This is a genomic window from Streptomonospora wellingtoniae (genome assembly GCF_031845375.1).
GTDB classification, from domain to species: Bacteria; Actinomycetota; Actinomycetes; order Streptosporangiales; family Streptosporangiaceae; genus Streptomonospora; species Streptomonospora wellingtoniae.
Window position 1 is genome coordinate 57,672 of sequence record NZ_JAVREK010000001.1, and the last position, 57,671, is coordinate 115,342.

Annotated in this window: 52 protein-coding genes (2 of these 52 cut by a window edge); 9 read left to right on the plus strand and 43 right to left on the minus strand. The window is 72.6% G+C overall.

Annotated features, from left to right (window positions below; genetic code table 11):
• From ccsB to RM446_RS00305, 11 genes are all read right to left on the minus strand, one after another.
• Positions 1–345 carry the 5' portion of a c-type cytochrome biogenesis protein CcsB gene (ccsB, locus tag RM446_RS00255; protein ID WP_311542959.1) on the minus strand. The gene continues 708 nt to the left of window position 1, outside the view, so the window shows 345 of its 1,053 coding nt (coding positions 1–345); it begins with the start codon at positions 343–345; the stop codon falls past the left edge of the window.
• Between the two features lie 3 nt (positions 346–348).
• The gene (gene resB / locus RM446_RS00260) at positions 349–1,983 is read right to left on the minus strand and encodes a cytochrome c biogenesis protein ResB (protein WP_398694269.1); all 1,635 of its coding nucleotides are present in this window, start codon (positions 1,981–1,983) and stop codon (positions 349–351) included.
• Entirely contained in the window at positions 1,980–2,807 is an 828-nt protein-coding gene (locus tag RM446_RS00265) for a cytochrome c biogenesis CcdA family protein (protein ID WP_311542960.1), read from the minus strand. The genes resB and RM446_RS00265 overlap by 4 nt, the downstream gene beginning before the upstream one ends.
• Positions 2,804–3,454 (minus strand): TlpA family protein disulfide reductase, encoded by a 651-nt coding sequence (locus tag RM446_RS00270; RefSeq protein WP_311542961.1) that lies wholly within the window; start codon positions 3,452–3,454, stop codon positions 2,804–2,806. Before RM446_RS00270 ends, RM446_RS00265 begins: the two co-directional genes overlap by 4 nt.
• Before the next feature lie 238 nt (positions 3,455–3,692).
• On the minus strand, positions 3,693–3,896 hold the full coding sequence (locus RM446_RS00275; protein ID WP_040275038.1) for a helix-turn-helix domain-containing protein: 204 nt from the start codon (positions 3,894–3,896) through the stop codon (positions 3,693–3,695).
• 234 nt (positions 3,897–4,130) lie between these two features.
• Positions 4,131–4,928 (minus strand): phosphatase, encoded by a 798-nt coding sequence (locus RM446_RS00280; RefSeq protein WP_311542962.1) that lies wholly within the window; start codon positions 4,926–4,928, stop codon positions 4,131–4,133.
• A gap of 255 nt (positions 4,929–5,183) precedes the next feature.
• Complete coding sequence (locus tag RM446_RS00285; RefSeq protein WP_311542963.1) at positions 5,184–6,365, minus strand: acetoin utilization protein AcuC; 1,182 nt, start codon at positions 6,363–6,365, stop codon at positions 5,184–5,186.
• A 140-nt stretch (positions 6,366–6,505) separates the two neighbouring features.
• Complete coding sequence (proC, locus tag RM446_RS00290; protein ID WP_311542964.1) at positions 6,506–7,300, minus strand: pyrroline-5-carboxylate reductase; 795 nt, start codon at positions 7,298–7,300, stop codon at positions 6,506–6,508.
• A 105-nt stretch (positions 7,301–7,405) separates the two neighbouring features.
• Positions 7,406–8,341: a proline dehydrogenase family protein gene (locus RM446_RS00295; protein ID WP_311542965.1), complete on the minus strand. Its 936-nt coding sequence runs from the start codon at positions 8,339–8,341 to the stop codon at positions 7,406–7,408.
• A 100-nt stretch (positions 8,342–8,441) separates the two neighbouring features.
• The gene (locus RM446_RS00300; protein ID WP_311542966.1) at positions 8,442–9,173 is read right to left on the minus strand and encodes an ABC transporter permease; all 732 of its coding nucleotides are present in this window, start codon (positions 9,171–9,173) and stop codon (positions 8,442–8,444) included.
• Positions 9,170–10,000, minus strand: coding sequence for an ABC transporter ATP-binding protein (locus RM446_RS00305; RefSeq protein WP_311542967.1), 831 nt, complete (start codon positions 9,998–10,000; stop codon positions 9,170–9,172). Before RM446_RS00305 ends, RM446_RS00300 begins: the two co-directional genes overlap by 4 nt.
• A gap of 136 nt (positions 10,001–10,136) precedes the next feature.
• Here RM446_RS00305 and RM446_RS00310 point away from each other — a divergent pair, with 136 nt between their 5' ends.
• Complete coding sequence (locus RM446_RS00310) at positions 10,137–11,060, plus strand: phosphoribosylaminoimidazolesuccinocarboxamide synthase (protein WP_311542968.1); 924 nt, start codon at positions 10,137–10,139, stop codon at positions 11,058–11,060.
• Between the two features lie 22 nt (positions 11,061–11,082).
• Here RM446_RS00310 and RM446_RS00315 read toward each other — a convergent pair whose 3' ends face one another.
• Positions 11,083–12,012, minus strand: a complete 930-nt coding sequence (locus tag RM446_RS00315) for a sugar phosphate isomerase/epimerase family protein (protein WP_311542969.1) — start codon at positions 12,010–12,012, stop codon at positions 11,083–11,085.
• A gap of 129 nt (positions 12,013–12,141) precedes the next feature.
• On the opposite strand from RM446_RS00315, the gene RM446_RS00320 reads away from it, so the two are divergent.
• A complete protein-coding gene (locus RM446_RS00320) occupies positions 12,142–12,840 on the plus strand; it encodes a class I SAM-dependent methyltransferase (RefSeq protein WP_311542970.1) in 699 nt (232 codons plus the stop codon).
• A 34-nt stretch (positions 12,841–12,874) separates the two neighbouring features.
• Here RM446_RS00320 and RM446_RS00325 read toward each other — a convergent pair whose 3' ends face one another.
• Positions 12,875–13,813 (minus strand): SGNH/GDSL hydrolase family protein, encoded by a 939-nt coding sequence (locus RM446_RS00325; protein WP_311542971.1) that lies wholly within the window; start codon positions 13,811–13,813, stop codon positions 12,875–12,877.
• Positions 13,814–14,065: 252 nt separating this feature from the next.
• Here RM446_RS00325 and radA point away from each other — a divergent pair, with 252 nt between their 5' ends.
• Entirely contained in the window at positions 14,066–15,427 is a 1,362-nt protein-coding gene (gene radA, locus RM446_RS00330) for a DNA repair protein RadA (RefSeq protein WP_311542972.1), read from the plus strand.
• Positions 15,428–15,562: 135 nt separating this feature from the next.
• Here the strand turns inward: radA and RM446_RS00335 are convergent, their stop codons facing one another.
• Positions 15,563–16,357 carry a hypothetical protein gene (locus RM446_RS00335; RefSeq protein WP_311542973.1) on the minus strand — a complete coding sequence of 265 codons (795 nt, stop codon included), beginning with the start codon at positions 16,355–16,357 and terminating at the stop codon, positions 15,563–15,565.
• Between the two features lie 66 nt (positions 16,358–16,423).
• Here RM446_RS00335 and RM446_RS00340 point away from each other — a divergent pair, with 66 nt between their 5' ends.
• The gene (locus tag RM446_RS00340) at positions 16,424–17,299 is read left to right on the plus strand and encodes an A/G-specific adenine glycosylase (protein WP_311542974.1); all 876 of its coding nucleotides are present in this window, start codon (positions 16,424–16,426) and stop codon (positions 17,297–17,299) included.
• A gap of 50 nt (positions 17,300–17,349) precedes the next feature.
• Here RM446_RS00340 and RM446_RS00345 read toward each other — a convergent pair whose 3' ends face one another.
• The 4 genes from RM446_RS00345 to RM446_RS24800 form a co-directional block, all read right to left on the minus strand.
• Positions 17,350–18,201 (minus strand): DUF3105 domain-containing protein, encoded by an 852-nt coding sequence (locus tag RM446_RS00345; protein ID WP_311542975.1) that lies wholly within the window; start codon positions 18,199–18,201, stop codon positions 17,350–17,352.
• Positions 18,202–18,385: 184 nt separating this feature from the next.
• The gene (locus RM446_RS00350; protein WP_311542976.1) at positions 18,386–20,896 is read right to left on the minus strand and encodes an ATP-dependent Clp protease ATP-binding subunit; all 2,511 of its coding nucleotides are present in this window, start codon (positions 20,894–20,896) and stop codon (positions 18,386–18,388) included.
• Between the two features lie 449 nt (positions 20,897–21,345).
• On the minus strand, positions 21,346–21,684 hold the full coding sequence (locus tag RM446_RS00355) for a histone-like nucleoid-structuring protein Lsr2 (protein WP_311542977.1): 339 nt from the start codon (positions 21,682–21,684) through the stop codon (positions 21,346–21,348).
• A gap of 227 nt (positions 21,685–21,911) precedes the next feature.
• Complete coding sequence (locus RM446_RS24800; RefSeq protein ID WP_398694229.1) at positions 21,912–22,187, minus strand: hypothetical protein; 276 nt, start codon at positions 22,185–22,187, stop codon at positions 21,912–21,914.
• A 597-nt stretch (positions 22,188–22,784) separates the two neighbouring features.
• Here RM446_RS24800 and RM446_RS00360 point away from each other — a divergent pair.
• A complete protein-coding gene (locus RM446_RS00360) occupies positions 22,785–26,180 on the plus strand; it encodes a UvrD-helicase domain-containing protein (protein ID WP_311542978.1) in 3,396 nt (1,131 codons plus the stop codon).
• 35 nt (positions 26,181–26,215) lie between these two features.
• Here RM446_RS00360 and RM446_RS00365 read toward each other — a convergent pair whose 3' ends face one another.
• The 20 genes from RM446_RS00365 to dacB all read right to left on the minus strand — a co-directional run bounded on the left by RM446_RS00365 (position 26,216) and on the right by dacB (position 50,089).
• Positions 26,216–26,761 (minus strand): amino-acid N-acetyltransferase, encoded by a 546-nt coding sequence (locus RM446_RS00365; RefSeq protein ID WP_311542979.1) that lies wholly within the window; start codon positions 26,759–26,761, stop codon positions 26,216–26,218.
• 149 nt (positions 26,762–26,910) lie between these two features.
• Positions 26,911–27,135: a LuxR C-terminal-related transcriptional regulator gene (locus tag RM446_RS00370; protein ID WP_398694270.1), complete on the minus strand. Its 225-nt coding sequence runs from the start codon at positions 27,133–27,135 to the stop codon at positions 26,911–26,913.
• A gap of 710 nt (positions 27,136–27,845) precedes the next feature.
• Complete coding sequence (gene lysX, locus RM446_RS00375; protein ID WP_311542981.1) at positions 27,846–29,342, minus strand: bifunctional lysylphosphatidylglycerol synthetase/lysine--tRNA ligase LysX; 1,497 nt, start codon at positions 29,340–29,342, stop codon at positions 27,846–27,848.
• Positions 29,343–29,413: 71 nt separating this feature from the next.
• Complete coding sequence (locus tag RM446_RS00380; RefSeq protein ID WP_311542982.1) at positions 29,414–30,193, minus strand: type III pantothenate kinase; 780 nt, start codon at positions 30,191–30,193, stop codon at positions 29,414–29,416.
• 31 nt (positions 30,194–30,224) lie between these two features.
• Positions 30,225–32,837 carry an L-aspartate oxidase gene (locus RM446_RS00385; RefSeq protein ID WP_311542983.1) on the minus strand — a complete coding sequence of 871 codons (2,613 nt, stop codon included), beginning with the start codon at positions 32,835–32,837 and terminating at the stop codon, positions 30,225–30,227.
• A gap of 61 nt (positions 32,838–32,898) precedes the next feature.
• Positions 32,899–33,822, minus strand: coding sequence for a pantoate--beta-alanine ligase (gene panC, locus RM446_RS00390; RefSeq protein WP_311542986.1), 924 nt, complete (start codon positions 33,820–33,822; stop codon positions 32,899–32,901).
• Between the two features lie 32 nt (positions 33,823–33,854).
• On the minus strand, positions 33,855–34,745 hold the full coding sequence (locus tag RM446_RS00395; RefSeq protein ID WP_311542988.1) for a Rossmann-like and DUF2520 domain-containing protein: 891 nt from the start codon (positions 34,743–34,745) through the stop codon (positions 33,855–33,857).
• A 444-nt stretch (positions 34,746–35,189) separates the two neighbouring features.
• Positions 35,190–36,593 carry a PH domain-containing protein gene (locus RM446_RS00400; RefSeq protein ID WP_398694231.1) on the minus strand — a complete coding sequence of 468 codons (1,404 nt, stop codon included), beginning with the start codon at positions 36,591–36,593 and terminating at the stop codon, positions 35,190–35,192.
• A gap of 1,794 nt (positions 36,594–38,387) precedes the next feature.
• Positions 38,388–38,795, minus strand: coding sequence for a PH domain-containing protein (locus tag RM446_RS00405; protein WP_311543269.1), 408 nt, complete (start codon positions 38,793–38,795; stop codon positions 38,388–38,390).
• Positions 38,796–39,224: 429 nt separating this feature from the next.
• A complete protein-coding gene (locus RM446_RS00410) occupies positions 39,225–39,731 on the minus strand; it encodes a DUF3180 domain-containing protein (protein WP_311543270.1) in 507 nt (168 codons plus the stop codon).
• Between the two features lie 109 nt (positions 39,732–39,840).
• Positions 39,841–40,356, minus strand: coding sequence for a 2-amino-4-hydroxy-6-hydroxymethyldihydropteridine diphosphokinase (gene folK, locus RM446_RS00415; RefSeq protein WP_311542989.1), 516 nt, complete (start codon positions 40,354–40,356; stop codon positions 39,841–39,843).
• An 87-nt stretch (positions 40,357–40,443) separates the two neighbouring features.
• A complete protein-coding gene (gene folB / locus RM446_RS00420; RefSeq protein WP_311542990.1) occupies positions 40,444–40,848 on the minus strand; it encodes a dihydroneopterin aldolase in 405 nt (134 codons plus the stop codon).
• Entirely contained in the window at positions 40,845–41,303 is a 459-nt protein-coding gene (locus tag RM446_RS00425) for a nuclear transport factor 2 family protein (protein ID WP_311542992.1), read from the minus strand. Before RM446_RS00425 ends, folB begins: the two co-directional genes overlap by 4 nt.
• Positions 41,300–42,151: a dihydropteroate synthase gene (folP, locus tag RM446_RS00430; protein WP_311542994.1), complete on the minus strand. Its 852-nt coding sequence runs from the start codon at positions 42,149–42,151 to the stop codon at positions 41,300–41,302. Before folP ends, RM446_RS00425 begins: the two co-directional genes overlap by 4 nt.
• 338 nt (positions 42,152–42,489) lie before the next feature.
• A complete protein-coding gene (folE, locus tag RM446_RS00435) occupies positions 42,490–43,086 on the minus strand; it encodes a GTP cyclohydrolase I FolE (RefSeq protein ID WP_311543271.1) in 597 nt (198 codons plus the stop codon).
• A gap of 38 nt (positions 43,087–43,124) precedes the next feature.
• Complete coding sequence (gene ftsH, locus RM446_RS00440; RefSeq protein WP_311542995.1) at positions 43,125–45,230, minus strand: ATP-dependent zinc metalloprotease FtsH; 2,106 nt, start codon at positions 45,228–45,230, stop codon at positions 43,125–43,127.
• Positions 45,231–45,666: 436 nt separating this feature from the next.
• Positions 45,667–46,221: a hypoxanthine phosphoribosyltransferase gene (gene hpt / locus RM446_RS00445; RefSeq protein WP_311542996.1), complete on the minus strand. Its 555-nt coding sequence runs from the start codon at positions 46,219–46,221 to the stop codon at positions 45,667–45,669.
• 248 nt (positions 46,222–46,469) lie between these two features.
• Complete coding sequence (gene tilS / locus RM446_RS00450) at positions 46,470–47,474, minus strand: tRNA lysidine(34) synthetase TilS (protein WP_311542998.1); 1,005 nt, start codon at positions 47,472–47,474, stop codon at positions 46,470–46,472.
• 25 nt (positions 47,475–47,499) lie between these two features.
• Entirely contained in the window at positions 47,500–48,645 is a 1,146-nt protein-coding gene (locus RM446_RS00455; RefSeq protein WP_311543272.1) for a zinc-dependent metalloprotease, read from the minus strand.
• A 148-nt stretch (positions 48,646–48,793) separates the two neighbouring features.
• The gene (gene dacB / locus RM446_RS00460; protein WP_311542999.1) at positions 48,794–50,089 is read right to left on the minus strand and encodes a D-alanyl-D-alanine carboxypeptidase/D-alanyl-D-alanine endopeptidase; all 1,296 of its coding nucleotides are present in this window, start codon (positions 50,087–50,089) and stop codon (positions 48,794–48,796) included.
• Between the two features lie 140 nt (positions 50,090–50,229).
• Here dacB and RM446_RS00465 point away from each other — a divergent pair, with 140 nt between their 5' ends.
• The gene (locus RM446_RS00465) at positions 50,230–50,751 is read left to right on the plus strand and encodes an inorganic diphosphatase (protein ID WP_311543000.1); all 522 of its coding nucleotides are present in this window, start codon (positions 50,230–50,232) and stop codon (positions 50,749–50,751) included.
• A 112-nt stretch (positions 50,752–50,863) separates the two neighbouring features.
• Here the strand turns inward: RM446_RS00465 and RM446_RS00470 are convergent, their stop codons facing one another.
• Positions 50,864–51,469: a hypothetical protein gene (locus RM446_RS00470; RefSeq protein ID WP_311543001.1), complete on the minus strand. Its 606-nt coding sequence runs from the start codon at positions 51,467–51,469 to the stop codon at positions 50,864–50,866.
• Positions 51,470–52,252: 783 nt separating this feature from the next.
• Between RM446_RS00470 and RM446_RS00475 the strand changes: the two genes are divergently transcribed.
• A complete protein-coding gene (locus tag RM446_RS00475; protein WP_311543002.1) occupies positions 52,253–52,810 on the plus strand; it encodes a hypothetical protein in 558 nt (185 codons plus the stop codon).
• A gap of 50 nt (positions 52,811–52,860) precedes the next feature.
• On the opposite strand, the gene RM446_RS00480 is transcribed toward RM446_RS00475, so the two are convergent.
• Positions 52,861–53,229 carry a hypothetical protein gene (locus RM446_RS00480; RefSeq protein WP_311543003.1) on the minus strand — a complete coding sequence of 123 codons (369 nt, stop codon included), beginning with the start codon at positions 53,227–53,229 and terminating at the stop codon, positions 52,861–52,863.
• A 145-nt stretch (positions 53,230–53,374) separates the two neighbouring features.
• Positions 53,375–53,638, minus strand: a complete 264-nt coding sequence (locus RM446_RS00485) for a hypothetical protein (protein WP_311543004.1) — start codon at positions 53,636–53,638, stop codon at positions 53,375–53,377.
• Between the two features lie 308 nt (positions 53,639–53,946).
• Between RM446_RS00485 and RM446_RS00490 the strand changes: the two genes are divergently transcribed.
• A complete protein-coding gene (locus RM446_RS00490) occupies positions 53,947–54,795 on the plus strand; it encodes an exonuclease domain-containing protein (protein ID WP_311543005.1) in 849 nt (282 codons plus the stop codon).
• Between the two features lie 37 nt (positions 54,796–54,832).
• Here RM446_RS00490 and RM446_RS00495 read toward each other — a convergent pair whose 3' ends face one another.
• A complete protein-coding gene (locus RM446_RS00495; RefSeq protein WP_311543006.1) occupies positions 54,833–55,990 on the minus strand; it encodes a carbohydrate kinase family protein in 1,158 nt (385 codons plus the stop codon).
• A gap of 175 nt (positions 55,991–56,165) precedes the next feature.
• Here RM446_RS00495 and RM446_RS00500 point away from each other — a divergent pair, with 175 nt between their 5' ends.
• The gene (locus tag RM446_RS00500) at positions 56,166–57,545 is read left to right on the plus strand and encodes a family 4 glycosyl hydrolase (RefSeq protein WP_311543007.1); all 1,380 of its coding nucleotides are present in this window, start codon (positions 56,166–56,168) and stop codon (positions 57,543–57,545) included.
• Between the two features lie 91 nt (positions 57,546–57,636).
• On the opposite strand, the gene RM446_RS00505 is transcribed toward RM446_RS00500, so the two are convergent.
• A protein-coding gene (locus tag RM446_RS00505; protein WP_311543008.1) for a hypothetical protein crosses the window boundary here: on the minus strand, positions 57,637–57,671 show its 3' end. 313 nt of this gene lie beyond the right edge of the window; only the last 35 of its 348 coding nucleotides appear in the window; the start codon falls outside the window, past its right edge; the stop codon is at positions 57,637–57,639.

Here is a 57,671-nt window from a genome sequence, read left to right on the forward strand (position 1 = left end):
CAGCCCCGTGACGGCCACCGCCACGCCGCCGACGACGTGCTTGGCCGCACTGGCCTCGGGTTCCTCGCGGCGCACGCTGACCGACATGTCATCAGCACCGCTCCCGTCCGCGTCGAGGTCCAGCTCCGCCGAACCCCCGCCGGCGGACGCCGTCGCTCCGGAGGCCGCGGTGGCGGCCGGCATCAGGCGGTTGGCGCGCAGTTTGCGCCGGCGCCCGTAGGCGGCCTCGATGGCGAAGAGGAACAGCGCGATCGCGTAGACCACGATCATCGCGATGATCAGTCCGTCGCTGATCGAGGACATCCGGCTGTCCATCGGCGTGTCCGCGGCGAGCGTGTGCAGCACCGGCTACTCCTTCGTGCCTGTCTCGGTAGCGGGACCCTCCCGCAGCCGGTCTCTCAGCGAGGTGGCGAAGCTGTGGAAGTCCGCGGTCAGCGCCGCGTTCTCGCTTTTGCCCAGGCCGGCCACCTCGACGACGGTACGCCCGTCCTCGCGCGCCCGGGCCCGCACCCACACCCGGCGCGGCCGCACGAACAGCGTCGCCAGCAGGCCGAGGACGGCCGTCGATGCAGCGATCAGCACCGGAAGCCGGGCGGGGTTGCTGTTCACCTGCATGCTGATGTAGTCGCTGTAGCCGGTGAACGTGACCGTGCCCGCGCCGTCCGGCAGCTTCCACGACTCGCCGGGCCGCAGCTCGGGCGACTCCCCGAGCCGGTTCATGTCCTCGGTGTCCAGCTGGTACACCGACTGCGAGGCACCGCTGTCCAGGCCCAGGTCGCCCCGGTAGCCGGTGAGGGTGACCACCGGGTCGCGGGCGGCCGGGAAGTCGGAGACGAGGTCGCCGCCGGGGCCCTTCGCGGCGGAGGGCAGGAAGACCGAGGTGAAGCCCAACTGCTGCTCGCCGGCGTCGGGCACCTTGACCACGCCGTCGGAGGTGAAGGTGCGCTCCTGGCGTGCGATGAACGGCACCGGCTGGTCGAACACGACATCGCCCTCGCTGTTGCGCACCTCGAACTCTGGAGCGTAGCCGTGTCCGAGCAGGTAGACCTGCGCGCCGTCGACCGACAGCGGGTTGTTGACCTCCAGCTTGTGGTCGCGCTCGGGCGCCTCGGGCGAGGATCGGTAGGACAGGTCGGCGGTGTAGGAGGCGGCCTGCCCGCTCACCTCCCCCTCCTGCACGTAGGAGACGTCGAAGTTCTCCACCTCGAACGAGAACGGCTGGAGATCGTCCTGGTCCACGGCGGTGCCCGGGAAGTACGCGTCGTAGGAGGTGACGGTGTTGGCGAAGCCGTCGCCCTCGACGACCAGCATGTTGCCGCGGTAGCTGAGGAAGGACCCGGTCGCCAGCGCAGCGAGCAGGCCGAGCAGCGCCAGGTGGAACAGCACGTTTCCGGCCTCGCGCAGGTAGCCGGATTCGGCCGAGACCGACTTCGCTCCGTTCGGCCCGTCGGTCTCGGTTCGGATGCGGTGGCGCGTCAGCCGGCCGCGCGCCCCGGTGAGCACCTGCTCGGGGCCGGCCGCGGTCGTGAAGGTCGCCGAGTAGGGCATCCTGCCCAAGTTGCGGGGAGTGCGAGGCGGCTGGGCGCGCATCGCACGGTAATGCGCCAGCGCTCGCGGCAGCACGCATCCGGTCAGCGACACGAACAGCAGCAGGTAGATCGCCGCGTACCACGGCGAGGAGTAGACGTCGAAGAGGTAGAGGCGGTCGAGCCAGGGCGCGACGTCGGGGTGCTCGGTGACGTAGTTGTTCACCTGCTCGACGCTGACCCCCCGCTGAGGCAGCATCGACCCCGGAACGGCACCCACCGCCAGCAGGAACAGCAGGATCAGCGCCGTGCGCATCGAGGTGAGCGTGCGCCACGTCCAGCGCGCCCAGCCAAGCGCGGACAGCGCACCCGGCACGGGCGGCTGCGGGTCGGCGGGGCGGCCGGATTCTGCTGAGGCCGCCCCGGGTGCGGAGGTCGGTTCGGAAGTCACTGCTATATCACCGTCGAGTAGTCGGCCACCCACCGCTGCATGAACGCGGTGATGTCGGTCCACAGCCCGGTGGCCAGGAGGAGTCCCACCGCTACGAGCATCGCGCCGCCGGCGACGGTGACGGCTCGGTAGTGGCGCTTGACGCGGTCGAAGGCTCCCAGGGCGCGCCGGTAGAGCAGGGAGGCGGCCACGAACGGCAGTCCCAGACCCAGGCAGTAGACGAGGGAGAGCAGCGCGCCGCGGCCGACGCTGCCTTCGGTGAAGGCGAGGCTCTGCACGGCCGCCAGTGTCGGCCCGATGCAGGGGGTCCAGCCCAGGCCGAAGACCACGCCGAGCAGCGGGGCACCGGCAAGCCCCGCGCCGGGGACCCGGTGGATGCGGACCTCGCGGGTGAGGCCGGGAACCGCGCCCATGAACATCAGGCCGAGCAGGACCGTCACGGCGCCCAGGACGCGGGTGATCGGCTCGGCGTAGTCGAGCAGCAGGCCGCCGATGCCGCCGACGAAGACGCCCACGGCTACGAAGACGGCGCTGAACCCGGCGACGAAGAGCAGGCTGCCGACGAGCATGGTGCCGCGGCGGCGCTGGAGCACCGCGTCGGCCGGCTCGGTCTCCGGGTCGGGGGCGGAGGGGTCGCCGCCGCCTGGACGGGCCGCAGCGCGGGCGCGGCGCCGCGCGGCGATGTCGGCCCCGCTGAGCCCGGTGACGTAGGAGAGGTAGCCGGGCACCAGCGGCAGCACGCACGGGGACAGGAACGACACGAGCCCCGCGGCGAGGGCCAGCGGGGCGGCGAGTAGCAGGGAACCGTGCTGGACCGTCTCGGCGATCATGCCGGGTCCGCGGTGCCGGGACGGCCGGCGGGGGCGCCGGCCGCCGCTCCGCCCTTCTCGGCGGCGACGGGCTCGACCAGGTCGCTCAGCTCGTTGTAGCTGGTCTCGCCGATCACCCGGGCGGCGATGCGGCCCTGGCGGTCGACGACCAGGGTGCTGGGGATGGCCGCAGGCGGCACCGTGTCGCGGAAGGCCTGGGCGACCTTACCGGGCTGGTCGTAGAGGCTGGGGTACTCGACGTCCTGATTCTCCTCGAAGGCCTTGGCCGCCGCGCGGTTGTCCTTGATGTTCACGCCGAGGAAGGCGACCCCGGCGTCCTTGTTCTCGGAGTGGACCTCGTTGAGGACCGGGACCTCGGAACGGCATGGACCGCACCAGCTGGCCCAGAAATTGAGGACCAGGACGTCGCCGCGGTAGTCGGCGAGGCTGACCGGATCACCGCCGAGGGTCTCGCCGGAGACCTCGGGGACGGGCTCGCGGTCGCCGGGCCGGAACGCCGTGCTGGAGCCGTCGCCGGCGACATAGCGGTCCTCCCGGGCGTCACCGCCGCTTCCCGACTGAGCGGTCCCGCTCTGGGCGCAGCCTGCGGCGAGCGACACCGCGACGGCCGCCGCGGCGAGTACCCGGACACGGGGCTTCCTGGGCATCGGCGGACCTCAGTAGTCGGGGAGGAGGCAAGGTGACAGGTGCATCAACGACAAAGTGTAGTAGACGCTCCGCCATCGCCTCGGGCCCCCCGACCCATCCCACCCGGGCGGCCGTTCCCGGACACATGCGCCCACCCGCGGGGCGATGGAGGATACACCGCCCCCGGCGGGTGACGCCGCTGGCCGCCCGGGCGCGCGACGGGTCGCTGCACTACTGCGCGGCGCCCGTCAATGCGCCTCAGCCCGCTTCGACGAACGCCTCGCGGAGGTAGTCCTGCACGGCACGTTCGGGAACGCGGTAGGAGCGCCCCACGCGGATTGCGGGGAGCACTCCCGAATGGACCATTCGGTAGACCGTCATCTTGGACACTCGCATGACCGAGGCGACCTCCGCCACGGTCAGGAACCGGACCTCGTCGAGAGGAGCCTTACTCCCGTTCATCTTCCGACGCCCTCACTTCCGGACGTGAGCGTGGATGTCCCTGCCTCTTACATCCGGCGGTGCGGAGCCATCGCCACGCCGGCGTGTCGTTCGGTAACTGCTGGCACGTCCGATTTCAGGGTAGATCCGTGGGCACAGCATTGAAAGGTCGGTTTTGCTGTCTCTGGAGCTACATGGGAGTCGGGGGTCGCGTGAGGTTTAGGAGTGGGTAACCCTCGGCCGCTCCGGCGCCGCTCAGGCCAGCCCCGCCCTCTCCAGCACGTATCCCGCCAGAGGCCGGTACTCGGGTGGCACGTAGCCGTCGTCCAGGGGCACCGTGGTCAGCAGCTTTCCCTCGTATTCGGCCAGGAACAAAGCGGGATCGTTGCAATCCGCAAACCCGATGGTCGGCACACCGGCCTCGCCCGCTGCGCCCGCGAACCCGTGGTCGGCGATGACCAACTGCGGCCACTCCCGGCCTTCGTCGGCGAGGGCCTGCAGTGCGGCGCGCATACCGAAGGGGTGGTGGCTGTGCCGCGCGCTGCCGCCGTCCATCACGAAGCCCACGCCGTCCTTCCACACCAGTACGCGGCGGTTGGGCGGATGCTCGGTGGCGACCTCGTAGGAGTAGCCGGCCGCCGCGGTGACGACCTCGCAGCCGCGGGCCTCCAGGGCCGCCTTCCAGGTGCGGTAGGTATCGGCGAGGTTCTTGGGGTGGCCGGTGGCGAACATGACCCGCTCGCGGCGGGCCGCGGCCTGGGCCAGGCGGTCGGCCACGTCGTCGAGCGCGTCGACGGTGCGGTCGGGGTCGATGGTGTCGATCCCCCACTGGTGGGCCTCGTCGGCGACCACGCCGCAGCGCTTGGACATCAGCGCGAGGACCTCGTCGAACTGCCACTCGTGCTCGAAGGTCAGCCCGAACTGGTAGTAGGGGTCCTTGTGGCACAGCCGCCGGTAGTGCCGCAGATTGTTCTGCCTGGGTGTGTCGACGTGCCCGGCGATTCCGGTGCGCACGAGATGGGCGACGAGCTCTGCGCGCGAAGGCGGCGTCACCAGCGATCCCCTTCCCTCATGACCCGGGGCGTCTGCAACCCGGCGTCCGGCGGCCCGGTGCGTGCCACGGCCCCGCCCGCGGAGCCGGCGGGGTGTCCACGATCTAACGAGGCGTCATACCCCTTTCATGACATATTCAACTTTGCGTCCCGCCGGTGCTCCCGGGGTGGCCGCCGCCACCCCGGGAGCGTTTCGGACCGCCCGGTCGATATGCGCGGGGGGTCCGGATCCCGTGCCGTTCCGCCGGCTGGGCCGCTAAAGGCTGGGGTCCATCCCGTGGCTGGGAAAGACCTCGCGCCTGGTGGCCTGGATGGCCTGGTCCACGCGGTCCTCGGGGTCGAACCCGGCCTCGAACGGCGTGACCTCGACCGTGCGGCCGTCGGTCATGTACAGCGGTGGGACCTCGCCGGTCCGTTCACGCACGAAGTCGCGCCAGCTCTGCGGGGTCTCCAGGTCCGGCGAGATTTCAGCGCCGGAGGCCTCGGCCAGCAGGTGGGTCCAGGCACGCGGCACGACCTGCACCAGCTCGTAGCCTCCGCCCCCGAGCACGACCCAGCGCCCGCCGGCGGTCTCCTTGGCCAAGCGGTGCAGAGCGCTGTAGGTGCGGCGCTGTCCGTCGAGGCTGAGCATCAGGTTGGCGAGCGGATCGAGTGCGTGGGTGTCGGCGCCCTGCTGGGTGACCAGCACCTCCGGCTGGAACTCGCGCAGCAGCGGGGGGACGACGGCCTCGAACGCCCGCAGCCAGCGGGAGTCGTTGGTCCCGGCCGGCAGTGCCACGTTGACCGCGTAGCCCTCGGCACCGGGGCCGCCGGTCTCGGACGGCCGCCCGGTGCCGGGGAACAGGGTCAGCGGCGACTCGTGCAGGCTGATCGTCAGCACCCGCGGGTCGTCGTAGAACATGGCCTGCACGCCGTCGCCGTGGTGGACGTCGACGTCGACGTAGGCGACGCGCTTGGCGCCCTGTTCCAGCAGCCAGGCCACGGCCAGGGCGGCGTCGTTGTAGACGCAGAAGCCCCAGGCGCTGGCCGGCATGGCGTGGTGCAGCCCGCCCGCGATGTTGGCGGCGTGCTCGGACTCGCCGTTCCACACGGCCGAGGCGGCCTGCACCGAAGCGCCCGCGACCAGGGACGATGCGTCGTGCATGTCGGGGAAGACCGGGTTGTCCGACGTGCCCAGGCAGTAGCGGTCGTCGGGCTCCAGGGTCGCGCCCGCCCGCTTGACGGCCTCGATGTAGTCGGAGTCGTGGACGAGGCCGAGCAGGTCGTCGGAGGCGGGCTTCTCGATCGGGCGCAGCGCCACGTTCGGCCGGTCGAAAACCCCGTACTCGCGGCACAGGGCCATCGTCAGCTCCACCCGGACCGGCGCGAGCGGATGCTGCGGGCCGAAGTTGTAGGAGGTGAGCCCGTCATCCCAGGCGACGTGCAGCGAACAGGCCATGTGCCCCTCCCGCCGAGCGGATAGCGTCCGGCGGGTGTGTGGGGAGTCACCCGCCAGGTCCCAGCCTAGTCAACGACCGCCGGGACCGTCGCCAGCGGGGCGCGCGCCCGCCCCGGCCGCCGACCGGGGATCCGGTGCCCTCACCCCTCGGAGAGTTCGCGGCTGCGTTCGCGGGCGGCCTCGATCGCGTCGGTGAAGGCGGTGCGCACACCGTGGCGCTCGAGCTCGCGCACCGCCGCGGCTGTGGTGCCGCCGGGCGAGGTGACGGCCTCGCGCAGCACCACCGGGTGGGCGCCGGGGTCGTCGAGCATCGCGGCCGCGCCGCCGATGGTCTGGGTGACCAGCTTCTTGGCCGCCTCGCGGGTCATCCCCATGGCCACGCCGGCCTCGATCATGGTCTCGGCGATGAAGTAGAAGTAGGCCGGGCCGCTGCCGGAGATGGCGGTGACGGTGTCCATGTGCCGCTCTGCGACCCGCACGACCTCGCCCACCGAGCGCAGCAGGGACTCGGCGTGGTCGAGCTGGTCCGCGGTCGTGTGGGCGCCGCCGGCGACGGCGGTCATGCCGCGGCCCACCAGCGCCGGGGTGTTGGGCATCGCGCGCACCACGGCGACCTCGCCGGAGAGGTGCTTCTCGAGCAGGGATGTGGTGATGCCCGCCGCGATGGAGACGACCAGGGTGCCGGCGCCGATCGCACCGTCGAGCCGGTCGAGCAGGTCGACCATGTCCTGCGGCTTGACGGCGAGGATGAGCGCGTCGGCCCGGCCGGCGGACTCGGCCGGAGAGACGACGGAGACGCCGTAGCGCTGCCGCAGCGCCTCGCTCCGCGCCGGGTCGGGCTCGGCGACCAGGACCCCGCCCGGCTCGTGGCCGGTGGCAAGCAGGCCGGCGAGCAGCGCCTCGCCCATCTTGCCGCCGCCGATGATCGCGATCATGACCTCACCCCATAGCGTCCGCCTTTCCCTCAACGCTACCGATGTGCGGGTCCCCAGCGCACCCGCAGGCCCCACCCTGTGGACGGCCGCCCGCGGGCGGCGCCCTCACCGGCGGCGCAGCACGGAGCGCGCGGCGAAGGCCGCGTTGGCGGGGCGCTCGGCCATGCGGCGCACGAGGTAGCCGTACCAGTCGGCGCCGTAGGGGATGTAGACGCGCATCCGGGCACCCAGGTCGGCGAGGCGGCGCTGCTCGTCGGGGCGCGCGCCGTAGAGCATCTGGTACTCGAAGCCGTCGTAGGTGCGGCCGAAGCGGCGGGCCAGGGTGGTCGCGATGTCGATCAGCCGCGGGTCGTGCGTGGCCACCATCGGGTAGGCCTCGCTGTCCATCAGACGGCGCAGCGACCGCACGTAGGCGGCGTCGACGTCCCGGCGCTCGGTGTGGCCGGTGGCGGGGTCGGGCGCGTAGGCCCCTTTGCACAGCCGCACCCGCGCCCCGGGCTCGGAGGCGACGGCGGCGGTGTCGCCCTCGGTCCGGTGCAGGAAGGCCTGCAGCACGCAGCCCAGCCGGGGGTACTCCGGGCGGAGCGAGGCCACCAGCCGCAGCGTGGGGCCGACGTGGCGCTCGGCCTCCATGTCGACGGTCACCGCGGTCCCGGCCTCGGCGGCCGCGGCGCAGATCCGGGCGAGGTTCCCGGCGGCCAGCCGCGGCCCCTCGCCGCCCAGCGCCAGGCCGACGGCGGTCGGTTTCACCGAAACCTCTGCCGATGCGGTCAGTCCGGCCTCGCCGAGCAGGCGCAGCAGGTGCAGGTATCCCGCGGTGATCTCCTCGGCCTGCGAGGGGTGCTCGGTGTCCTCCCCGAGGTGGTCGATCGAGGACAGGATGCCCTTCTCGGCGAGCTCCCCCGCTGCGCGTACCGCATCCTCGGCATGCTCGCCCGCCACGAACCGGTCGACGACGCCGCGGGTGAGCCGGCTGCCCGAGGCCAGCGCCCGCAACCGGTCGCTGCGCGCGGCCGCCAGTAGTGTCTGCCGCAGAACCATCCCGAACTCCTCCTCGCCGGATTCGCCTCGCGCTGCGTGCCTCCGAGCCTAGTGGCGCCCGGCGGAGGCGACCGGGGCCTCCGCCGGGCGGTCCCGCCTGTCACGGCGTGCGGCGCCGGAGTGTGGCGGCGCCCAGGACCAGGGCAAGGACCGCACATCCCAGCACCACGCCGGTGTTGGCCGCCAGGTCGACGGTGACACCCGTGGAGGAGGCGGCGTCGCCGATGGCCTCCACCGCATAGGACAGCGGCATCGCGTACGACAGCGCCTCCAGCACCGCCTGCATGTCCTCGCGCGGCGCGAACAGGCCGCACAGCAGGACCTGCGGCATCACGAACGCGGGCATGAACTGCACGACCTGGAACTCGGTGCGGGCGAACGCGCTGGCGAACAGGCCCAGCGCGATGCCCAGCAGCGCGTCGGCCAGTGCGATGGCACCGAGGACCCACGGATCTCCCTCGACCTCCATGCCCAGGCCCAGCGCCGCGGCCACCACGACGGTCACTTGCACGGCGGCCACCAGCCCGAAGGCCGCCGCGTAGCCGAACAGCAGGTCGAGCTTGCCGACGGGCAGCGTCATCAGCCGCTCCAGGGTGCCGCTCTGCCGCTCGCGCAGGGTCGCCATGGAGGTCACGAGGAACAGGACGACGAACGGGAAGACGGCCACCAACTGCGGGGCGAGGCGGTCGAAGAACCGCTCGTCGTCGAAGACGTAGCGCAGCAGGACCAGCAGCACCGCCGGCACGGCGACCAGCAGCACGACGGTGCGCGGGTCGTGCCTGAGCTGGCGCAGGATGCGCGCGGCGGTGGCTGCGGCGACGGCCGGGCTCACGGCTCGCCTCCGCGGTCCGCGGAGCCGCCACCGGGCCGCTCGTGGCGGCCGGGGCCCCGCCCCTGATCGCGCGTGCGGGGGTCGGAGCCCGTCCCGGCGGCCCCGGTCGGCTCGCCGCCGCGGATCAGCTGCAGGAACGCCTGCTCCAGGTCGGGTGTTCCGGTGCGCTCGCGCAGCGCTTCCGGGGTCTCGGCGGCGACCACGCGGCCCTCGCGCATCAGCAGCAGCCGGTCGCAGCGCCCGGCCTCGTCCATCACATGGCTGGAGACCAGCAGCGACGTGCCTCTTCGACGCAGCGTGTGGAACATCTGCCACAGCTCCTCCCGCAGGACTGGGTCGAGGCCGACGGTGGGCTCGTCGAGCACGAGCAGCTCGGGCGAACCCAGCAGTGCGACGGCGAGGCTCGCACGGGCTCGCTGCCCTCCCGAAAGCCGCCCGACCTGCTGTTTTCGGGACTCGGCGAGCCCGGTCTCGCCCAGCACCCGCTCGGCGTCGGAGCGGGGCGCGCGCAGCACCGCGGCGAAGTACCGCAGGTTCTCCTCGACCGTGAGGTCGGCGTAGACCGACGGGGTCTGCGCGGCGTAGCCGACCCTGCGCCGCAGCCCGGGGTGGCCCGCCGGCCGCCCCAGCACGGTCACCGTGCCCCCGGCGACCACCTGCACTCCCATGATCGCGCGCATCAGCGAGGACTTGCCGCAGCCGCTCGGCCCCAGCAGGCCGGTGACCTCGCCCGCCGGGATGCCGAAGTCGACGCTGCGCACCGCTTCGCGCCCCCCGCGGACGACACGCAGTCCCTGCACGGCGATCACCGGCGCGAAACCCTTCATCCGTCGAACCTAGCCCGCGGCGCACCGGCGCACAACGGCTCCCGGCGACACGCGCACGGCGCGGCGCCGGCCGTGCGCGCGGCCGTCAGCGCCTCCTCGACCTCCTGAAAGGCGCGCACGTCGATGGAGTAGGGTCATGTCGTCGTGCCGCCGGGCGGTGACCGGGCCGCGGGCTGCGGCGGTATCCGGGCGCACACCGATCCACAGCAAGGACAGCAGGCAATCCATGGAACTCGTCCACTCCGGCAAGGTCCGCGACGTCTACGCCGACGGCGACGACCTGGTCCTCGTGGCCTCAGACCGCGTCAGCGTCTACGACGTGGTCCTGCCCACCCCCGTCCCGGACAAGGGGCGGATCCTCACCCAGCTGTCGCTGTGGTGGTTCGAGCGCCTCGCCGACATCATGCCCAACCACGTCGTCTCCGACAGCGACGTCCCCGCCGAGTGGGCGGGCCGCGCGATCCGCTGCCGGCGCCTGGAGATGATGCCGGTGGAGTTCGTCGCGCGCGGCTACCTCGCCGGGTCGGGGCTTGCGGAGTACCGCAAGCACGCGACGCTCTCCGGCAACCCGCTGCCCGGCGGCCTGGTCGAGGCGTCGCAGCTGCCGGAGCCGGTGTTCACCCCCACCACCAAGGCCGCGGAAGGCCACGACGAGCCGATCACCTACGACGACGTCGCCGGCCTGATCGGCGCCGAGACCGCCGATCGCCTGCGTGACGCCACTCTGCGGATCTACTCCCGCGGCGCGGAGCTGGCCGCCGAGCGCGGAATCGTCATCGCCGACACCAAGGTCGAGTTCGGCCGCGCGCCCGACGGCACGCTCGTTCTGGCCGACGAGGTGCTCACCCCCGACTCGTCGCGCTTCTGGCCGGCGGACCGGTGGCGCCCCGGCCGCGCGCAGGACTCGCTGGACAAGCAGTTCCTACGTGACTGGAGCAGCACGGTCGCCGGGTGGGACCGCACCCCGCCCGGACCGGAGATCCCCGAGGACATCGTCGAAGCGACCCGCGCCCGCTACGTGGAGTGCTACGAGCGCATCACCGGCCGCCGCTGGAGGTAGGCGGGCGGGTTCCGGTCGGGCCTCAGCCCGTGCGGTCCACCGTCCCTTCCGGTGACACCGCGAAGGTCCGCGGCGGCGCGGTCTCGGCGGGCTCGCGCAGCAGCGTCGTGCGCCGGCGCGTTCGGGGACCGTCGCTGGCGGGGTCGGTGCGGACACCGGCGAAGTGCAGCCGGGTGAAGGCCAGCGCCTCGGCGAGCTCCAGGTGCCGGGTCTCGGAGTCGGCCGCCTTGCGCGTGTTGACCTCCAGCACGATCTGGCCGCCGTAGCCGGTCGTGGCCAGGTGCTCCAGCACGGAGGAGCAGGGCTGGGTGCCCCGTCCGGGGATCAGGTGCTCGTCGAAGTTCTGGGTACCGGTGCCGTCGGCGAGGTGCACGTGGGACAGGCGGTCGCCGAGCTGCTTGGCCATTTCCAGCCCGTCGGAGTGCGACATGGCCGAGTGGGACAGGTCGAGCGTGACGTCGGGGTAGTCGCGCTCGATCGGGTTCCAGCTGGGGGCGTAGGGCACGACCTCGCGGTTCTGCATCCGCACCGGGTACATGTTCTCGACCGCGAAGGCGACGTCGGTCTCCTCCTGCATGCGCTGGATGCCGGTCTCGAACTCGCGGGCGTACTCGCGCTGCCAGCGGAACGCGGGGTGTACGACGATGGTGCGCGCGCCCAGCGCTTCGGCCATGTCCTTGGACTTGAGCAGCTTGCCCCAGGGGTCGCGGCCCCACACCCACTGGGTGAAGATCAGGCAGGGGGCGTGGACGGCCATGATGGGCACGCCGTGGTAGTCGGACAGCCGCCGAAGCATGTCGACGTCCTGACTGACCGGGTCGGTGGATACGAGGACCTCGACGCCGTCGTAGCCCAGCTTGGCGGCGATCTCGAAGGCGGCCGGCGTCTTCTCCGGGTAGACCGACGCCGTCGACAGCACGACCGGCGCGTCTGGAACCTGGACGGAACTCACTCAACCAAGACTATGTGCTGTGGCGGCTCGCTGGATCGGGGCCCGGCCGCGGGCGCGCCGCAGCCGGAGTCCGGGCGCGTCCCGGGAATCCGCGCCGGGCACCCACCGGGGCCTCCTATCCTTCGGCGGGTGAGAGCAGCGCTGGCGGGGGCGGTCCCGAGCCCCAACATCTGGCACCACCCGCGCGTCTACGAGGTGGAGAACCGGGCGGCCGACCCCGACGGGGTCATCGACGCGGCGATGCGCGAGGTGCGCAGTACGGCGGGCGCCCACGTGCTCGACATCGGCTGCGGCGACGGCTACCACCTGGCCCGTTTCGCCCGCGAGGCCGCGCGGGCGACCGGTGTCGAACCGCACCACGGGCTCGCCCGATCGGCCCGGGCCCGCACGGCCGGCATGCCCGGGGTGCAGGTGCGCACCGGGGTGGCCCAGCGGCTCCCCGTCCCCGACGCCTCCGTCGACGTGGCCCACGCCCGCTGGGCGTACTTCCTCGGGCCCGGCTGCGAGCCCGGGCTGGCCGAGCTGCGGCGGGTCATGCGGCGCGGCGGGGTGGCCTTCGTCATCGACAACGACGCCACCCGAAGCACCTTCGGCGGCTGGTTCCGCCGGTTCCTGCCCGGCTACGACCCCGAGCGGGTCGAGCGGTTCTGGTTCCGGCAGGGGTTCTCGAGGACGCCGCTGACGATGCGCTGGTTGTTCCGCAACCGCGCCGACTTCGAGGCGGTGGTGCGCATCGAGCTGTCCCCGCAGGTGGCCGACGAGGTCGTCGCCGAGCACCCCGGACTGGAGGTCGACTACGCAGTCAACCTCTGGTGGCGGGAGTACTGACACGCCGGACCGGGCGCGGCGCCGCGCCCGGGGGTCACAGCCGCGGGCTGCCCTTCTGCACCTCCTCGGCTCCCAGCGCCTCCAGCACTCGCTGGCCGACCGCGGCCATGCCCGCCGAATTGGGGTGCACGGGCGCCGCGGGGCGGTTGGGGAAGATGCCCTCGACCCACCGGTCGCCGGGGGCCGCGCACATGTCGTGTCCCGGGCCCGCGGTGTCGACGTACACCGCCCCCGCGTCGGCGGCCGCCTTGGCGATGACCGTGTTCAGCTCCGACCAGATCCCGTAGAGGTACTCGACGTCGCCGTCGGCGAAGGGGGCCTGCAGGCAGGTCTCGTGGCGGGGCAGCAGCTCCGGGTAGCCGACGACCGCGACCTCGGCGTCCGGACTGCGTTCGCGGACGCCCTCCAGCACCCCGCCGATGCGCTCGCCCACCTCGGGCAGCCGGTCGCGCAGCTCGTCGCCGCCCGGCCCGGTGTAGTGATCGCGGCAGGGGTCGCCGCCGAGGTCGGTGGGCGCCAGGGCGAGGCATTTGAGCGCGACCTCGGCGTATCCGAGGTCGTTTCCGCCGACGCCCAGGGTCACCAGGGTGGTGTCAGCCGTCAGCGCGTCCAGCTGCGGCGGGTTGGAGACGAGCGCGAGGTTCTGCGGTTCGGTCATGTCCTCGGTTTCGGCGCCGATGCAGCTGGCGTCGGTGAACTCGGCGGCGCCCAGCGCCTCGGCGACGCGGTTGGGGTAGTTGGAGCGGGAGCGCAGGCACAGCGCGGGCTCGCCGTACTGCGGCGGGATGAACGGGCCGGAGGTGAACGAGTCGCCCAGCGCGACGTACTCGGCGGCGGTCCCTTGTGCGCCGCCGTCGGCGGCGGCCGCGGGAGCGGGGGCGGCGGTGGCGGTGGCGGTGAGGACGAGCACGCAGGCGGGGGCGAGGACACGGGCGGCGGGTGCGCCGCGGCGGGCGGCTCGGACAGCGGACACGGGCGGCTCCTGGTTGACTGCGGGCGCCGAGCGGATCGGCGGGGCAGGCGCGAACGGCGCGGAGGATCCGCCCGAGTGCGTCGACCCCGAATGTCACCGCCCGAGTGCGTTGCGTCAACACCCGCGACCACACCCGGACACCGACCTTGTGCGACGTTTACCTCACCGAACGTAGTCACAGTTCACCCGGTTTTCCACATACCGCGCCCGCGGGGGCACCCGCTGTCTCCCCCGGCCGCTACCGTGCAGGGCATGGCCAAGGCTGCGAAGACCACCTTCCGCTGCAGCGAATGCGGCTGGACCACCCTCAAATGGGTCGGACGCTGCGGCGAGTGCCAGGCATGGGGCACCGTCGAGGAGTCCGGCGCACCCACCTCGACCGTGATCGCCCCCGCTCGGGTCTCGACCCCGGCGCGCCCCATCACCGAGATCAGCGTCGAGACCGCGCACGCCTCCCCCACCGGTCTGGACGAGCTCGACCGCGTCCTGGGCGGCGGCGTCGTCCCCGGCGGGGTCATGCTGCTCGCGGGCGAACCCGGCGTGGGCAAGTCCACGCTGTTGCTGGAGGTCGCCTCGCTCTGCGCCGACTCCGGCCCGGTGCTCTACGTCACCGGCGAGGAGTCCACCGGCCAGGTGCGGCTGCGCGCCGACCGGCTGGGGGCGCTCTCACCCAAGCTGTTCCTGGCCGCCGAGAACTCGGTGGCCTCGCTGGTCAGCCATGTCGACGCGGTCGCGCCGTCGCTGCTGATCGTCGACTCGGTGCAGACCATGAGCTCCCCCGACGTCGCGGGCGTGCCCGGCGGTGTCACCCAGGTCCGCGAGGTCGCGGGGGCCCTGATCCGGCTGGCCAAGGAGCGCGGGATCGCCACCGTTCTGGTCGGCCATGTCACCAAGGACGGCTCCATCGCCGGGCCCCGGCTGCTGGAGCACCTCGTCGACGTCGTGCTGCAGTTCGAGGGCGACCGCCACTCCCAGCTGCGCATGCTGCGCGCCGCGAAGAACCGCTACGGTCCCACCGACGAGATCGGCTGCTTCGAGCTGACCGACTCCGGCATCCTCGGCCTGCCCGACCCCAGCGGCCTGTTCCTCACCCGCCGCAACGAACCGGTGCCCGGCACCTGCGTCACCGTCACCCTCGAGGGCCGGCGCCCGCTGATCGCCGAGGTCCAGGCGCTGGTGGCGTCGTCCAACCTCCCCCAGCCCCGCCGCGCCAACTCCGGGCTCGACACCGCGCGGGTGAACATGGTCATGGCCGTACTGGAGCGCCGCGCCCGGGTACGCATCGCCAACTCCGACGTCTACGCCTCGACCGTGGGGGGCGTGCGGCTTGGCGAGCCCTCGGTCGACCTGGCGCTGGCGCTGGCGGTGGCGGGCTCGGTGCGCGACGAGCCGCTGCCGCGCGGCGTGGTCGCCATCGGCGAGGTCGGCCTGGCCGGCGACGTCCGGGCGGTCACCGGCGTGCAGCGACGGCTCGTCGAGGCCCAGCGGCTGGGGTTCACGCGGGCGATCGTGCCGCACCACAGCGAGGAGCCGGTCGAGGGGATCGAGGTCGTGGGCGTCGACGACGTCGGCGGCGCGCTCCGCTCGGCCTTTCCCGCACCCCAGCCGAGCTGACCGGCGCTTGATCAGCAGGGATCGCCCACCCGCCAGGCCGGGCGCATCACCGTCGATCTTGTAGCTGTCGTGATGGAAAGCGATTGCCATTTGCGATGGCTACAAGATCGACGGCGCGGGGCCTGCGGGCGGCGGTCAGTTCAGCCGGAACACCTGCGGTTCGGCATTCTGGTCGTACTTGCTGTGCAGCTGCACCACGTAGGTCCCGGGCCGCTTGGCCGTGACGTTGCGGTCGGGGCAGTCCTTCCAGGAGCGCTTGCGGTCCCAGGTGACGGTCGTGGTGTAGGGCACGCCGCGCTGCAGCTTCTGCTTGTCGGAGGAGGATCCGCCGGCGCAGTCGCCGGTCGAGAAGATCCGGTCGTCGCCGGAGGTGACGCGCAGCTCCAGGCTTTCGGGGCCGACGTCGACGGTGCAGGTCTGGTCCTCGGTGTTGACCAGGCTCAGCTTGAACTTCGGCTTGTCGTTCCAGTCGTAGTCGCTCTTGTCGGTCTTGACGGTCACCACCACGTCGGACGGCCGACAGGGGTCGCCGGGCTCCTCGGGGGCGGCGACGCCTTCGGAGCCGCCGGAACCGCCGCCGTCCCCGGAGCCGCCGCCCGACTCGTCGCCGGAGTCGCCTCCTGCGCTCCCGGTGCCGCCGCCCTCACCGCCGCCCTCACCGCCGCCCCCGCCGTCCTGGCCGGCGCCGGCGGAAGGGCTGGGCGAGGCGCTCGGGGACGCGGGAGGTGAGACACTGGGCGACGACTCTTCGGGCGTCGGGCTCGGCGCGCTGCCGGTGCCGGACGCCTCGTCGCCTTCGCCGGGTGACGACGGCCTGGTGCAGGCGTAGGTGATCAGCGCCACGACGACGAAGAGCCCCACCAGAACGAAGACTCGCCTTCTCCAATATGTCTCGGGACTCACCGGCCCCGGTCCAGCACTTGATGCCATGGGCGCAGTATTCCGGGTTTCCGGCCGCCGTACCTACTCAACCCGCCGATCCACACATCGATTGACATGTTCGACAACCCTTACAGCACAGCCGTTCTCGCGTGGTACGAGACCAATGCCCGCGATTTGCCCTGGCGCCGCGACGACGCCACCCCCTGGTCGATCCTGGTCAGCGAGATCATGCTGCAGCAGACGCCGGTCGCGCGGGTGCTTCCCGCCTGGGAGGCCTGGATGCGGCGCTGGCCCTCCCCCGCGCACCTCGCCGAGGAGCCCTCCGGCGAAGCGGTGCGGATGTGGAATCGGTTGGGCTACCCCCGCCGGGCGCTGAACCTGCACGCGGCCGCCTGCGCCGTCGTGGAGCGGCACGGCGGGGAGGTCCCCTCCTCCCATGCCGACCTGCTCGCGCTCCCCGGCGTGGGCGCCTACACCGCGGCCGCGGTCGCCAGCTTCGCCTTCGGCCAGCGGCACGCCGTCCTCGACACCAACGTTCGGCGGGTGCTGGCGCGCGCCCACACGGGGGCGGAGTACCCGCCGAAGACCCAGACCAAGGCGGAGGTGGCGCTGGCGGAGTCGCTGGTGCCGCCGGACGCGGCGGTGGCGGCCCGCTGGGCGGTGGCGGTGATGGAGCTGGGTGCACTGGTGTGCACGGCCCGCTCCCCCGCCTGCGCCGAGTGCCCCCTGTCCGCGCAGTGCGCCTGGCGGCTCGCCGGGAAGCCCGCATACGAGGGCCCGCCGCGCCGCGGCCAGACCTACGCGGGCACCGACCGGCAGGTGCGCGGCCGGCTGCTGGCGGTGCTGCGGGAGTCGCCCGCGCCGGTGCCGAAGTCGGCGCTGGACGTGGTCTGGCAGGAGCCGGTGCAGCGCGAGCGCGCGCTGGACGCGCTCGTGGCCGACGGCCTGGTGGACCCGCTGGACGACGGCACCTACGCGCTGCCGCACTGACCCGGAGGGCCGGCGCCCGGTGGCCGCACCGCGGGTCGGCCGCGCTCGGCTCAGGCCGTGTCGAGCGTCTGGTCGGTGCCGCCGCTGCAGGGCGCACCGGGCTCGGGCGTCTGCGGCCCCTGCACGTAGGTGTTCAGGAACTCCGCGATGCGCTCGTCGTCGGGTTCGTCCACGACAAGGCGCTTGCCCCAGGCGACGAGGACGATGTTCTCGCGCTGAAGGGTGTGTGCGGGGCTGACGAGCAGGTAGTCGCCCTCGCGGTACAGGCCTTCCAGCGTCATCCGGACGTCTCCGGGCTGGTTGTCCTTGTAGCTGATCCACACGGCCCCGTGCTCCAGGGAGTGCACGGCGTGCTCGGGCTTCAGCTCCTTCTGGTAGACGCCGCAGTTCTGCCACACCGGGTCGTGCCTGCCGCCGGGCGGCGGATACAGCTCGTAGGAGACGAGCTCCTCGGTGTGCTCGCGCGGAACGTCGGTGAAGGACCGCACACCGGCCATGTCGCCGGGCTGGTGGCTGCCGGGCAGGTCCTCCTCGGGCGCCGCGGAGCCGCCGCTGCCGCCGCGCAGGAAGAAGTAACCGGCCACTCCGCCACCGACCACCACGAGCACGAGGACCAGGGCGCAGCCGCCCAGCACCCACCACAGCGCGCCCGAGGAGCCCTTCTGCCGGCCTCCGCCGGGCGGAGGCCCGTACCCGTATGGCGGCTGACCGGGAGGCCCGCCCGGCGGCGGCCCCTGCGGGTAGCCGTGCGGGGGCCCGTAGCCGCCCGGGCCGGGCGGGCCGCCCGGATGCGCGTACTGCGGTCCGGAGGGCTGTGCCTGACCTCTGGGACCGCCCGGCGGCGGCTGCCCGCCGGCGGGTTGCGGGGGCTGGTACGGAGGGTTGCTCTCAGGGGGAACCACAGCCGAACCCTATCGAGCGGACGCGGTGCTCGGGTACGCCCGACCGGTCGTTCCCCCGCAGGAAGCCGTGGGAGCGCCCGAGGACACCGCGACAAAACGGAAGGGGCGGCCCCGAAGGACCGCCCCCGCTGGTCGCCGCCGGAGCACCGGCGCCGGACCGATCCGGCTCGGCCGGATCCAGCAGCTACTCGCCCTTGCCGGCCGCGGTCTCCTCCACAGCGGGAGTGTCCGGGACGGACTCGGGCTTGGGCACGCCGTGGAAGGTGAACTTGCCGTCGGTCCCCTCGCCCTCGGCGTCGATCACCACGATCTGCCCGGGCTTGAGGTCGCCGAAGAGGATCTTCTCCGACAGCGCGTCCTCGATCTCGCGCTGGATCGTCCGGCGCAGCGGCCGGGCCCCCAGCACCGGGTCGTAACCGCGCTCCGCCAGCATCTTCTTGGCCCCCGGACGCAGCTCCAGCCCCATGTCGCGGTCCTTGAGCCGCTCGTCCAGGGCGTTGACCATCAGGTCGACGATGTCGATGATCTCCTGCTCGGTGAGCTGGTGGAACACGATGACGTCGTCGACGCGGTTGAGGAACTCGGGCCGGAAGTTCTGCTTGAGCTCTTCCTGGACCTTGGCCTTCATCCGGTCGTAGTTGGTCTGGGCGTCGTCCTCCTTGGCGAAGCCCATCGCCGCGCCCTTGGAGATGTCGCGGGTGCCGAGGTTGGTCGTCATGATGATGACCGTGTTCTTGAAGTCGACGTTGCGACCCTGGGCGTCGGTGAGGCGCCCTTCCTCCAGGACCTGCAGCAGCGAGTTGAAGATGTCGTTGTGGGCCTTCTCGATCTCGTCGAAGAGGACCACGGAGAACGGCTTGCGCCGCACCTTCTCGGTAAGCTGGCCGCCCTCCTCGTATCCGACGTAGCCGGGAGGCGAGCCGAACAGCCGCGAGACGGTGTGCTTCTCCATGAACTCGCTCATGTCGAGCTGGATCAGCGACTCCTCGTCGCCGAAGAGGAACTCCGCCAGCGTCTTGGACAGCTCGGTCTTGCCGACCCCGGAGGGGCCGGCGAAGATGAACGAGCCGCCGGGGCGCTTGGGGTCCTTCAGACCGGCGCGGGTGCGCCGGATGGCCTGCGAGAGCGCCTTGATGGCGTCCTCTTGGCCGATGACCCGCTTGTGCAGCTCTTCCTCCATGCGCAGCAGCCGGGAGGACTCCTCCTCGGTGAGCTTGAAGACGGGGATGCCGGTGGCGGTGGCCAGGACCTCCGCGATGAGCTCCTCGCCCACCTCGGCGACGACGTCCATGTCGCCGGCCTTCCACTCCTTCTCCCGCTGCGCCTTCTGCGTTAGCAGGTTCTTCTCGTCGTCGCGCAGCGACGCCGCCTTCTCGAAGTCCTGGGCGTCGATCGCCGACTCCTTGTCGCGGCGCACGTCGGCGATCTTCTCGTCGAACTCGCGCAGGTCCGGCGGCGCGGTCATGCGGCGGATGCGCATCCGCGAGCCGGCCTCGTCGATGAGGTCGATCGCCTTGTCCGGCAGGAAGCGGTCGCTGATGTAGCGGTCGGCCAGCTGGGCCGAGGCCACCAGGGCGCTGTCGGTGATCGACACCCGGTGGTGCGCCTCGTAGCGGTCCCGCAGGCCCTTCAGGATCTCGATCGTGTGCGAGATCGTGGGCTCGTCGACCTGGATCGGCTGGAAGCGGCGCTCCAGCGCCGCGTCCTTCTCCAGGTGCTTGCGGTACTCGTCCAGCGTGGTCGCGCCGATCGTCTGCAGCTCGCCCCGGGCGAGCATGGGCTTCAGGATCGACGCGGCGTCTATCGCGCCCTCCGCCGCGCCGGCGCCCACCAGCGTGTGCAGCTCGTCGATGAACAGGATGATGTCGCCGCGGGTGCGGATCTCCTTGAGGACCTTCTTCAGCCGCTCCTCGAAGTCGCCGCGGTAGCGGCTGCCGGCCACCAGCGCGCCGAGGTCGAGGGTGTAGAGCTGCTTGTCCTTGAGGGTCTCGGGGATCTCGCCCTTGACGATCTTCTGGGCCAGTCCTTCGACGACGGCGGTCTTGCCGACACCGGGCTCACCGATGAGCACCGGGTTGTTCTTGGTTCGGCGCGACAGCACCTGCATCACGCGCTCGATCTCCTGGTCCCGCCCTATGACCGGATCCAGGTTGCTCTCGCGCGCGGCCTGGGTGAGGTTGCGCCCGAACTGGTCCAGCACCAGGGAGGTGGAGGGGGTGGACTCGGAGGAGGCACCCGTGGCCTGGGGCTCCTTGCCCTGGTAGCCGTGCAGGAGCTGGATGACCTGCTGGCGCACCCGGTTGAGGTCGGCGCCGAGCTTGACCAGCACCTGGGCGGCCACGCCCTCGCCCTCGCGGATGAGGCCGAGCAGGATGTGCTCCGTGCCGATGTAGTTGTGCCCGAGCTGCAGGGCTTCCCGGAGGGAGAGCTCCAGAACCTTCTTGGCGCGGGGGGTAAAGGGGATGTGGCCGGAGGGGGCCTGCTGACCCTGGCCGATGATCTCCTCCACCTGCTGCCGAACCGCTTCGAGGCTGATTCCCAGGCTCTCCAGAGCCTTCGCAGCGACGCCCTCACCCTCGTGGATGAGGCCGAGCAGGATGTGCTCTGTACCAATGTAGTTGTGGTTGAGCATCCTGGCCTCTTCCTGGGCCAGGACCACCACGCGCCGTGCGCGGTCGGTAAACCTCTCGAACATGTCTCGTCGCTCCTCACAGAGCGGTCAGGCAGGGACGGAAGTTCCGACCCTCGCTTTCCGCATTTCGGCCCCTCAGGGGAAAGCCCCGTGGAGGCGCTGCCGCACCCGTCCACCAAGCGGCCGGCGTCGCGGCCCGCCCGACGAACACATCCTGCATGGAAGGTCGCTGCCGACCTTCCATGCCTGAGACTTTCCCCGACGATAGGGCGTTCATCCTCATCCAACTACCTGACGGGGGCCCAGTGTTCCGACTACGCCGCAAGCGAACGGCCCGCGCACCCCGGTATATCGAGGGCACACGGGCCGTGGACACGCATTCGCACGCAGATTTGCTCTCAGCGAACAGCCGCGGTCGCCGACCGGCCCGGCGGTAATGGTCCTGCGCGGCTCTCGCGGGTTCCGGAGAGGTCCGCGCAACCGCCACTCGCGAGCCGGCGCCGGTCGAGGGCTCAGCGCTGCGCAGCCTCGTACTCGGCGACGATGGCCGCAGGGATCCGGCCGCGCTCGTTGACCTGCTTGCCCGCGGCCTTCGCCCACGCGCGGATTTCGGCGCTGCGCTCGCGGCTGGGGGCGTTGCGCTGCTGGCGCTTGCCGCCGCGCCCGCTGGTCTTGGACGGTGCCTTGCGAGCCGCCTCGACGTAGGGCGCCAGGGCCTCGCGCAGCTTGGTGGCGTTGCCGGCGCTGAGGTCGATTTCGTAGGAGGAACCGTCGACCCCGAACGAAACGGTCTCCTCGGCCTCGCCGCCGTCCAGATCGTCGACGAGAAGCACCTGAACCTTTTGTGCCATAGATAGAACCTTTCCAGCAGAGCGGTGCAGTGGCACCTGAATATAAAGCTATCCCGAGAGAACGCGGAAGACAATTCTCCACGCCACCGAAAACCGGACCAGCCTATGCCGGGGCCGCGAGCGCGAAGCAAATCGCGGCTCGGCCCCGATACGGGCCGCGCCTCCCGGACCAGCCGTCGGAGTCGTTAACGCGAGACGCGCACCGCTCCTTTCCCGCGCGTAACCGGTTAGCGGTCGTCCCGCCCGGGACCGTCGTCTGGAAGTTCCGCCCCAGAAGCCTCTGCGTCCTTTGCCCCGCCTTCAGCGGCGAAGTCATCCGCCTCCGGCTGCGACGCCGTTGCGGCGCTCGCGGTTCCGCGGCCGGATGACGTGTCCGCCTCGCTCACGAGTCGCCCGTCCGACGTTCTGGGAGCCATCTCCTTACGGAGCAGCTTCACGACGAACGTGCAGAAGACGGCCGCGACCACAGCCGGGGGGAGCAGCGCCGACAAAACGTCGCCCATCGAGCGCACCCCTTCCTTGGTGTCACTTTATGCAGCAATTACCCCACGGAGGGGTGCCGCCGAGTCGGATCGGCGGCAGGCTGAGCCGCCCGCTCATACATCGATTGCGGACACCGTCATCATAGACATCCTTCGCACCCGCGCGGACACCGCCTGCGGGAAGCTTTAGCCGTTCCACCGAAAGCCCGCTGTATAAGGGGTTTCCGGGTGCGACGGGACGTCTCCGGCCGCCTGCGGGCAGCCGACCGCAACCGAATCGCCATAGAAATGACGGCGTCCCGTGGCCGAAGCGGCCGAACACGCGTGGGATTGGATGCCCCGGTGGATCAGGCATATGGTTCAGCCGCCCTCCGGGCGGAGGAGGGGGAGCGAAGACGCCCTGGCAGGCGCATCGCACATCTCCACCGCATTGGACACATTACCCGGTCGTATACACCTCTCCCGCCCCGGTCCGCATAAGCCGCGAAGGGTCCCGGCCGGTTGTGGGATCGTGGCACCCTGACTCGGGCGAGTCCGGCGTCCGCGGTCCGGAGCCGGCGCGACTTCCGCGTGTTCACCGCGCGACCCGGTCACCGTGGGCATTGAGAGGACCTCACCGTGGAGTTCCACGCAGATCTGCATATTCACTCCAAGTACTCGCGGGCTTGCAGCAAGGATTGCGACCTGGAGCATCTGGCGTGGTGGGCGGCGCGCAAGGGCATCGGAGTCGTCGGCACCGGTGATTTCACTCACCCCGCCTGGCGCGAGGAGTTGCGCGCCAAACTGGTCCCGGCCGAGCCGGGCCTGTTCCGCCTGGCCCCGGATATCGAAGCCGAGGTGCTGCGCACTCTGCCGCCCGCATGTCGGAATCCGTCGCGCTTCATGCTGTCAGTGGAGATCTCCACCATCTATAAACGGGGCGAACGGACTCGAAAGGTACACCATTTGCTCTACGCGCCCACGATGGCGGCGGCCGAGGCCATCACCGCGGATTTGGCCCGGATCGGCAATCTCGCCTCCGACGGGCGCCCCATCCTGGGCCTCGATTCGCGCAACCTCCTGGAGATCACCCTCGCCAGCGACCCCGGAAGCTATCTCGTGCCGGCGCACGTGTGGACCCCGTGGTTCGCCGTTCTCGGCTCGAAATCCGGATTCGACGCCGTCGCGGACTGCTACGCCGACCTCGCCGAGCACATCTTCGCCGTGGAGACCGGACTCTCCAGCGACCCGGAGATGAACTGGACCGTCTCCTCTCTGGACGGTTATACGCAGGTCAGCAATTCCGACGCCCACTCGCCGCCGATGCTCGCCCGCGAGGCCACGCGCTTCGGCACCGATCTCGATTACTACGCGATACGCCGCGCCCTGGAGACCGGCGACGGATTCCGCGGCACCGTCGAGTTCTTCCCGGAGGAAGGCAAATACCACCTCGACGGCCATCGCAGATGCGGGGTGCGCCTGGAACCCGACGCCACCCGCGAGCGCGGCGGCCTCTGCCCGGTGTGCGCCAAGCCGCTGACCGTGGGCGTCTCCCACCGCGTGTTCGAACTTGCCGACCGCCCGATCGGGCACCGCCCCGACGGCGCGACCGGGTTCACCAGCCTCGTGCCGCTGCCCGAGGTCGTCAGCGAGATCGTCGGCGTGGGCCCCAAGAGCAAGCGGGTGCAGGGCGAGGTCGCCCGGCTGGTGGGCGCGCTCGGCTCCGAGCTGGACATCCTCTCCGCTGTGCCCGCCGACGAGGTCGCCCGCGCCGGCGGCACCCTGCTCGGCGAGGCCGTCACCCGGCTGCGCGCGGGGGCGGTGATCCGCGACGCCGGCTACGACGGCGAGTACGGCACGATCCACATGTTCGAGCCCGGCGAGCTGGCCGCCGCCGACGCCGCGCCCGCGCTGTTCGACGCCGGAGAGCTCGCCGCGCCCTCCATCTCCCGGCCCGCCGCGCCGCGCAGGCCGAAGCGGCCCGCCGACCCGAGCGAGGGCGGGGCCGAGCCCGTCCGCAACAGGGGCGCCGCCGGTGCCTCGCAGCCCGGCCCGCCCGGCGGCGCGCCGGGTCGCTCCGGCAGCGGCGGGGGCGCCCGGGGCGGCACCGGCGAGCCGCATGCGACCGCTCCAGGTGCCGGCTCCATCGCCACGGTTTCCGTACCCGCGCCCTCCCCCGCCGCAACCGCTTCCGGAGCCGCAGCGGCCGCCTCAGCCCCGTCTGCGGTACAGGCAGCCGCCACGCTAGAGGCGAACGGCCCGGATTCCGGCGAGCTGTTCCCCGAAAGCGCGTACGGCGACCCCGCCCCCGCCCTCCGGAGCCTGCTCGACGGGCTCGACCCCGAGCAGCGCGCCGCGGCCGAGGCCCCCGGCGGCCCGCTGCTGATCGTCGCCGGTCCGGGCACCGGCAAGACCCGCACGCTCACCCGGCGCATCGCCCATCTCGTCGCCGAGCGCGACGTCCCCGCCGACGGCTTCCTGGCCATCACGTTCACCCGCCGCGCCGCCGACGAGCTGGCCGAGCGGCTCCGCGACCTGCTGGGCGAGCGTGCTCGCGACCTCACCGTCGCCACGTTCCACCGGCTGGGCCTGCTCATCCTGCGCGAGCAGCACGAGCGCGCCGGGCTGTCGGCCTCCTTCGGCATCGCCGACACCGCACGGCAACTGGCGGTGGCCGCCGAGGCCGCGGGCTCCGAGCAGGAGGGGCGGCGCCTGCTGTCCCGGCGGGACGCGGGCGAGCCCGCGGCGGGCGGCGCGGACGCCGCGTATGAGCGCCGGATGCGCGAGCTCGACCTGGTCGACTTCATCGACCTGGTCGCCCTGCCGGTGCGCCTGCTCGACGCCGACGACGCCCTGGCCGACCGGTACCGGCGGCGCTGGCCCTGGATCAGTGTCGACGAGTACCAGGACGTCGACGAGCGCCAGTACGCGCTGCTGCGCCTGCTGGCTTCACCCGGCGGGAACCTGACCGCCATCGGCGACCCCGACCAGGCGATCTACGGATTCCGCGGCGCCGACGTCGGCTTCTTCCTGCGCTTCACGGAGGACTTCCCCGGGGCCGCCGCCGTCCGGCTCGGCCGCAACTACCGCTCCAACTCAGCGATCGTCGACGCCGCCGTCCAGGCCATCGCCCCCGCCTCGCTGGTACCGGGCCGCGAACTGCGGGCGGTCGGCGACTTCACCGACCCGCCCCGCATCGGCCTGCACACGGCCGCCGACGAGCAGGGGGAGGCCTCGTTCGTGGCGCGCTCCATCGACCGCTTGCTGGGCGGTACCTCCTGGCACTCGCTGGACAGCGGCCGCGTCACCGGTGACGGCGACGGCGGCCTGTCCTTCAGCGACTTCTGCGTCCTCTACCGCACCGACGCCCAGAGCGAGGCGGTCATGCGCGCATTCAACACCGCCGGCGTGCCCTACCAGAAGCGCTCGCACGACCGGCTGCTGGCACGGCCGGGCGTGCGGATGCTCGCCGACGAGCTTGCCCGCCGTCCCGACGGGCCGCTGGCGGAGCGGGTGCGCTCGGCGGTGGCGCTGCTGTGCGACCGCCACGCCGACGACGAGGAGCGCTGCGCCGACCTCCGGACGGCGGGTGAGCTGGTGCTCCCGCTGGCCGCCGAGTGCGGCCGCGACCTGGGCGAGTTCCTGTCGGCGCTGGCCATGGGCGCCGAGGTCGACGCGCTGGACCCGCGGGCCGACCGGGTCGCGCTGCTGACTCTGCACGCGGCCAAGGGCCTGGAGTTCCCCGTGGTGTTCCTCGTGGGCTGCGACGACGGGCTGCTGCCCTTCCGGCTGCCGGGCGAGGCGCGCGGCGCCGCCGGCGAGAACGAGGAGCGGAGGCTGTTCTTCGTCGGGCTCACCCGCGCCCGCCGGCGGCTCTACCTCTCGCGGTCGCGGCGCCGCACCCGGCGGGGCACCCCCTATGACACCGCGCCTTCGGCGTTCCTGGAGGCGATCGACCCGAGCCTGACCATGCCGGTCGACGAGGAGTCGGCCACCCGCCGGCGGCCGCGCGAGAAGCAGATGCGCCTGCTGTGAGCGTGCGCGCCGGCCGCCGAGAGCGGGCGCGCGCGTCAGTGCGTCCGCGGAGTGCCGGGCTCGTTGAGGTGCACCAGCATCCGGGTGTTGCCCAAGGTGTTGGGCTTGACCCGCTCCAGGTCGAGGAATTCGGCCACGCCCTCGTCGTAGGAGCGCAGCAGCTCCTCGAACACGCGCGGTGAGACGGGTGCGCCCTGGATCTGCTCGAACCCGTGCCTGGCGAAGAAAGCGGTCTCGAAGGTCAGGCAGAACACCCTGCGTATGCCCAGCTCGCGGGCGCGGTCGAGCAGCGCGGCGACGATGCTGTGGCCGACGCCGCGGCCCTGGGCGACGGGGTCGACGACCACGGTGCGGACCTCGGCCAGGTCCTCCCACAGGACGTGCAGTGCGCCGCAGCCGACCACGGCGCGGTCCGCCCCGTCGCCGATCTCGGCGACGCAGAACTCCTGAACGTCCTCGTAGAGGTTGACCGTGCTCTTGGTGAGCACCCGGCGCTCGCCGCTGAAGGAGTCGACGAGCCTCCGGATGCCGGCGACGTCGCGGGTGCGCGCGCGGCGCACGGTGACCTGGGTTGCGTGCATGACTGCATCAGGTTACTCGGCTGCGGCTGCGCGCAGCCACGGCGCAGGCCCGCCGCCCCGCCGGGACAGGGCGGAGGCGGCGCGCCGCGGCGTCGGTTCCTCGAGGGGTGCGTTCAGCCGTTCGGTGCGGTGGGATTCGGTTCCTCTGGCTAGATCAGCTGCTTGCGCGCCGCCCAGACGACAGCCTCGATGGGGGTGTTGACCCCGAGCTCGTCGCAGATCGCCCGGAGGCGGCGGCGCAGGGTGCGCGCGCTCAGCTCCAGGCGCCGGGCGGCCACGTCCGTGGTCACACCGGTGGCGATCTCAGCGAGAAGCTGGAGCTCGTCGTCGGTCAGGTTGACCGGAAGGTTCTTGCCCCCTTCGGGGACCGGCACCGGGGTCGACACGATCCCCTCGCGCACAAGCGCGGTGGCGGGGTCGTTCGCGGCACGACGTACGAGTGTGGCCTGTTCCACTCCGTCCTCCCTCATCCGTGGTGAGTGCGGAACAACAACTCGTCACCGAAGCGATCTGCGATGGGCCGAGGCGCGCCTCTGGACACGCGGGCGCCGACGTTCCCCGGCAGGGCTCCCCGGCTCCGGTGCGGCGACGCCCTTCTGGCACAAGGGCGAAGCGCCCGGCGAGCAAGGGCGTTCGCCACCGGTCGGTGCGGTCTGGGACGGACAGATCGCACGCGGGCGCTCACGGCCGAGAATGGTGGAACCGGCCAAGCCGTGCCCAGCCATCCTCACTCACCGTCATATCGATCCACTACGGCAAACCAGCGGAGCGGAGCTCCGCTCGGTTTGAAACGCTAGGCCGATGCGAACTGCCCGTCAAGGTCGATTTGACTACTTTGCGTAGTATCGCAATTATCCCAGGTCACAGAGGTGTCGCTTAAGAAAACCTCATAGATGAGACTGACCTGCGAAAAGAACCTTCGCACAGCCGCCCGGAAACCCCCTCGCGGGCGACAGGCGGCGTTTACCCGAAGTATTCTGGGAGGCGGCCACTGACCTGCGGTTTCTCCGAATCCTGGAACATCACGATCCCGCAACGAGATCGCGGGGCGGGGCGACCGGCATCGCCGGACGCCCCGTTACCCTCACTCGGGCTTGACGATCGGGAAGAGGATGGTCTCGCGGATATTGCGCCCCGTGAGCGCCATCAGCAACCGGTCGACGCCCACACCGACGCCGCCCGAGGGCGGCATGCCGTACTCCAGCGCGCGCAGGAAGTCCTCGTCGAGCTGCATCGCCTCAGGATCCCCGCCGGCGGCCATCAGCGACTGCTCGGTCAGCCGGCGCCGCTGCTCGACCGGGTCGACGAGCTCGGAGTAGCCGGTGCCCAGCTCCATGCCGAAGCCGATCAGGTCCCACTTCTCGGTAACCAGCGGGTCGTCGCGGTGCCGGCGGGTGAGCGGGCTGGTCTCCAGCGGAAAGTCGCGTACGAAGGTGGGCTGCTGCAGCGTGTGCTCGACCAGCTCCTCGAACAGGTGCTCGGCCAGCTTCCCCTGGCCCCAGTCCGGGCTCCACTCGACCCCGCGGGCGTCGGCGACCTTGCGCACCGCCTCCACCGGCGTGCGCGGGGTGACCTCTTCGCCGACCGCCTCGGAGACCGCGTCGTAGAGGCGCACCGACGGCCAGGCGCCGCCGAGATCGTACTCGGTTCCGCCGCGCTCCACCACGGTGCCGCCGAACGCGGCGCGGACCGCGCCCTGCAGCAGTTCGCGGGTGAGGTCGGCCATCACGTCGTAGTCGGCGTAGGCCTGGTAGAACTCCAGCATCGTGAACTCGGGGTTGTGCGTGGAGTCCGCGCCCTCGTTGCGGAAGTTCCGGTTGATCTCGAAGACCTTCTCGATGCCTCCCACGACGAGCCGCTTCAGGTACAGCTCGGGTGCGATGCGCAGGTACAGGTCCAGGTCGTAGGCGTTGATGTGCGTGGTGAAGGGCCGCGCGGTCGCGCCGCCGTGCACCCGCTGCAGCATCGGGGTCTCGACCTCGGTGTAGCCGCGCTCGTGCAGCCCGTCGCGCAGCGCGCGGATGGCCGCGGCGCGGCTGTGCACCATGGCGCGCGCGTCGGGGTTGACGATCAGGTCGACGTAGCGCTGGCGGACCCGCGCCTCGGGGTCGGTCAGGCCGCGGTGCTTCTCCGGGAGAGGCCGCAGGCACTTGGCGGTCAGCTTCCAGGAGTCGACCATCACCGACAGCTCACCGCGGCGGGAGGTGATGACCTCGCCCTCGACTCCGACGTGGTCGCCGAGGTCGACGTCGCTCTTCCAGGCCGCCAGCGAGTCGGGGCCCAGCTTGTCCAGCGACAGCATCACCTGCAGGTCGCCGGTGGCGTCGCGGAGGGTGGCGAAGCACAGCTTGCCGCCGGTGCGGTAGAGCATGACGCGCCCGGCGATGCCGACGCGCTCACCGGTGGCCGAATCCGGTGTGAGGTATCCGTGTTTCTCCCGGATCCCACCGATCGTCGTGGTGCGGGGGAACCCGAACGGAAAGGGGTCGGTGCCCTCCGCGCGCAGGCGGTCCAGCTTCTCCCGCCGGACCCGCATCTGCTCGGGCAGGTCGTCGTAGGATTCGTCCAGTCCTTCGCTCACGCAGTGAATCCTATCGGCCCGGTGCGGGTGGCCCCGACGTGCGATCCCTCCCCGGCCGGCCCGCCGGCCGCTCAGGCGTTGCGCTGGAAGACCAGGCGCAGCCCGACCAGCGTGAGCCAGGGCTCGTGCACGTCCACGGTCTCGCACTCGTCGACGACCATCGGCGCCAGCCCGCCGGTCGCCACGACGGTGACGTCGTCGGCATCGTCGGTCAGCTCCTGGGCCATGCGGTCGACGATCCCGTCCACCTGCCCGGCGAACCCGTAGACGATGCCCGAGCGCAGCGCCTCGGTGGTGTTCTTGGCGACCACGGAGCGGGGCTTGACCAGCTCCACCATGTGCAGCTGCGCTCCGCGGCGCGAAAGGGCCTCGACCGAGATGTCGATCCCCGGCGCGATCGCCCCGCCCACGTACTCGCCCTTGGGGCTCACGGCGTCGAATGTCGTCGCCGTGCCGAAGTCCACCACCACGGCCGGGCCGCCGTACTGCTGCACGGCCGCCAGCGCGTTGACGATGCGGTCGCTGCCGACCTCCTTGGGATTGTCCATGCGCACCGGCACGCCGGTCTTCACGCCGGGCTCGACGATGACGGCGGTGACGTCGCCGAAGTGGCGGCGGAACATCTCGCGCATCTCGTGCTGGACCGAGGGCACCGAGCAGCACAGCGCGATGCCGTCGACCTGCCCGCTGGCGACGATGGAGCTCCCTCCGATCAGGCCGTGCAGCACCACGGCCCACTCGTCGGCGGTGCGGCGCGCCTCGGTGGAGACCCGCCAGTGCTCGACGAGCAGCTCATCGTCGAAGAGGCCGAGGACCGTGTGCGAGTTGCCGACGTCGATCGCAAGGAGCATCTGGGGCCTCTCGTGATGAATTGTGCGGATCTCAGCGAATGTCCCGGAGATCGAGCGCGATGTCCAGCGCCGGGCTGGAATGGGTCAGCGCACCGACCGCCAGGAAGTCCACCCCGGTCGCCGCGACCGACGCCGCGCCGGACAGCCGCAAGCCGCCGCTGGCCTCCAGCCGCGCCCGCCCCGCCGCCAGCCCCACCGCCTCGCGCAGCTGCCCGACGGTGAAGTTGTCCAGCAGGATCTCCTGGGCTCCGGCAGACAGCGCCGGCTCGATCTGGTCGATCCGGTCCACCTCCACCTCCAGGGGCAGTCCCGGGAAGGCGTCGCGCACGGAGCGGACGGCCTCGGCGACGCCGCCCGCGGCAAGCACGTGGTTGTCCTTGATCAGCGCCGCGTCGGCCAGGCCGAACCGGTGGTTGGCGCCGCCGCCGCAACGCACCGCGTACTTCTCCAGCGCGCGCAGGCCCGCGTGCGTCTTCCGGCTGTCGCGCACGCGCGCGTCCGTGCCCGCGACGGCATCGACCCAGTCGGCCGTCGCGGTGGCGATTCCGGACAAGTGGGTGAGGAAGTTCAACGCGGTCCGCTCGGCGGTGAGCAGGTCGCGAGTGCGGGCGGTCACGCTCATCAGCACATCGCCGCCGCCGACCCGGTCGCCGTCGGCGGCACGGCGCTCGACCTCGAACACGCCCCCGGTCACCGCGGCGAAGACGAGCTCGGCGACCGGGAGGCCGGCCACCACGCCGTCGGCGCGCGCCACCACGTCTGCGGTGCGGATCTGGCCGGCGGGGATCGTCGCGGCGGTGGTGGTGTCGACGCCCGAGCCGCCCTCCCCTGGCAGGCTCAGGTCCTCGCTCAGAGCGGTGCGCACCCGGTCGAGGACGCCCGACGCTCCCCCGCCGCGGTGGCCGCCCGAGCGGGCGGCGCACTCCAGCTCCTCCCCCAGCGGCCCGGACAACGGGTCCGTCTCGGCGGGGACCAGCTCGTGGTGACCGCCAAGCGCCACCCGCACGTTCAGGCGGGCCGGAAGCGCTGCGGCCGGGCCGGACGCTCCGCCGGCTCCGGTGTCGGCGCGCACCCGCAGCAGAGCGGCGTGGACCAGCGTCGCCGCGACGGTGAGCAGGTTGGTGGCCTCCCAGGCGGTCTTCCCGGGCTCGGCGCCGCCGTTGGCGGGGTCCTCGGCGATCTCGGCCAGCTCCGCGAGCGCGGCGCGCAGCCCCGACTCGTCGCGCACCACGCCGGCGCACCGCGACATCACGGTGCGGATCCGGGCGACGTTGGCGGGGGCGACCAGCCCCGGGCGCCCTTCCGGCGCGGCCGCGGCGGGTGAGGTCGGCAGCGGCTCAGCCGAGTCGGCGGCCGTGCGTGCGGCCAGGTCCTCCGCGGCGCTGTGGGCGAAGACCACGCTCTCCAGCAGCGAGTTGGACCCCAGCCGGTTGGCGCCGTGCACGCCGGTGCGGGCGACCTCGCCGACGGCGTAGAGGCCGCTGATCCCCGAGCGTCCCCGCAGGTCCGTGCGGAGACCGCCGGAGGCGTGATGGGCGGCCGGGGCCACCGGGATCAGGTCGGTCACCGGGTCGATGCCGTGCTTGCGGCAGGCGGCGAGGATCGTGGGGAAGCGCTCCTCCCACATCCGCGCGCCGAAGTGGCGGCCGTCCAGCAGCACGTGGTCCGCGCCGGTGCGCGCCATCGCCTCGGCCTCACCCGCAGCCACCACGTCGCGTGGGGCCAGATCGCCCAGCTCGTGGCGCTCGCTCATGAACCGGCGCCCCTCGGTGTCGACCAGGAACGCCCCCTCGCCGCGGACCGCCTCCGAGATCAGCGGCAGCTGTCCGCGCGCCTGCGCGCCCAGCCACAGCACAGTGGGGTGGAACTGCACGAACTCCAGATCCTCGGCCACCGCCCCGGCGCGCAGGCCCAGGGCCAGGCCGTCGCCGGTGGAGACCTCGGGGTTGGTCGTGGACGCGAAGGCCTGGCCGATTCCGCCGGTGGCGAGTACGACGGCGCGCGCCCGGACCCGGCCGACGCCGCCGTGCTCTCCTTCCCCGATGACGTGGACCGTGACCCCGGCGGCGGAGGGGCCGCCGCCCGCACCGGCGGGCCGGGCCGTCAGCAGGTCGGGGGCGAAGGCGTGCTCGATCACCTCGATGCGCGGGTCGTCGGTCACGGCGTGGATGAGCGCCCGCTCGATCTCCGCGCCGGTGGCGTCGCCTCCCGCGTGGGCGATGCGGCGGGCGCGGTGGCCGCCCTCGCGCGTCAGGTCCAGGTTGCCGTCGGCGGCGCGGTCGAAGGCCGTACCGCGCTCCACCAGCCAGCGCAGCGCGTCGGGACCGGCGGCGACCAGGGCGCGAACGGCCGACGGGTCGCACAGCTCGCGCCCGGCGACCACCGTGTCGACCATGTGCGACAGCGGGGCGTCGGCCGGGTCGGTGACCGCGGCGATGCCGCCCTGGGCCCACCGGGTCGAACCGGTCGCGAGCAGATCCTTGGTGACCAGCACGACCCGGCCGTTCGGCGCCAACTCGGTGTAGCGCAGGGCCGTGCTGAGCCCGGCGATGCCGGAACCGACGACCACGACGTCGGCCGAGGCCGTCCAGCCGGGGTCGGGGGCGGTCAGCTTGCGCGGAAGCTCGGGGGGTGTGTCCGACACCGCGGATCCTCCTTCGTCCCGGGTGCCGCCCGCCGCCCCGGGAGCGGTGCACCGGAGCGGTTCACAGAGTGAGCGGCACGTTGTCGATCAGCCTGGTCCCCCCGACACGGGCCGCGACGAGGAGCACGGCGTCCCCGCGGAAGTCGCTGGGGACCTCCGCGAAGGTGTTCGCGTCGACCAGGGTCAGGTAGTCCACGGTGACCGGCGGGTCGCCCGCGACCGCTTCGTCGAGGACTGCCCGGGCCGCACTGAGAATACCCACCGGCCCGGTGAGCGAGGCGTCCGCCCCCGACAGCAGCGCCTTGGACAGAGCCAGCGCGCTGCGGCGCTCCTCGGATCCGAGGTAGGCGTTGCGGCTCGACGAGGCGAGGTTGTCGGGGTCCCGCATGGTCGGCGCCGCCGCGATGGTGACCGGCAGGTTCAGGTCGCGCACCATCCGGCGCACCAGCGCGAGCTGCTGGGCGTCCTTCTGGCCGAAGACGGCGGCGTCCGGCCGGACCAGGTTGAACAGCTTGCAGACGACCGTGAGCACGCCGCTGAAGAAGCCGGGGCGGAACTCCCCCTCCAGCACCCGGCCCATCTCGCCCGGGTCGACGCGCACGATCTGCTCGCCGGGGTACATGTCCTCGGCCGACGGCGCGAACACCAGGTCCGCGCCCTCTTCGGTGCACACCCGAATGTCTGCGCCGAGGTCGCGCGGGTAGTGCTCGTAGTCCTCGCCGGGGCCGAACTGCAGCGGGTTGACGAAGACGCTGACGATGATCGCGTCCGCCTGCTCGCGGGCGGCGGCCATCAGCGCGCGGTGCCCGCCGTGCAGCGAGCCCATGGTGGGCACCAGCGCCACGCGGCCGCCCAGGCGCGCGCGCATGCGGGCCAGCTCCTCGGGGGTGCGCGCGAGAGCCGGTGCGGGCGTGCGGGCGCCGGAAGGGAGGCCGTCGGCGGGGTCGGGCGCGGCGCCGCCGGGTGTATCGGTGGGGTCCGTCATGGGGATGTCTCTCTGGTTGCGGGGGAAGTCGCTCACGCTTGGAGGACGTCCAGCAGGCGTTCGGCGTCGTGGGGCTTGAGCAGTCCGGCGGCCAGAGCGCGATCGGCCGTCAGGCGGGCGAGGGCCACGTAGGCGGGCACGCTTTCGGGCGAATGGCGCCGCAGCTCGTCGATGTGGGCCGACACGGTCTCGGTGTCGCCGCGCAGGACCGGGCCGCTGAGGCCGTCCATGCCCAACCGCAGACCGTTGTCCAAGGCGGCGCCCAGCAGCGGCCCCAGCAGGCGCGAAGGGTGCTCGACGCCCGCGGCGCTCAGCAGCGAGGCGCTTTCGGCGACCAGGGTGACCAGGTGGTTCGCGCCCCCGGTGAGGGCCGCGTGGTAAAGGGTGCGGTGCTCCTCCGCGATCCACACGGGCTCGGCCCCCATCTCCACGACCAGCGCCTCGGCGATGGGCCGCAGGGCGTCGGGAGCCGTGACGCCGAAGGAGCAGCTGGCCAGGCGGTCGAGGTCCTCGTCGCGGCCGGTGAACGTCATCACCGGGTGCAGGGCGAGGGGCAGCGCTCCGGCGGCAGTGGCCGGCGCGAGCGCGTGGTATCCGTGTGCTCCGCTGGCGTGGACCAGGAAGGTGCCGGTGAAGTCGGCGCCGGTCTCGACGAGCCCGCGCACGAGCGGTTCCAGCGCGTCGTCGGGCACGGTGAGCAGGACCAGGTCGGACTCGGCGACGACCTCGGCGGGCTCGGCGATGCGCGCGGAAGGCAGGCGCCTGGCCGCGCGCCCGCGCGAGTGCTCGGAGACCGCGGAGGCCGCGACCACACGGTGTCCCGCGCGCTCCAGCGCCGCTCCCAGAACCGATCCGACCCGACCCGCGCCGACGACACCGACACTCAGCCGGGCCGGCCGCTGCGTGTTCTCCGCCTGCTGCATCGCACCTCGTTCCAGTCCACCGGGGTACCGGACATCCGCGCGGCCAGCCTACGTTCAGCCGAGGGCAAGGGCGTCCACTGCCGCCCCGCCGGAGTGGGGCGGCAGATCTTGCGGAGATGGGGGCGAAGGCGGAGGCGGGCTCGGGTGGGAGAGAGCCGGGGCCGAACCGGCTCCAGCGTAGGCGGGGTGGGCGGAAGGCGGTGGGGCCGAGGAAACCAGTGGCGGAGCGGCGTCCGGAGTCCGGCCGAGTGCCCGATCGCCCCGCGCGGGGCCAGGGGCACGGGGCCCGCGCGCGGGGTGGGGGTCAGGCACTCAGCGTGGCGCGTATTGCCCGGACTTCCCCACGAACCGCCGGGTCAGACGGGCTGCGCAACAACCCCCGACATCCGTGTGATACACGCCACACGAGTCTCGCCCTCCGCGCGGCCGTGCCGGGCCGCCGGATCAGCGCGCCGGGGGCGAGGGCTCGCTGCGGGTCGCCCAGCGTTCGGGGCCCGCGTTCGAGCGGCGGGCCGCGTGCCCGAACGCGGCCATGCCGTCGACGATCCGGCGCGCCTCCTCAAGCCCGCGGCCGCTCGCGTGCGCCCGGATCGGTCCCGGCGGCGTGTCGGCCTCGACCGTTGCGACCCCCCTCCGGCGGTCGATCGGGCCGGCGGTCATCCGGATGCTCTGCGTCCGGGTGTGCGGAACGATCTCGGTGACACGGCACACCAGCCCGCGGCGTGCGACGAACAGCTGCTCGTCGAAGCCCAGCTCGCCGTCGCGGGCGCGCCCGCCCTCGGCCGGGTGCAGGACCGTGCGGGAGGCGTCCGCGCCGGAGAACAGCTCACCGACCAGCAGGTAGGCGATCCGCCTCGGGACGACGGGGAGCAGGGTCGAGGAGTCCATCTGCCGCTCACCGACGTAGCCGGCCACATTGGCCTCCACCCGCACGACGCCCATGGCGCGCCACAGCAGCGGCTCGACGATGCGCACCGCCTGCACACGCCCCGGCGGCACGGTCTGCATGCGCGCCTGGAAGATCCCGTAGCGGAGCCGCAGCCCGTCGGGTGACAGGGAGGAGTAGAAGTCGGTGTAGCGCATCAGCGGGCCGAGGAAGCCGCGCATCAGCCCCAGCAGTAGCGGCAGGGCACCGCCGAGAACCCCTGCTTCGAAAAGGCCCGTGCTGCTGACGACCGCACCCCCGGCGGCGATGAGGAGCACGAACAGGACCACGCTGCCCAGCACCGGCAGCCTGAAGGCGAGGGCTCCCAGCAGGAGCCCGAACGGCAGCCGGAAGAACGGCCATTCCGGCGCCTTGGGCGTGCTGCCCGCGAGCCCCGCGGCGTGTGCGAGCAGCGCGGCCCGAAGCCGTTCCGCCCGGCCCCACGTCAGATACCGCAGCCTGATCTCGCTGGAGTCGCCGCCGGCGAGCTCCACACGCAGTTCGGCCAGGCCCAAGACCTGCATCAGCAGCGGACGCACGACGTCCACGGCCTGCAGGCGGCTCAGCGGGATCTCACGCGACGAGCGCCGGATCAGGCCCGAGTGGACGACCAAGTGGTCGTCGCGGAGCCCGAAGGAGGAGTTCCACCAGGCCAGCAGTGCGAACGCGACAGCACCGCAGGCGACCGCCAGCGTCATCAGCAGAACCCAGACCACGCCGAACTGGACCAGCAGAGATCCCGGCAGGGCCAGGAAGACGAGGGTGACCAGAAGGACCTGGAGCGGCACCGAGGCCCAGTGCGTGCGGTGGGCACCGTGGGCGATGTCGGGCTCGCTCGGCCGGACCTGGGCCGAACCGGGCTGCGGCGGTGCCTGTCCGGGGGGTGCGGGAGGGCCTGCGAACGTCGGCGGCAGGAATCGCACCGGGCCATCGGCTGGACGACCCGCGTCCGGGGGGCCGCCGGCGCCAGGAGCCGGCCACGGACCGCCCGGCGCGATACCGGCACGGCCGGGCGCAGCGGCCGGCCCCCCATGACCGGTCGGAGCCCCACCCGGCACACCGCCAGGCGGTGCGTGCCCGGACGCCGCGGTCGGCGGGAAGCCGGACCGCGGGTGCCGCTGCTGCGCGCCGCCGGCGCCGTACTGCGTCGCCGGTCCGGGGGCGGGCGGGTGCGGCGCGGGCTGCCCGGTCCCGGGGCCGTAGTACGTCACCCCCGCCGACCTGTGAGCCGGCACGTCGGAGGGCGCCGACTCTCCAGGGTGTCCCGGGTTTCCCGCGGGCGGACGCGCCCACTCCTGCGGGGGCGCGCCCTCCGACGGCTGCGCCGGGGCTGCGGCGCCGCCCGGCGGCGACGGGGGCGCAGGCACGATTCTGGGCAGCCCTCGTTGGCTCTTCGCCTGTCCGGGCGGGTGTTCGCCGTTTGGCCCGGGTCCGGCGACAGGGACGCCGGACGAGTCCGTGCCGACGACGTGGGGGCCGGGCCAACCGCCCGCGGCAGGATGGGCGCCCTGACCCTCGGAGCGGTCGAGGGCGGGGCCGCCCTCGCTCTGGGGCAGGGCGCCGTCGCCATCGGTGCGATGGGTCTGTTCACTGCTGCCGGTGCCGACGCGTTCGCCTTCGCCCCCGTCGTCGCCGCCGGGCGCCTCCGCCTGCCGGGCGGCGCCTGCTTGTGTCCGGGGCTCGCCGCTCCCGCCGCCCAACGGGCCGTCGCCGGTGCAGCGCTCCGTGCCGCCGCCGTTCGATCCGCGGGTATCGGTCGGCACGTCCGGCTCGCCTGCCGACCAGTCCGCCGCACGGGTGTCGCCGGTCCCGTAGGGCGCGTAGTACGGACGGTCGGCGACCGGCGGAGGCGCCACCTGCTCGTGGCGGTGGGTGTCGGTCGGCGCCGTCACCGGGCGCAGGTCGGAGAGGCCGCGTTCGGCGGGGCGCTCGAACGCCCAGTCCTCGGCGTCCCCGTCCGGGTTCGGACCCGGCTCCGGCACGCCGATCCCCGAGGGCACCCCCGGTTCGAGCGCACTTCCAGGTGGCACCCCGCCGAAACCGTCGGGCTCGTCCCGGCCCGCCGGGTCGGCCGGCCCCGCTTCGGCGCGGTCACCGCCGCCGGCAGGCTCCGCCGGCCGCGGGCGGACGGAGCCGTGCCGGTCGGTGCTGTGATCGGATCCCAGTTCGGTGTTTCGGGGTTCGTCCGCCTTTGATTGCGCCTCGGCGCCGGAGGAAGCCGCACCTTCGCCGCCTGCTCCCGCGCCATCCGAAGGCTCGGGCTTCGGCGCGCCGCCACCGCTCCTCGGTTCGGCGCGGTCGCGTCCCGGGCCGGCCTGCGCAGGTTCGGCGACGAACCAGCCTTCGGCCGGGACCGCCGACCCGCCACCACGGCCGCCCGCACCCGATCGGTCACCGCCACTGGACTCGGCGGCGGATCCGCCCTCGCCATCGGCCTCGGCCTCCGCACCGGCCGCGCCGCCGTCCCGCGAACCTAGCTCGTCTTCTCCGGCTTCCGAAGGCGCCCCGGCTTCGCCAGCTCCCTCGGCGGTGTCCGGATCGTCTCCCGGTTCGGCGGGCTCGGGGCCGAACCACTCGGCGGCGGGGCGCACCGGATCAGCGGAATCGGGCGGTTGGGGGCGAGCCACCCGGCCATCGGGGTCGGGGCGGCCGCGCCCGCCGGCGGACCTGCCGCCGGCGGGCGGACCGGACGCGGAGTGGTCGGCGTCGCTCACGGATCACAGCCCCGTCGAGAAGGTCTCGCTGCGCGCGGCCAGGCGGTCGCGCAGCTGCACGGCGTCGTCCAGGCGCAGGCCCGGGATGCGGGAGTCGGCGGTCGTCGCCGCCGTGCGCACCTGAACCGTGGCCATGCCCAGCGTCTGTTCCAGCAGGTCGGAGGTGACGTCGACGACCTGCATGCGCCCGTACGGAATCACCACCAGCTGGCGTGTGAGCAGCCCGTAGGTCAGGTACAGGTCGGTCTCTCCCTCGGCGTAGCCCCAGGTGGCGCGGACAGCGCGGGCGGCCCACCACCCCACGGCGCCGCCGGCGGCCGCGAGGACGGCCCAGACGAGCACCCACACCCACCCGACGACCCACAGCGCCGCCCCGCCCAGCAGCAGGACCGGGACGAGCACCGCGAGCATCACCGACCTGCGGTACCAGGTCAGGGACGTCGATACACGGGTCCAGGAACCGCCCTCCGGCGCGGCGAAGGCGGCCTCGACGCGCGAGGCGCGCGCCTCGCGGCCGTTCGGCCGGGCGGTCGCGGACACGTCCTGTTCGGTCGGCGGCCCGCTGTCGTCCCGCGGGCTGGAGGCGGTTTGCTCGGAGACTGGCTCAGACGCGGCAAAGTCCACGATTCCAGTCAATCATCCCGATGCCACTCCGCGGCGGCGCCGCGCACAGGGCAGGACGAACCGCCCGACAACACCGCCACGCGTCGGTTTCCGGCGTGCCGCGCTCCGACCGCTCTCGCCGGCCCTACGGCGCCCGAAGCCCGTCGATCTGCAGCCATCGCAAATGGAAACCGCTTCCTTCCCGATGGCTACAAGACCGGCGATGCTGTGCCGGGTCTAGGAGGACTCCTGCCCCGCCGGGTCGTCCGGGACGCGGCAGGCGTACTCCAGGAACAGCGCCGCCGCGAGGAGGACCGCGGCCGACAGGAGGGTGCCGCCGGCCGTCAGGGCGTCGGTGCGGACGTCGACCGCGGCGAGGCGGTCGACCAGGGAGACCAGCATCCCGGCGAATGCGCCCACGGCGATCGACGCGAACACCGCGCTCGCCTTCGCCAGAGCCACCAGCCGGGCGGTGCTCAGCGGATCGATCGGCTCGGTTCCCGGCACCCGGCGGATCCGCCGCCGGGTATGCACCGCGGTGATGGTCTCCGCGGCGGCGAGCAGCAGCAGCGTGGGGATGGCGCTCCACGGCAGCAACGGGATCGCGCCGTAGACCTCTTCGATCACCAGGAAGGCCGCCACAGCCGAGGCGACCGCGACCGCCAGCGGCGCCCGCCAGCCCGTCGGCCGGATGCGGCCCTGGCCGTCGCCGCCCCCGTCGCCGGAACCACCGCCGCCGGGCAAGTCCTCGGACCCGTCCTCATTGTCGTCGTACACAGTCCTCACAACCTCAAAGACCCCGTTGGCCCTGATCGCCGATGACGCCGGCCTCCGCGCACCCGCTCGGCGGCGCTCACACCTGCAGTTCCAGGTCGTCGCGCCGGTCCAGCTCCTGGCTGTCGACGACTGTGAGCAGGTCGAGCACCGCTCCGCGGCCGGCGATCTCGGCTCCGGGGTCGACGTCGGCCCAGGGCCGCAGCACGAACGCCCGCTCGTGGGCGCGCGGGTGGGGAAGCGTGAGGCGCGGATCCTCGCTGCGCTCGCCGCCCACCGAGATGATGTCGACGTCCAGGGTCCGCGGGCCCCACCGCACGTCGCGCACGCGGCCCAGCGCCTCCTCGACCGACTGTGCGCGCTCCAGCAGCACGTCGGCGGGCATTCGGGTATCGGCGGTGACGACGGCGTTGAGGAACGGCCCCTGCTCCGGGCCGCCCACCGGGGCGGTCTCGTACACCGGCGACAGCGCAACCGGCTCCAGGCCCGGCGCGTCGAACAGTGCGTCCACAGCACTCTGAAGGGCGGCCATCCGGTCGCCCACGTTGCTGCCCAGGGACAGCACCACCCGGCGCGGCGGCACCAGGCCGCTCATCGTCCACCCCCTCGGCCCGCTGCGAACCGCGCACGGCGCCCCGTCACCGGCGCCACAGCTGCCGACGGATCCGCCCGGCTCATCCGCTCACCCTCGTCCTCGCGCGTCGGTGCCCGATCCCGTCTCACGCCTGCGCACGATCGTGACCGACACGTCGTCGAAGGCGTGCGGCACGGGCGCCTGCGGCTTGTGCACGGTCACCTCGGCGCGGCACACCCTCGGCTCGGCCAGGCACACCCGCGCCAGCCGCTCGGCCAGCGCCTCGATCAGGTCGAGCGGCTCGCCCCGCACGGCAGCCACCAAGGCCTCGGCCAGCTCACCGTAGTGCACGGTGTCGGCGAGGGCGTCGCTGCGTCCCGCCTCGGCCAGGTCCACGCCCAGATCGACGTCCACCACGAAGTCCTGGCCCTCGCGGCGCTCGTGCTCCAGCACTCCGTGGAAGCCGCGGGCGCGCAGACCGCTCAACCGGATGCGGTCCAGCTCCTCGCTCACACGACGTCCCCGTCCTGCTCGCCGTCCTCGTCGCTCTCGTCCAGGAGGACCGGGGAGGCATGGTGCGACCACAGCCGCCAGCCCTCCGGGGTCCGCACGAACATGTTGGTGGTCACGACCTGTCCGCCCGCGACGAAGCCCGGGGTGTCGTCCTCGGCGGTGAGCACGTTCTCTTCGCAGGTGACCATGGCCACCTCGCCGCTGACGCCGATGTGGGTCTCGGTGAGCACGTACTGGATGTAGGGCACGTTCGCCATGATGAGCGCCCAAGCGCGCATGATCTCGGCGCGGCCGCGCAGCAGCGGCCAGCCCGGGTTGACGCAGACGAGGTCGGGCGCCTCGTCCTCCTCGGCCCACACGCGGCGCATCAGGTCGATGTCGCCGTTCTCGATGGCGCCGTAGAACTGCGCGTTGGCCTCGGCGACGCGCTCCATCACCTCCTGGCGGGACTTCACACGCCGCTCCGGCCGATGAGGTCGCCGCGCCCTTCGTCCAGGAGCGCACCGCCGGTGCGCCACGCCGCGGCGACTCGCACCGCGTCGGCGTTGGGCCGCACGTCGTGTACGCGCACGCACCACGCTCCCTGTCCGGCGGAGAGCGTGGTCAGCGCGATCGTCGCGTCGTCGCATTCGGTGAAGTCGCGCGCGTTGCCGTCTGCGTCGCTGAGCAGTCGGCCCAGGAAGCGCTTGCGGGAGCCTGCGATCAAGAGTGGACGCCCCAAGTCGTTGAATCGGTCGAGATGGGCGAGCAGCGCCCAGTTGTGGGCGCGGTCGGGCAGCTTGGAGAACCCCAGTCCGGGGTCGAGGACGATCTGGCCGGGGTCGACCCCGTCGTCGGCCATGGCCGACATGCGGTCGCGAAGCTCGTCGTGGACCTCTTGGACCACGTCGCCGTAGCGGGCGCGGTCCTGCATCCGGTGGCTGTGTCCGCGCCAGTGCATCAGCACGTAGGCGACGCCGGTCTTGGCGACCAGCCGGGACATGGCGGGATCGGCGAGACCGCCGCTCACGTCGTTGACCAGCCGCGCCCCTGCCTCCACTGCGTGGGCGGCGACCTCGGCGCGCATGGTGTCGACGCTGACGGCGATGCCCTGCCGCGCCAGTTCGCGCACGACCGGACCGATACGCCGCAGCTCCTCGTCGCGGGAGACGCGCTGGGCGCCCGGCCGGGTGGACTCGCCGCCGACGTCGACGATGTCGGCACCCTCCTCGGCGAGGCGGACGCCGTGCTCGACGGCCTTCGCCGTGTCGAACCAGCGCCCTCCGTCGGAGAAGGAGTCGGGGGTCACGTTCACCACGCCCATGACCAGGCATCTCCGCCGGACCGGAAGCCCGGGGAGGTCCCGGCCCGAAGGTAGCGGGGCAGAACCGGCTCCGGTGCACTCCCACTGCTCGGACCCGTTCGCTTCGATAGCCGTGATCTTCTCTTCCCCTCCCGTATGTGGGCCGCCGCGGCTGACGGGGATCGTGCGATCAGCCTACGAGACCCCCGGCTTCCGCTGCGACCCGCGGGCCTTAGAGATCACCGTTGATCTTGTAGCTATCGTCACTGGAAATCGATTGCCATCACGATAGCTACAAGATCAACGGGGGTTGGGGGCCGCGGGACCGGTGATCAGGTGCCGAGCGGCGCCCGCGGAGCTCAGTGGTGCCCGAGGATCAGGCTCATGGCCTCGGCGCGGGTGCGGTCGCGGTTGCGGAAGTCGCCACGCACCGCCGACGTCACGGTCTTGGCCCCGGGTTTGCGCACCCCGCGCATCGTCATGCACAGATGCTCGGCCTCGATCACGACGATCACGCCCCGCGGCTCCAGTTGGGCCATCATTCCGTCGGCGACCTGGGTGGTCAGCCGCTCCTGCACCTGCGGGCGGCGCGCGTAGACGTCCACGAGCCGGGCGATCTTGGACAACCCGGTGATCTGGCCCTTGCTGTTGGGGATGTAGCCCACGTGCGCGCTGCCGTAGAAGGGCACCAGGTGGTGCTCGCACGTCGAGTACAGCTCGATGTCGCGGACCAGCACCATCTCTTCGTGGCCCGCCTCGAACACCGTGGTCAGCACGTCCTCGGGCCGCTGCCCCAATCCGGCGAACTGCTCTTCGTAGGCGCGCGCCACCCGGGCGGGTGTCTCGCGCAGCCCCTCGCGGTCGGGATCCTCGCCGATGGCGACGAGGATCTCCCGGACCGCTTTCTCGATGCGTGCGTGGTCAACGGCGTGCCGCTCCGGCACGACCAGCGGAATGTCGGTCTCAGGCGGCTCAGGCTCAGTGCCTTCGGCACTCACACCTGGTCCCCGCTGCCGTCCTGGGGCTCGCCCGACTGCCGCCCGCTGCCGTTGACGCCGCCCTCAGCGGACTCGCCGCCGCGGTCGGACTCGCTCCACGGCTCACCGCCGGAGTAGTCGCCCCGGCCATTGCCCGAGGACATCTCGTCCGGCTCGTGCGGGCCCAGCACCGCCAGCTCCTTGGGCGTCTTCACCGGCGGGTGCGCGGAGGGCTGGCGCTTTCCGTAGCCGGTGTAGGAGCCGCGCGAGGGCCGCTTGACCACCGGAGCGAAGATCTCCAGGACCTCCTCCTTGGACAGGGTCTCCTTGTCCAGCAGGTGCAGCACCAGGTCGTCGAGGACGGCACGGTAGTCGACCAGGATCTCCCACGCCTCGTCGTGGGCCGACTCGATGAGGCGGCGCACCTCCTCGTCGATCACCGAGGCGATCTCCTCGGAGTACTCGCGCGAGTGCGACATCTCGCGGCCCAGGAACGGCTCGGAGTTGCCGCTGCCGAACTTGCGCGCACCCAACCGCTCGCTCATGCCGTACTCGGTGACCATGTTGCGGGCCAGGCTGGTGGCCTTGTCGATGTCGTTGGCCGCACCCGTGGTGGGCTCGTGGAAGACCATCTCCTCGGCGGCGCGCCCGCCCAGCATCATGGCGAGCTGGTCCATCATCTCCGAGCGCGATGTGAGGAACTTGTCCTCCATCGGCACGGACATGGTGTAGCCCAGCGCGCGACCGCGCGGCAGGATGGTGATCTTGTGCACCGGGTCGGCGTGCGGCAGCGCGTGGCCGACCAGGGCGTGTCCGCCCTCGTGGTAGGCGATGACCTTCTTCTCGGCGTCGGCCATGACGCGGGTCTTGCGCTCGGGGCCGGCCATAACCCGGTCGATGGCCTCCTCCAGGGTGGCCAGGTCGATCAGGTTGTGCCCGGCGCGGGCCGACAGCAGGGCGCCCTCGTTGACGACGTTCTGCAGGTCGGCGCCGGTCATGCCGGAGGTGCGGCGGGCGATGACGTCGAGGTCGACGTCGTCGGCCATCGGCTTGCCCTTGGCGTGGACCTCCAGGATGCCCTTGCGGCCCTCCATGTCGGGGCGGTCCACGACGATCTGGCGGTCGAAGCGGCCGGGGCGCAGCAGGGCCGGGTCGAGGATGTCGGGCCGGTTCGTGGCGGCGATCAGGATGACCCCGCCCTTGATGTCGAACCCGTCCATCTCGACGAGCATCTGGTTCAGCGTCTGCTCGCGCTCGTCGTGGCCGCCGCCCATGCCTGCGCCGCGGTGGCGCCCGACGGCGTCGATCTCGTCGACGAAGATGATGGCCGGCGCGTTGGCCTTGGCCTGCTCGAACAGGTCGCGCACCCGGGAGGCGCCGACACCGACGAACATCTCGACGAAGTCGGACCCGGAGATGGAGTAGAACGGGACGCCGGCCTCGCCCGCGACGGCGCGCGCGAGCAGCGTCTTGCCGGTGCCGGGAGGACCGAAGAGCAGCACGCCCTTGGGGATCTTCGCACCCATCGACTGGAACTTCGAGGGATTCTGCAGGAAGTCCTTGATCTCGTGCAGTTCCTCGATGGCCTCGTCGGCTCCCGCAACGTCGGCGAACGTGCTCTTGGGCGTGTCCTTGGTGATCAGCTTGGCCTTTGACTTGCCGAAGTTCATCACGCGGCCGCCGCCGCCCTGCATCTGATTCATGATGAACAGGAAGATGGCGATGATGATGATCAGCGGAAGGAAGCTGAACAGCAGCGACACGAACATGCTGTCCTGGGGGACCTCGATGTCGTAGGACTGGAGGTTCCCGCTGCCGTCGGCGTTGTCGCCGTCCTGTTCCAGGTTCTCGAGCCGCTGGGCGATCTCGTCGCCCTGGCCGGCGACCCAGTAGGCCTCGTAGACCTTGCCGCCGGTGGTCGTCACCTCGATCCGCTGTTCCTTGTCGACCAGCCGGGCGTTGTCGACCTTGTTCTGGGCGATCAGGTCGAAGACCTTGGAGGAGTCGACCTTCTCCGGCTCGGTGCCCGAGCCCAGACCGGTGAACTGGAAAACGGCGATAATCAGCAGGCCGATGGCCACGATCCAGAGCCACGGCCCGCGGTACAAGCGCTTGAGATTCATCTATCCGGAACCCCGCTGGGTCCGTCCCTCCTGACCAGCCGGCTTGCCCCGAAAACCGCAGGGGTCGGCGTGGCGGCGGTGCCGGGCGCGGGCGCATAAGCGCCGTGTGCCAAACCCGCACCGCCTGGCCGAGAAGCCCCATGTGGCCGCCGGAAGCGGAACCTATCGGACACGTTTTCCTTCATGCTCTGCGTTCGGCCCGCGTCTTCGCGCAGACTTCCGCAGCTCCCCACAACGCCGGGATAATCGACCGTACACCCCGTTCATCACCGGGTGCACTCACGCTCCCCCACGTTCGCGGACGGTGGAAACCGTCATGACTCCAACGCGCGGGAAGGGGCGTGTTGTTCCCGGCCCCGGTCGCAGCCGCCCCCGACACCGCTCCCGGCGCCCCCGCGGCCGCTCCCCGGGCGCGCGGACGGGCTTCCGACGGCGCTCAACTCCGGTAGACGTGCGGCGCCAGGGTGCCGATCAGGGGGAGGTTGCGGTACTTCTCCGCGTAGTCCAGGCCGTAGCCGACGATGAACTCGTTGGGCAGGTCGAAGCCCACGTAGCGCACGTCCAGCTCCACGTCGAAGGCGAGCGGCTTGCGCACCATCGTGCAGATCTCCACCGAGGCCGGTCCGCGCGACTTCAGGTTGCCCACGAGCCAGGAGAGGGTGAGCCCCGAGTCGATGACGTCCTCGACGATCAGGACGTTGCGGTCGTTGATGTCGATCTCCAGGTCCTTGAGGATCCGCACCACGCCCGAGGACGTCGTGCCCGCCCCGTAGGAGGACACCGCCATCCAGTCCATCTCGCAGGGATGGTGCAGCGCGCGGGCGAGGTCGGCCATGACCATGACCGCGCCCTTGAGGACGCCGACGAGCAGGAGGTCCTTCCCGGCGTAGTCAGCGTCGATCTCGGCGGCCATCTCGCCCAGCCTGGCGTTGATCCGGCTCTCGGTCACCAAGACCTTCTCCAGATCCTCGCCCATGTCTTTCGCGTCCACGCTTGGCTGACCTCGCTGCTCAGGTGGGGATTGGCAGAACGCCCCCAGAATAGACGGGCGCCGACGGGCGACGCGCTCCGGTGCCCCGCCGCGGGCACGGGGCAGGACCCGGGCACCCGGGGGCGGGCCGGGCCGGTGATCGGCGGGCACCCGTCCGCGGGGCGCGCGCCGCCGGCGGACGGTGCGGGGCGAGCGGTGTGAGAGTGGTCATTGCGGCGCGTTCCGGGTGTCGGCGCAGCTCAGGAGGGTCATTCGCCGTGGCCGCCGCCTGTGGCCGGGTCGAATGCGATCCGGCCCTCGCGGCGCACGCCGCGGATCCCGCCGGGAAGGTCGACGTGCGCCTGCCCGCGCCAGTCGGAGACCAGCCGGTCCAGCTCGGCCACGTGAACCGCGAACAGCGCCCCTGCGGGGGCGCCGGCAGCTATGGCGGCCCGCCGGAGCAGACGGGTGCGCACCGCGCGCGGCAGCTCCGAAAGGGCTGCGACGTCGAGTGCCGCGTCGGCGCCCGAACCCTCGCGCACCTGCTCCTCGGCGGCACCGGTCCAGGCGTCCAGCGCCTCGGCGTCGTCGCGCAGCAGGTCGGCGGTGCGGGCGAGCGCCTCGGCGATTCCGGGGCCCAGGGTCTGCTCCAGGACGGGCAGCGCGTCGGTGCGCACGCGCGAGCGCGCGTAGGCGGGGTCGCAGTTGTGCGGGTCGGACCACGCCTTCAGGCCCATGTCCGCGCAGGCGGTGTGCACCTGCGCGCGCGGCGCCGCCAGCAGCGGCCGCAGATAGCACCCGCTGCGCGCAGGCATCCCCGAGAGCGAACGTCCGCCCGAGCCGCGCGCCAGGCGCAGCAGCACGGTTTCGGCCTGGTCGTCGCGGGTGTGGCCGAGCAGCACCGCAGCGGCACCCAGCCGACGCGCGGCCTCGTCCAGGGCGGTGTAGCGGGCGCGGCGGGCGGCCCCTTCCGGCCCGCCCTCGCCCCCCACGCGCACCGCGACGCATTCGGCCGGGTCCAGTCCCAGCCCGCGCATCGCCGCGACGACGTCGGCGGCCCGCCCGGCGGAGCCGGCCTGGAGCCCGTGGTCGACGGTGACCCCGCCGGCGCGCAGCCCCATCCTCGGCGCGGCGAACGCGGTCGCACCCGCCAGGGCCAGCGAGTCGGCGCCGCCGCTGCAGGCCACCAGCACCAGCGAGCCCGGGGCAAGCCCCGACAGCGCGCCGCGGACGGCACTGCGGACCGCGGCGACGGCCGGCGGCGGGCCGGTCACGGCCGGCCTCCCGCCGCGGCGGGCCTCACCCCTGCGACGGGCCGTCCGCGGACCCGCCCCCGGGGGGCGGTCCGGCGGGGCTCTCCCCGAACTCCTGCTGCAGTGCGGCGGGCCGCACGACGCGGGCGATCCAGGAGTCGGGGTTGCGGATCTCCTTGATGGTCGGCAGGGTCTCCGGCGACTCCCAGACGCGGTTGAAGTCGGCCATGCCCACCTGCGAGACCACGGAGCGCACGAAGGCCGCACCCTCCTCGTACTGCTTCATCTTCAGGTCGATCCCCAGCAGCTGGCGGATGACCTTGTCGACGCGGTTGGCGCCCTCGCGGCGGCGCTGGAAGCGGCGGCGGATCTCGGCGACCGTGGGCACCACCTCGGGACCGACGGCGTCCATCACGTAGTCGCCGTGGCCCTCGGCCAGCGACATGACCGCGGTGATGCGGTCCATGATCTCGCTCTGCTCCTCGCTCTGGAACACCTCGATGAGGTTGCCGTCGCCGCCGCGGATCGCGTCGGCGACCGCCTCGCCGGCCGAGCGCAGGCGGTTCAGCAGGTCGCCGGCGTCGATGTTGGAGGCGAGCAGCATCTCCTGCATCTGCTGCTGCACGTAGTCGCGCAGCCAGGGCGAGGAGGTGAACTGCATGCGGTGGGTCTCTTCGTGGAGGCAGACCCACAGCCGGAAGTCGCGGGGGTCCACGTCGAGTTCGCGCTCGGTGTGGACGATGTTGGGGGCGACGAGGGTGAGTCGCCCGGTGGGCGCCCGGCCGTCGGGGTCGGGCGGCAGGAAGAGCTCGTACTGGCCCAGCACCCGGCCGGCCAGGTAGGAGAGCACGGCGCCGAGCTGGACGCCGGTGACGCGCGAGCCCACGGCGGTGGTGAGCTGAGCGGCGCCGCCCTCGTTCATGCGTTCGCCGCCGAGTCGGTCGAGTATGGGCTCCAGGACCACCCGGAACCCGTCGACGTTGGCCTTGATCCAACCGGGACGGTCCACCACGACCGCCGGTCCCGCCGGCTCAAGGGGTTCCATACCGGTGAACTCCCGTACGTGGCCCTGCGCGGTGACGGACAGCTCCCGCAGCTGCGCCACCGCCTGGCGGGCGTCGGCGAGGTCCACCTGCGGACCGGGCCGGACGAGTCGGACACCGGTGCTGACGGCTACGTCCCAGTCGATCAAACTCACGTCTTCACCGTACCCACGAAACCGCCGAACGGGCGTGCGGCGCGGGTATTTCCGGGTTTCCTCAGGGAAGTTCCCGAGAGGGCCTCCAGGGCCGCCGCCGCGGGCACCGGCGCGCGGGGTCCCGCGCGCCGTGCCGCAGCGGTTACCGGCAGCCGCACTCGGCGATGGCGGCGGCGAAGGTGTCGAGGGTGCTGCCCAGCGCGGCGGGGTCGTTGGCCATGAACGCGAACGCCAGCAGCCGGCCGTTGGAGTCGTAGGCGGTGCCCGCGAGGGTGCTCACCCCGCTGAGCGTGCCGGTCTTGGCACGGATGCGCCCAGCTCCGGACTGGGACCCGCTTGCCGAGGAGTAGCGGTCGGAGAGGGTGCCGGTGAAGTGCCCGGTGGGCAGGCCGCCGAGCGCCGGGTACAGCTTCGGCCGCTCCGCCGCCAGCAGCACCAACTCGACCAGCGCCTTGGGGGTGATCTCGTTGTTCACCGACAGCCCGCTGCCGTCCTCGGTGTGCACGTTCTGCACGCCGAGCTCCCGCATCACCTCGGCCACGCCCTCGGCGCCGCCCGCGAAGGAGGCCTCGTGGCCTCGGGCGAGGCCGACCTTGTGGAACAGCGCCTCGGCGATGTTGTTGTCGCTCTCCAGCAGCATCCACTCGACCAGCGAAGCGAGCGGCGGCGACAGGACGGAGGCGACGGGTTCAGCTCCCTCAGGCGCCTCGGCGGGGCCGGGCTCGCCGGAGACCTCGACGCCGGCGGCCTCCAGTTGCTCGGCGAAGGCGTCGGCCGTGACGCCGGGCGGGTCCCCGACGCGCTGGCTGTAGTGGTCGTAGCGGTCGACGCGGCCGCCGTCGAGCATCAGGGCGTGCACCGTGGAAGCGCTGCCCTCGTCGACGTAGCCCGGCTTCCAGCCCGGCGCCATGGCGGAGCCGCGGTAGAGGGAGTCGTCGTAGCTGAGCCGCACCGAGTCGGTGCCGGACTCCTGCAGCGCGGCGGCGGTCTCGGCCGCGAGGTCTTCGAGGCTGGCCGGGCGCGGATAGTGGTCGAACTCGTTGTCGGCGGTAAGGGTGGGGTCGCCGCCGCCGACGAGCACGAGCCCGCCGTTGTCGTCGCGCACCACGTCGGTCGACAGCCGTTCGGAGGGACCCGCGGCGTGCAGTGCGGCGACAGCGGTGACTAGCTTGGTGGTGGAGGCGGGGACGGCCCCGTGGTCGGCGTCGCGCCCGTAGAGGCGCTCACCGGTCTCGGCGTCGGCCACGTAGGCGTAGAGCCCATCGGCGATACCGGAGTCCGACATGGGATCATCGAGCTTGTCCCGGAGCCGCTCCGGATCCACCTGGGCGGCGTCCTGCTGCGCCGCGTCGGGCGCGTCCTCGGCGAGGGCGACAGGGTAGGGCATCGTCGCGGGTGGCCGGGAATCGATGATGTCGAGCGCGACAACACCCGCCACCAGCACGAATATGTTGAGGACGGCCAACGCTGACAGCGCTCGGGCCCGTACCTGCCGCACCCTGGACCTGCCTTCCGTTGGCATGCGACGACCTTTGACTGTTTGTAGCGACACTAGCCGTAGAGGAAGCCGAGAACAGCATGGAATTCGACGTCACGATCGAGATCCCCAAGGGCGAGCGTAATAAATATGAGATGGATCACGAAACAGGACGTATCCGTCTGGACAGGATGCTGTTCACGTCGACGAGCTACCCGGCCGACTACGGGTTCATCGAGGGCACGCTCGGCGAGGACGGCGACCCGCTCGACGCGCTCGTCCTACTGAAGCACCCCACGTTCCCCGGGTGCCTGATCCGGTGCCGTGCGGTGGGCATGTTCCGCATGCGCGATGAGGCCGGCGGCGACGACAAGGTGCTGTGCGTACCGGCGACCGACCCGCGGATGGAGCACCTGCGTGACATCCACCACGTCAACGAGTTCGAGCGCCTGGAGGTCGAGCACTTCTTCAGCGTCTACAAGGACCTGGAGCCCGGAAAGTCGGTGGAGGGCGCCACATGGGTGGGCCGCCACGACGCCGAGCAGGAGGTCATCGCCTCGGTCAAGCGCGCCGAAGAGGCCGGCGTGCACGGCGACACCTCCCACATCAAGGTGAGCGAATAAGCCTCCGAAGGGGGCGGGGGCGGAGGGCACCTGCGAGCGGGGACGGCCAAGCGTGCGGCGCCGGGCGCCGTGGCGGCGCACGCGGTCGGGTCCCCGGCCGGATCGCGACCACTCATGCCGAGTCGAGATACCGCCCGATCCGCTCGGCGACGTGTTCGGCCTGCTCCGCGGAGAGCACGTCGCCGCGGGCGAGGATGTGCCGGACGGCGGGGCGGGGGCGGGCCAGCAGCACCCGTCCCAGCTCCACGACCGACTCCGGCCGCCGCCCGACGACCAGGACGACCGCCACGGCCGGGACCGCGGGAGCGGGTCCCGGCGCGGCCGCGGAGTCCCGGGGCGCCTGCCCGCCCGCCGCGGCGGCGTCCAGGCCGGCGGCCTGCTCCTCCAGGCGCTGGGCGAGCCGCTCCGCCGGGGCACCGCCGACGCGCCATCCGCGCGGGCCGTGCCAGGAGGCCGACCTGCTGGTGGCCACCAGCAGGAACACGCCTCCGGGACCGACCGCCACAGAGCGCGCGGCGCCGTCGGGGACCAGCCGGTAACCGCGGGCGCGCAGGGTGCGCAACGCGGGGCCCAGCCCTCCGGAGCGCGGCACGCGCCGCCCGACCGTGCCCGAGAGGACGTAGGTGAGGGCGGTCAGGCCGGCCACCAGCAGACCGGCACGCCAGTCCAAGAAGCCGGCGGCCATCACTCCGGTAGCGGCGCTGACCAGCGCGCTCACCGCGATCCGGGCCCACCTTCCCGCGGGCGCGGCGGAGGACTGCCCGCTTCTACCGGGCCGCGCCGCTCCGTCGCCCCCCAACGATCACCTCCGGCGCGACCGCCCGGCGGGCGCGCTCGTTCTCGTCCCGCCTCGCCGCGCCGGGCGCCGGAGCCTGCGCGGGAACCGCGGACCCTGCACCGGGTTCCGGTCTTCAGCGGTCTCTTATGCCATCACCGAATCAGGCGGCGCCGCAACGCGTTTACCTAAAATTGGTCCGGACAGATCCCACAATTCCGGGCACTGCGGGGGACGGTGCTGCGCGCCTCCCCGTCGACCGGGACGGCTGCCGGGCGGGCCGGCGGGCGGAACCGGGTCCGGCGCCGTACGGCGCGTGACGCGGACGACACCCCCGGGTGGGCAGCGGGCGCTTGACACCCGGGGCCGGGCTTGGTCTTCTTGGCTGCATGCATCCGCGCACCCGCAATGATCGATCCTCCATGGCTCGCAGCGCCCGCTCCGGCGCTCGCCGTGCGGTCGGTGTGCGCCGCCTGTGTTGCTGTCCAACCCGCCGCGACCACCGCTGAGCCGGGTCGCGCCGCAGGCGCTCGCCTGACGTCGCCTCTCCGTTCGCCGTCCGGTCCGCATTTCCGTTCGCATTCCGCCGGTCCCCGGCGCAGACCGCCGCCGCGCGTCGGCGGCCGCCGCAGGGCTTCCGCCGTCCGGGACGACCGGCTCCCTCGAGTTCCGCCAGCCCGGCGCCACCGCGCCGAAGGCTCGACGCCGCGAAGGACAGCACCACCCATGACCTACGAGACCGCCGCCCCAGCGGCCACCGCCGTGCACCCCGCGAACCGGATAGGACACGAAGGGTCGCCGCCGGTCCCGCGCCCGGCGGCCCCGACCGTATCGCCGGAGGGCATCGGCGACATCGTGCTCGCCGGGCAGCCCGCCCCCTACCCGCACCTGCAGACTCGCAGTGCCCCGACCATCGGCCGACTCGCCGCCGCGGCACGCGCCGCCGCCTCGGTGCCGGTCCTGCCCGCACTGCGCCCGCGCCGCAGGGGACGCTGGGGGCCCGCGCCGCGCTCAGTCCGGCGCACCGCCGCACGGCGGATGCGCGTGAGCATCCTGGTACTGGAGCCCAACGGGTTCGCAGCGGTGCCCGCCGAGCCCCGCCGGACCTCGGTCCTGCACCTGGCGAGCGGCCGCGTGCACATGGTCACGGTCGCCCCCGACCGCGAGATGCAGGCCGTGCAGGAGCTCACCGGCGACCGCGCCCGAGCCCTGGGCTCGGGCGACGACCACCAGTTGATCAACACCGGCGGCGAGCGCGCGGTGGTCGTGCGCGTCACCGGCTGAGCCCGGCGTGCCGTGCGCCCGGTGCACACGGCACGGACGATACGGCCCGGCTACTCGGCACCGCCCGCGGCCGCGCGCAGCGCCTCGTCGACGGCCTCGATCGCGCGCAGCACGGCCGCCATGCGCAGACCCTCTTCCCGGTAGGCGTTCATGACCTGATCGACGGCGTGCTGGGGCAGGTGGTCGCGCAGGTCGACCCGCGCGGTCCGGTACCCCTGCCGCGCGCCTTCGAGCGAGGAGGCCACGTGCTGGCGCGCCAGCCGCGACAGCGCCACCGGATGCCGCCGCAGCACGCCGTGCAGCCGGTAGTCGGCGGGCACGTGATCGAACAGCCAGACGGCGGCCGTCTGCTCGAACGAGTCCGACCCCGGAGGGTGCACGCTCTCCGGCCAGTCCGGAGATAACTGCTGGTCAGGCATACCACGAGCATACCCGATCTCGTACATGCGTTCGAGTTCGGGGCAGCCCGCACCCCCCGTTGATCTTGTAGCTATCGTGAATTAAAACGATTTTCCCTCACGATAGCTACAAGATCGACGGTGCTGACGCCCGTCGACCCTCCAGCTAGCCCGGCAGCCCCTCGGAGGTGTCCGCCGAGCCCGCGGCCCCCGGCTCCGCGCTCCCGCCGCCGGAGGACTCCTTCTCACCCTCGCCCTCGCGGCGCTCCGCCTCGACCCGGATGGCGTACTCAGCGGCGTCGACGGCCGCGCGCGCGGTGATGGCGTTGGTGTGCGCCCGCTCCAGATCGTCCAGCTCGATGCAGTCGAACGCGACGCGCGCGTCGTGGATGGCGGCTTCGAGTTGGCGTCCCGCTTCGTCCAGGCTCATGGTCTCCCCTTTTCCCTACGGCGTGCGGCCGGATCCGACCGCGACGTTCGGCTTCCGGGTACTCCATGCGCGAATCCGTCACGAGGAGCCGCGCGTTGGATCTCTCTACCCCCGAGACCGGGGGGTCATGTCGCGGCCGGCACGAGTCCCCCGCTCAGCGGCCCGCACCCGGCCCCACCGCCGGGCGGCCGCCCGGCGCGGCGCCGCACGCCCCGATCTCCCGGCCTACACCGGGTTCGCCGATCCGGCCGGAACCGTCGGCACCCGCCGCTAGCATGTCCGGGACGCGAAGAGAGCAGGGGAGTACGATGCGCAACCGCTATCCGGGAACATGCACCTCCTGCGGCACCCCCGTCGCGGCCCAGGCCGGAGTCGTCCTCAAGCAGGAAGGGCGATGGCGCACCTACTGCGCCGAGCACGAGCCCCGTCCCGAGCCCCCGTCCCGCGGCGACCACATCGGCTGGCACACCGGCCCGCTCGCCGGCTACGACTGCGAGACCTCCTCACGCGATCCCCGCGAGGCCTTCCTCGTCTCGGCGGCCTTCGTCGACTCCGCGGGCGCCGAACGCACCTGGCTGGTCGACCCCGGCGACCGCGAGATCCCCGAGGACGCCATCGCCGTCCACGGCATCACCAACGAGCGCGCCCGCGACGAAGGCGTCCCGGCCGTCAAGGCGCTGGACGAGATCGCCGAGGCCCTCTGCGCCCACCTGATCGCCGGGCGCGGCCTGGCCGTCTTCAACGCCCCCTTCGACCTGACGGTGCTGGCCGGCGAGCTCCGCCGCCACGAACTGGCGCCGATGAGCGAACGCCTCGGGACCGACACCGTCTCCCCCGTCGTCGACCCCCTCGTCATCGACCGCGGATCCGATCCCTACCGGCGCGGCAAGCGCAACCTCGCCGCCATGTGCGAGTTCTACCGCGTCGACCTGAACGACGCGCACACCGCCCTCGGCGACGCCGCAGCCTGCCTCGCCCTGGCGTGCGAGATCGCCGCGCGCCGCCCCGACGTCGCCGCGATGGACCTCGCCGCACTCCACCGGCGCCAGATCGAATGGGCGGCCGCCTACGCCCGCAGCCGCCAGGAGTGGCTCGACAAGAGCCGCCCCGGGCACGGCACCGTCGTCGACGGCACCTGGCCCTGCGACGCCCTCTGAGGACCGCCGCCACGGCTCCCGCGGCGCGCCGCCGACCCTAGTTGCGCAGACCGATCGTGGCGCTGGCGCGCCGCTGCTCGGTCGGCAGCCATGACAGCGGCACCAGGTCGGCCAGGAACCGGTGGTCGCGGGCGAGTCTGCGCTCCGCCACGCTGTGGCCCGCCGCGGTCTGGCCCCACCACGAGGCGATGTCGGCCCAGCCGGGCGCCGACAGCGAACCGCCGGTGTGGCGCAGCGACAGGGCGGCCGAGAGGTTCGCGAAGCGCAGCCGCTGCTCCAGCGGCCAGTTGGCCAGCGTCCCGACGACGAATGCGGCGCCGAAGACGTCGCCGGCCCCTGTGGTGTCGACGGTCTCCAGCACCAGGCCCTCGACCTCGGCGCTCTCGCCCGTGCACTGGTCCACGGCCAGGGCGCCGCGCGGTCCGTCGGTGACCACGGCCACCGGCACGTACTCGGCTAGCGCCGACAGGGCCGAAGCCGGACTGCCCGTGCGGGTGTAGGACATCGCCTCGATGGCGTTGGGCATGAAGACGTCGCAGCGCCGCAGCTGATCCAGCACCGCACCGCTCCAGGTCCCGCTGTCGTCCCAACCGACGTCGGCGAAGATCCGGGCGCCCTTGGCGGCCTGGTCCAGCGCCCACTGCGGCACCCCGTCGTCCATGCCCAGGCCGACGAACGCCGCACGCGCCTGCGGCAGGGCGTGGGCCATCTCGTGGTGCGGCGTCGGCGAGGGGTGCTCGTGAGTGACCATGCTGCGGTCGCCGCGGTAGGCCAGCGACACGGTGAACGGCGAGTGCCAGTCGGGGATGCGCCGCGACGCCGCCAGGTCCACGCGCTCCTGCACACTCAACGTGTCCCACGCGAAGTCGCCGTAGACGTCCTCGCCGAAGGCCGCCGCCACCGAGGTGCGCAGGCCCAGCCGGGACGCCGCGACCGCGAGGTTGGCCACCCCGCCCGGACACGACCCCATGCCCTCGGCGCCGACCTCGGTCCCCGCGGCGGGCGGGGCGGCCAGACCGGTGAGCACGATGTCGAAGAACACGGTCCCGCTGAGCGCGAGGTCGACCGCCGGACTGTCGGGCTCGCGCTCGGCGGCGAGGACGTCGTGCGGCTGCCCGACAAGGGGCGCCGATTCCAGCCGTGTGTCGGCTTTCGCCGCCTGCTTGCCGCCGTTCACGCGTGTCTGCACGCCCATGGTCTTCCCCGCGGTCTCCGCCCCCGTTCGAGGGCGCCAGCTCAAGAGTCCTAGAAGTGCAGGCTACGCAAGGACACCGACACTGGCACGCTTGATGTCGCCCACACCCCGGGGGAACCGCCGCGGACTACGGTGGAACCGGGCGGCCCGGATCGGGCGGAGAGGAGACGCACACGTGCGACTGGCCATTCTCGGCGGCGGCGGGTTCCGCGTGCCGCTCGTGCACCGGGCCCTGCTCGCCGAGTCCCGGCGCGGCGACGCCGTGATCTCCGAGGTGGTCCTCTTCGACACCGACGAGGACCGGTTGCGCGGCATCAGCGCCGTGCTGGAGCGGCAGCGCGACGCCCACACCGCCGAGCACGGCGAGCCGCGGCTGGCCGTGCGCACCGCCGGCAGCCTGCCCGAGGCACTGGCGGGCGCGGGAATGGTGTTCTCGGCGATCCGCGTCGGCGCGATGCCGGGGAGGGCCGCCGACGAGCGCGTAGCGCTGTCGGCCGGGGTCATCGGCCAGGAGACCGTCGGCGCCGGCGGCATCAGCTACGGTCTGCGCACAGTTCCCGTCGCCCGGCGCGTCGCCCGCGCGGTCGCCGAGCACGCGCCCGGAGCCTGGGTCGTGAACTTCACCAACCCGGCGGGGCTGGTCACCGAGGCGATGTCCGCCCAGCTCGGCGACCGCGTGATCGGGATCTGCGACTCCCCCGCCGGCCTGGCCCGCCGGGCCGCCCGCGCACTGGGCCTGGACCCGGCGGCGGTGCGCGCCGACTACGCCGGGCTGAACCACTTGGGGTGGCTGCGCGGGCTGTGGAGCGGCGGCCGCGACCGGCTGCCCGACCTCCTGGCCGACACCGCGGCACTGGAGTCCTTCGAGGAGGGCGGCCTGTTCGGCGCCGACTGGCTGCGCAGCCTGGGAGCTCTGCCCAACGAGTACCTGCACTACTACTACATGGCCCGCGAGGCCGCCGCGGCCGCCGCCGAGTCCGCCCGGCGGGGCCCGACCCGCGGAGAGGAACTGGTCGAGCAGCACCGCGGCTTCTACCGCGAGGCGGCGGCGCGGCCGGGCGAGGCGTTCGAGCTGTGGGACCGGGCGCGACTGGCCCGCGAGCGCGGCTACATGGCCGACAACCGCCGCGCGGCGGGGGGCGTCGAACGCGCCGAACAGGACCTGGACGGCGGGGGCTACGAGGAGGTGGCGCTGTCGGTGATGCGGGCCCTGGCCCGCGACGAGCCGACCCGGCTGATCGTGGACGTGCGCAACCGCGGAGCCCTCAACGGGCTGGACCGCGACGCGGTGGTCGAGGTGCCCTGCCTGGTCGACGGCGGCGGCGCGCAGCCGCTCGCCTCGGCACCCCTGTCAGGGCACCAGCTGGCCCTGGTCCTCGCGGTCAAGTCGGTGGAGCGCGACATCATGGAGGCCGTGCGCACTGGTTCGCGCGCGACGGCGCTGCGGGCCTTCGCCACCCATCCCCTGGTCGACTCGGTGGGCACCGCCCGCACCCTGCTGGACGGCTACCTGGACGCCTTCGGCGACCTCGGCGAGATCCTGCCGAACCCGTAGCCGCCGCCGGGCCGGCAGGCGGGCGGGCGCTGCCGGGTGCCCGGACGCGCGCTGCCGAGTACCTGAAGCGCCGCCGCGCGCAGCGCCGCCGCTACTGCCCGGGGCGGCGGATTCCGGCCACGATCT

Bases quoted from the DNA above. Each gene is read 5' to 3' on its own strand.
- RM446_RS00275 (WP_040275038.1), bottom strand. From the start codon at position 3,896: ATGAACGGGAGTAAGGCTCCTCTCGACGAGGTCCGGTTCCTGACCGTG.
- RM446_RS00485 (WP_311543004.1), bottom strand. From the start codon at position 53,638: ATGAGCCTGGACGAAGCGGGACGCCAACTCGAAGCCGCCATCCACGAC.
- RM446_RS00495 (WP_311543006.1), bottom strand. From the start codon at position 55,990: ATGGGCGTGCAGACACGCGTGAACGGCGGCAAGCAGGCGGCGAAAGCC.
- RM446_RS00350 (WP_311542976.1), bottom strand. From the start codon at position 20,896: ATGTTCGAGAGGTTTACCGACCGCGCACGGCGCGTGGTGGTCCTGGCC.
- RM446_RS00405 (WP_311543269.1), bottom strand. From the start codon at position 38,795: ATGCTCGCGGTGCTCGTCCCGGTCCTGCTGCTGGGCGGGGCGGCGCTG.
- folP (WP_311542994.1), bottom strand. From the start codon at position 42,151: ATGGGCGTGGTGAACGTGACCCCCGACTCCTTCTCCGACGGAGGGCGC.
- RM446_RS00285 (WP_311542963.1), bottom strand. From the start codon at position 6,365: ATGGCCTGTTCGCTGCACGTCGCCTGGGATGACGGGCTCACCTCCTAC.
- RM446_RS24800 (WP_398694229.1), bottom strand. From the start codon at position 22,187: ATGGGCGACGTTTTGTCGGCGCTGCTCCCCCCGGCTGTGGTCGCGGCC.
- RM446_RS00310 (WP_311542968.1), top strand. From the start codon at position 10,137: ATGTCGTCGTGCCGCCGGGCGGTGACCGGGCCGCGGGCTGCGGCGGTA.
- RM446_RS00380 (WP_311542982.1), bottom strand. From the start codon at position 30,193: ATGCTCCTTGCGATCGACGTCGGCAACTCGCACACGGTCCTCGGCCTC.
- RM446_RS00395 (WP_311542988.1), bottom strand. From the start codon at position 34,745: ATGCAGCAGGCGGAGAACACGCAGCGGCCGGCCCGGCTGAGTGTCGGT.
- RM446_RS00270 (WP_311542961.1), bottom strand. From the start codon at position 3,454: ATGCCCAGGAAGCCCCGTGTCCGGGTACTCGCCGCGGCGGCCGTCGCG.
- radA (WP_311542972.1), top strand. From the start codon at position 14,066: ATGGCCAAGGCTGCGAAGACCACCTTCCGCTGCAGCGAATGCGGCTGG.
- RM446_RS00355 (WP_311542977.1), bottom strand. From the start codon at position 21,684: ATGGCACAAAAGGTTCAGGTGCTTCTCGTCGACGATCTGGACGGCGGC.
- RM446_RS00265 (WP_311542960.1), bottom strand. From the start codon at position 2,807: ATGATCGCCGAGACGGTCCAGCACGGTTCCCTGCTACTCGCCGCCCCG.
- RM446_RS00490 (WP_311543005.1), top strand. From the start codon at position 53,947: ATGCGCAACCGCTATCCGGGAACATGCACCTCCTGCGGCACCCCCGTC.
- RM446_RS00365 (WP_311542979.1), bottom strand. From the start codon at position 26,761: ATGCACGCAACCCAGGTCACCGTGCGCCGCGCGCGCACCCGCGACGTC.
- panC (WP_311542986.1), bottom strand. From the start codon at position 33,822: ATGACGGACCCCACCGATACACCCGGCGGCGCCGCGCCCGACCCCGCC.
- folK (WP_311542989.1), bottom strand. From the start codon at position 40,356: ATGAGCGGCCTGGTGCCGCCGCGCCGGGTGGTGCTGTCCCTGGGCAGC.
- RM446_RS00480 (WP_311543003.1), bottom strand. From the start codon at position 53,229: ATGCCTGACCAGCAGTTATCTCCGGACTGGCCGGAGAGCGTGCACCCT.
- RM446_RS00475 (WP_311543002.1), top strand. From the start codon at position 52,253: ATGACCTACGAGACCGCCGCCCCAGCGGCCACCGCCGTGCACCCCGCG.
- proC (WP_311542964.1), bottom strand. From the start codon at position 7,300: ATGATCGCGATCATCGGCGGCGGCAAGATGGGCGAGGCGCTGCTCGCC.
- RM446_RS00465 (WP_311543000.1), top strand. From the start codon at position 50,230: ATGGAATTCGACGTCACGATCGAGATCCCCAAGGGCGAGCGTAATAAA.
- RM446_RS00340 (WP_311542974.1), top strand. From the start codon at position 16,424: ATGTTCGACAACCCTTACAGCACAGCCGTTCTCGCGTGGTACGAGACC.
- RM446_RS00335 (WP_311542973.1), bottom strand. From the start codon at position 16,357: ATGGCATCAAGTGCTGGACCGGGGCCGGTGAGTCCCGAGACATATTGG.
- ftsH (WP_311542995.1), bottom strand. From the start codon at position 45,230: ATGAATCTCAAGCGCTTGTACCGCGGGCCGTGGCTCTGGATCGTGGCC.
- RM446_RS00295 (WP_311542965.1), bottom strand. From the start codon at position 8,341: ATGGTTCTGCGGCAGACACTACTGGCGGCCGCGCGCAGCGACCGGTTG.
- RM446_RS00305 (WP_311542967.1), bottom strand. From the start codon at position 10,000: ATGAAGGGTTTCGCGCCGGTGATCGCCGTGCAGGGACTGCGTGTCGTC.